This is a genomic window from Syntrophorhabdales bacterium (assembly GCA_035541455.1).
Lineage (GTDB): Bacteria > Desulfobacterota > Syntrophorhabdia > Syntrophorhabdales > WCHB1-27 > JADGQN01.
Genome location: DATKNH010000094.1, coordinates 1 through 57,547 on the forward strand (window position 1 = coordinate 1; position 57,547 = coordinate 57,547).

Annotated in this window: 47 protein-coding genes, 3 tRNA genes and 1 riboswitch; of the genes, 44 read left to right on the forward strand and 6 right to left on the reverse strand. The window is 53.3% G+C overall.

What is annotated here, in order from left to right; translation table 11 throughout:
- The 11 genes from tuf to rpoC form a co-directional block, all read left to right on the forward strand.
- Positions 1 to 136, forward strand: a 136-nt coding sequence (gene tuf / locus VMT71_09665; GenBank protein ID HVN24229.1) for an elongation factor Tu, incomplete at its 5' end; no start/stop codon positions are given.
- Between the two features lie 38 nt (positions 137 to 174).
- A complete protein-coding gene (rpmG, locus tag VMT71_09670) occupies positions 175 to 324 on the forward strand; it encodes a 50S ribosomal protein L33 (protein ID HVN24230.1) in 150 nt (49 codons plus the stop codon).
- Between the two features lies 1 nt (position 325).
- Positions 326 to 399, forward strand: a tRNA-Trp gene (locus tag VMT71_09675).
- Between the two features lie 17 nt (positions 400 to 416).
- Positions 417 to 620 carry a preprotein translocase subunit SecE gene (secE, locus tag VMT71_09680; protein HVN24231.1) on the forward strand — a complete coding sequence of 68 codons (204 nt, stop codon included), beginning with the start codon at positions 417 to 419 and terminating at the stop codon, positions 618 to 620.
- A 16-nt stretch (positions 621 to 636) separates the two neighbouring features.
- On the forward strand, positions 637 to 1,167 hold the full coding sequence (gene nusG, locus VMT71_09685) for a transcription termination/antitermination protein NusG (GenBank protein ID HVN24232.1): 531 nt from the start codon (positions 637 to 639) through the stop codon (positions 1,165 to 1,167).
- Positions 1,168 to 1,288: 121 nt separating this feature from the next.
- A complete protein-coding gene (rplK, locus tag VMT71_09690) occupies positions 1,289 to 1,714 on the forward strand; it encodes a 50S ribosomal protein L11 (protein HVN24233.1) in 426 nt (141 codons plus the stop codon).
- Positions 1,715 to 1,829: 115 nt separating this feature from the next.
- Positions 1,830 to 2,534: a 50S ribosomal protein L1 gene (gene rplA / locus VMT71_09695; GenBank protein ID HVN24234.1), complete on the forward strand. Its 705-nt coding sequence runs from the start codon at positions 1,830 to 1,832 to the stop codon at positions 2,532 to 2,534.
- A gap of 132 nt (positions 2,535 to 2,666) precedes the next feature.
- The gene (gene rplJ / locus VMT71_09700; protein HVN24235.1) at positions 2,667 to 3,188 is read left to right on the forward strand and encodes a 50S ribosomal protein L10; all 522 of its coding nucleotides are present in this window, start codon (positions 2,667 to 2,669) and stop codon (positions 3,186 to 3,188) included.
- A 15-nt stretch (positions 3,189 to 3,203) separates the two neighbouring features.
- The gene (gene rplL, locus VMT71_09705) at positions 3,204 to 3,596 is read left to right on the forward strand and encodes a 50S ribosomal protein L7/L12 (GenBank protein HVN24236.1); all 393 of its coding nucleotides are present in this window, start codon (positions 3,204 to 3,206) and stop codon (positions 3,594 to 3,596) included.
- 77 nt (positions 3,597 to 3,673) lie between these two features.
- Entirely contained in the window at positions 3,674 to 7,783 is a 4,110-nt protein-coding gene (rpoB, locus tag VMT71_09710; GenBank protein HVN24237.1) for a DNA-directed RNA polymerase subunit beta, read from the forward strand.
- A 13-nt stretch (positions 7,784 to 7,796) separates the two neighbouring features.
- Positions 7,797 to 12,008: a DNA-directed RNA polymerase subunit beta' gene (gene rpoC, locus VMT71_09715; protein HVN24238.1), complete on the forward strand. Its 4,212-nt coding sequence runs from the start codon at positions 7,797 to 7,799 to the stop codon at positions 12,006 to 12,008.
- On the opposite strand, the gene ybgF is transcribed toward rpoC, so the two are convergent.
- Genes ybgF through VMT71_09735 form a run of 4 tightly spaced genes read right to left on the reverse strand, consistent with a single transcriptional unit; the run spans position 11,985 to position 15,530 of the window.
- The gene (gene ybgF, locus VMT71_09720; GenBank protein HVN24239.1) at positions 11,985 to 12,767 is read right to left on the reverse strand and encodes a tol-pal system protein YbgF; all 783 of its coding nucleotides are present in this window, start codon (positions 12,765 to 12,767) and stop codon (positions 11,985 to 11,987) included. The genes rpoC and ybgF overlap by 24 nt on opposite strands.
- A 14-nt stretch (positions 12,768 to 12,781) precedes the next feature.
- Positions 12,782 to 13,357 carry a peptidoglycan-associated lipoprotein Pal gene (gene pal, locus VMT71_09725; GenBank protein HVN24240.1) on the reverse strand — a complete coding sequence of 192 codons (576 nt, stop codon included), beginning with the start codon at positions 13,355 to 13,357 and terminating at the stop codon, positions 12,782 to 12,784.
- A 9-nt stretch (positions 13,358 to 13,366) separates the two neighbouring features.
- On the reverse strand, positions 13,367 to 14,647 hold the full coding sequence (locus VMT71_09730) for a hypothetical protein (GenBank protein HVN24241.1): 1,281 nt from the start codon (positions 14,645 to 14,647) through the stop codon (positions 13,367 to 13,369).
- Positions 14,595 to 15,530, reverse strand: coding sequence for a selenium metabolism-associated LysR family transcriptional regulator (locus tag VMT71_09735; protein ID HVN24242.1), 936 nt, complete (start codon positions 15,528 to 15,530; stop codon positions 14,595 to 14,597). Before VMT71_09735 ends, VMT71_09730 begins: the two co-directional genes overlap by 53 nt.
- A 135-nt stretch (positions 15,531 to 15,665) precedes the next feature.
- Here VMT71_09735 and glgB point away from each other — a divergent pair, with 135 nt between their 5' ends.
- The 4 genes from glgB to VMT71_09755 all read left to right on the forward strand — a co-directional run bounded on the left by glgB (position 15,666) and on the right by VMT71_09755 (position 19,194).
- Positions 15,666 to 17,864 carry a 1,4-alpha-glucan branching protein GlgB gene (glgB, locus tag VMT71_09740; GenBank protein ID HVN24243.1) on the forward strand — a complete coding sequence of 733 codons (2,199 nt, stop codon included), beginning with the start codon at positions 15,666 to 15,668 and terminating at the stop codon, positions 17,862 to 17,864.
- A gap of 53 nt (positions 17,865 to 17,917) precedes the next feature.
- A tRNA-Val gene (locus tag VMT71_09745) sits at positions 17,918 to 17,992 on the forward strand.
- Positions 17,993 to 18,010: 18 nt separating this feature from the next.
- Positions 18,011 to 18,087, forward strand: a tRNA-Asp gene (locus VMT71_09750).
- Positions 18,088 to 18,342: 255 nt separating this feature from the next.
- A complete protein-coding gene (locus VMT71_09755; protein ID HVN24244.1) occupies positions 18,343 to 19,194 on the forward strand; it encodes a glycosyltransferase family A protein in 852 nt (283 codons plus the stop codon).
- A 98-nt stretch (positions 19,195 to 19,292) separates the two neighbouring features.
- Here VMT71_09755 and VMT71_09760 read toward each other — a convergent pair whose 3' ends face one another.
- The gene (locus VMT71_09760) at positions 19,293 to 21,965 is read right to left on the reverse strand and encodes a bifunctional acetate--CoA ligase family protein/GNAT family N-acetyltransferase (GenBank protein ID HVN24245.1); all 2,673 of its coding nucleotides are present in this window, start codon (positions 21,963 to 21,965) and stop codon (positions 19,293 to 19,295) included.
- Positions 21,966 to 22,306: 341 nt separating this feature from the next.
- Here VMT71_09760 and VMT71_09765 point away from each other — a divergent pair, with 341 nt between their 5' ends.
- Positions 22,307 to 24,067 (forward strand): formate--tetrahydrofolate ligase, encoded by a 1,761-nt coding sequence (locus tag VMT71_09765; GenBank protein ID HVN24246.1) that lies wholly within the window; start codon positions 22,307 to 22,309, stop codon positions 24,065 to 24,067.
- Between the two features lie 37 nt (positions 24,068 to 24,104).
- Here VMT71_09765 and VMT71_09770 read toward each other — a convergent pair whose 3' ends face one another.
- The gene (locus VMT71_09770; protein HVN24247.1) at positions 24,105 to 24,935 is read right to left on the reverse strand and encodes an IclR family transcriptional regulator; all 831 of its coding nucleotides are present in this window, start codon (positions 24,933 to 24,935) and stop codon (positions 24,105 to 24,107) included.
- A gap of 265 nt (positions 24,936 to 25,200) precedes the next feature.
- Here VMT71_09770 and VMT71_09775 point away from each other — a divergent pair, with 265 nt between their 5' ends.
- From VMT71_09775 to VMT71_09910, 28 genes are all read left to right on the forward strand, one after another.
- A complete protein-coding gene (locus VMT71_09775) occupies positions 25,201 to 27,192 on the forward strand; it encodes an ASKHA domain-containing protein (protein HVN24248.1) in 1,992 nt (663 codons plus the stop codon).
- Complete coding sequence (locus tag VMT71_09780) at positions 27,185 to 27,943, forward strand: AAA family ATPase (protein HVN24249.1); 759 nt, start codon at positions 27,185 to 27,187, stop codon at positions 27,941 to 27,943. The genes VMT71_09775 and VMT71_09780 overlap by 8 nt, the downstream gene beginning before the upstream one ends.
- 4 nt (positions 27,944 to 27,947) lie before the next feature.
- Entirely contained in the window at positions 27,948 to 28,835 is an 888-nt protein-coding gene (locus tag VMT71_09785) for a tetrahydrofolate dehydrogenase/cyclohydrolase catalytic domain-containing protein (GenBank protein HVN24250.1), read from the forward strand.
- A gap of 52 nt (positions 28,836 to 28,887) precedes the next feature.
- Positions 28,888 to 29,103, forward strand: coding sequence for a hypothetical protein (locus tag VMT71_09790; protein HVN24251.1), 216 nt, complete (start codon positions 28,888 to 28,890; stop codon positions 29,101 to 29,103).
- 15 nt (positions 29,104 to 29,118) lie between these two features.
- Positions 29,119 to 30,063, forward strand: a complete 945-nt coding sequence (locus VMT71_09795) for an acetyl-CoA decarbonylase/synthase complex subunit delta (GenBank protein ID HVN24252.1) — start codon at positions 29,119 to 29,121, stop codon at positions 30,061 to 30,063.
- 8 nt (positions 30,064 to 30,071) lie between these two features.
- Positions 30,072 to 32,033, forward strand: a complete 1,962-nt coding sequence (cooS, locus tag VMT71_09800; protein ID HVN24253.1) for an anaerobic carbon-monoxide dehydrogenase catalytic subunit — start codon at positions 30,072 to 30,074, stop codon at positions 32,031 to 32,033.
- Positions 32,034 to 32,048: 15 nt separating this feature from the next.
- Positions 32,049 to 34,253, forward strand: coding sequence for an acetyl-CoA decarbonylase/synthase complex subunit alpha/beta (gene acsB / locus VMT71_09805; protein ID HVN24254.1), 2,205 nt, complete (start codon positions 32,049 to 32,051; stop codon positions 34,251 to 34,253).
- Positions 34,250 to 34,430: riboswitch (cobalamin riboswitch) on the forward strand. It overlaps the preceding gene by 4 nt.
- Before the next feature lie 125 nt (positions 34,431 to 34,555).
- The gene (gene acsC, locus VMT71_09810) at positions 34,556 to 35,893 is read left to right on the forward strand and encodes an acetyl-CoA decarbonylase/synthase complex subunit gamma (protein HVN24255.1); all 1,338 of its coding nucleotides are present in this window, start codon (positions 34,556 to 34,558) and stop codon (positions 35,891 to 35,893) included.
- A gap of 96 nt (positions 35,894 to 35,989) precedes the next feature.
- Positions 35,990 to 36,874, forward strand: a complete 885-nt coding sequence (locus VMT71_09815; GenBank protein ID HVN24256.1) for a dihydropteroate synthase — start codon at positions 35,990 to 35,992, stop codon at positions 36,872 to 36,874.
- A 142-nt stretch (positions 36,875 to 37,016) separates the two neighbouring features.
- A complete protein-coding gene (locus tag VMT71_09820) occupies positions 37,017 to 37,556 on the forward strand; it encodes a 4Fe-4S dicluster domain-containing protein (protein ID HVN24257.1) in 540 nt (179 codons plus the stop codon).
- 1 nt (position 37,557) lies between these two features.
- On the forward strand, positions 37,558 to 38,418 hold the full coding sequence (locus VMT71_09825) for a heterodisulfide reductase-related iron-sulfur binding cluster (protein HVN24258.1): 861 nt from the start codon (positions 37,558 to 37,560) through the stop codon (positions 38,416 to 38,418).
- Position 38,419: 1 nt separating this feature from the next.
- Positions 38,420 to 38,770 carry an ArsR family transcriptional regulator gene (locus tag VMT71_09830; protein HVN24259.1) on the forward strand — a complete coding sequence of 117 codons (351 nt, stop codon included), beginning with the start codon at positions 38,420 to 38,422 and terminating at the stop codon, positions 38,768 to 38,770.
- 9 nt (positions 38,771 to 38,779) lie between these two features.
- On the forward strand, positions 38,780 to 43,189 hold the full coding sequence (locus VMT71_09835; protein HVN24260.1) for an FAD-dependent oxidoreductase: 4,410 nt from the start codon (positions 38,780 to 38,782) through the stop codon (positions 43,187 to 43,189).
- Positions 43,189 to 43,617: a hydrogenase iron-sulfur subunit gene (locus tag VMT71_09840; GenBank protein ID HVN24261.1), complete on the forward strand. Its 429-nt coding sequence runs from the start codon at positions 43,189 to 43,191 to the stop codon at positions 43,615 to 43,617. The genes VMT71_09835 and VMT71_09840 overlap by 1 nt, the downstream gene beginning before the upstream one ends.
- Positions 43,618 to 43,761: 144 nt before the next feature.
- Positions 43,762 to 44,430, forward strand: a complete 669-nt coding sequence (locus VMT71_09845; protein ID HVN24262.1) for a methylenetetrahydrofolate reductase C-terminal domain-containing protein — start codon at positions 43,762 to 43,764, stop codon at positions 44,428 to 44,430.
- The gene (locus VMT71_09850) at positions 44,427 to 45,353 is read left to right on the forward strand and encodes a methylenetetrahydrofolate reductase (protein HVN24263.1); all 927 of its coding nucleotides are present in this window, start codon (positions 44,427 to 44,429) and stop codon (positions 45,351 to 45,353) included. Before VMT71_09845 ends, VMT71_09850 begins: the two co-directional genes overlap by 4 nt.
- Positions 45,354 to 45,664: 311 nt before the next feature.
- The gene (locus VMT71_09855) at positions 45,665 to 46,654 is read left to right on the forward strand and encodes an amidohydrolase family protein (protein ID HVN24264.1); all 990 of its coding nucleotides are present in this window, start codon (positions 45,665 to 45,667) and stop codon (positions 46,652 to 46,654) included.
- A 246-nt stretch (positions 46,655 to 46,900) separates the two neighbouring features.
- On the forward strand, positions 46,901 to 48,481 hold the full coding sequence (locus VMT71_09860) for a tetratricopeptide repeat protein (GenBank protein HVN24265.1): 1,581 nt from the start codon (positions 46,901 to 46,903) through the stop codon (positions 48,479 to 48,481).
- Positions 48,482 to 48,939: 458 nt separating this feature from the next.
- Positions 48,940 to 49,614 carry a class I SAM-dependent methyltransferase gene (locus VMT71_09865; protein HVN24266.1) on the forward strand — a complete coding sequence of 225 codons (675 nt, stop codon included), beginning with the start codon at positions 48,940 to 48,942 and terminating at the stop codon, positions 49,612 to 49,614.
- 41 nt (positions 49,615 to 49,655) lie between these two features.
- The gene (locus VMT71_09870) at positions 49,656 to 51,089 is read left to right on the forward strand and encodes an amino acid permease (protein HVN24267.1); all 1,434 of its coding nucleotides are present in this window, start codon (positions 49,656 to 49,658) and stop codon (positions 51,087 to 51,089) included.
- Between the two features lie 247 nt (positions 51,090 to 51,336).
- Positions 51,337 to 52,278: a hypothetical protein gene (locus tag VMT71_09875; protein ID HVN24268.1), complete on the forward strand. Its 942-nt coding sequence runs from the start codon at positions 51,337 to 51,339 to the stop codon at positions 52,276 to 52,278.
- A 337-nt stretch (positions 52,279 to 52,615) separates the two neighbouring features.
- Complete coding sequence (locus tag VMT71_09880; protein HVN24269.1) at positions 52,616 to 53,164, forward strand: sigma-70 family RNA polymerase sigma factor; 549 nt, start codon at positions 52,616 to 52,618, stop codon at positions 53,162 to 53,164.
- 62 nt (positions 53,165 to 53,226) lie between these two features.
- Positions 53,227 to 53,700: a zf-HC2 domain-containing protein gene (locus tag VMT71_09885; GenBank protein ID HVN24270.1), complete on the forward strand. Its 474-nt coding sequence runs from the start codon at positions 53,227 to 53,229 to the stop codon at positions 53,698 to 53,700.
- On the forward strand, positions 53,690 to 54,163 hold the full coding sequence (locus tag VMT71_09890; GenBank protein ID HVN24271.1) for a periplasmic heavy metal sensor: 474 nt from the start codon (positions 53,690 to 53,692) through the stop codon (positions 54,161 to 54,163). The genes VMT71_09885 and VMT71_09890 overlap by 11 nt, the downstream gene beginning before the upstream one ends.
- A 276-nt stretch (positions 54,164 to 54,439) precedes the next feature.
- Complete coding sequence (gene chrA, locus VMT71_09895) at positions 54,440 to 55,621, forward strand: chromate efflux transporter (GenBank protein ID HVN24272.1); 1,182 nt, start codon at positions 54,440 to 54,442, stop codon at positions 55,619 to 55,621.
- 161 nt (positions 55,622 to 55,782) lie between these two features.
- Entirely contained in the window at positions 55,783 to 56,385 is a 603-nt protein-coding gene (locus VMT71_09900) for a Crp/Fnr family transcriptional regulator (protein ID HVN24273.1), read from the forward strand.
- A gap of 82 nt (positions 56,386 to 56,467) precedes the next feature.
- Complete coding sequence (locus VMT71_09905) at positions 56,468 to 56,614, forward strand: hypothetical protein (GenBank protein HVN24274.1); 147 nt, start codon at positions 56,468 to 56,470, stop codon at positions 56,612 to 56,614.
- 2 nt (positions 56,615 to 56,616) lie between these two features.
- A complete protein-coding gene (locus tag VMT71_09910; protein HVN24275.1) occupies positions 56,617 to 56,997 on the forward strand; it encodes a hypothetical protein in 381 nt (126 codons plus the stop codon).
- Positions 56,998 to 57,547 lie beyond the last annotated feature (550 nt).

The following is a 57,547-nucleotide window of genomic DNA, read 5'->3' on the forward strand; positions in this document are numbered from 1 at the left end:
GGTCATGCCCGGGGACAACGTAACCCTCACCGTAGAACTCGTTACCCCCATCGCCCTCGAGAAGGAACTCCGCTTCGCCATCAGGGAAGGCGGCAAGACCGTGGGCGCAGGGGTAGTCACGGAGATACAGGAGTAGGAGCCCTAACGGCAGGAAGAAATGGCTAGGAGCGAACGATGAGGCAGCTAGTTATTCTCGCGTGTTCGGAATGCAAGAATAGAAACTACACTACCACAAAAAACAAGCAGAAAACACCAGACAGGCTGGAGCTAAGCAAGTACTGTAAGTTTTGCAAAAAGCACACGGCACATAAGGAAACAAAATAAAAGGCCAGTAGCTCTAACGGATAGAGCACCGGACTCCAAATCCGGGTGTTGGGGGTTCGAATCCCTCCTGGCCTGTGTATTGCGAGGACGCGATGGACATCAGGGAACAGATCGACAACCTGAAGACCTATTTCAAAGAGGTATATCTGGAGACTAAAAGAGTTACGTTTCCCTCGAGAAAAGAGGCCCTCAAGGGCACGTACGTGATCCTGATTACAGTGGTTATCGCAGCACTATTCCTTGGCATCGTTGACGTAGGACTTGCAAAGATCGTGCAGGCGTTGTTCCGTGGATAGCCCCGTGGATAGTACGATGGAAAAGAAGTGGTACGTCGTTCATACTTACTCCGGCTACGAGCAGAAGGTGAAGGAGGGGCTGGAGGAACGCATAAAGACGAGCAAAATGGAAGAAAGCTTTGGAGAAATTATTGTTCCGTCAGAAGTGATAATGGAGCGGGTAAAAGGGCAGGTCAAGAAATCGCAGAGAACCATTTTTCCCGGCTACATTATCGTGCAGATGGACATGAATGAAGACACCTGGTACCTTGTGCGGAATACACCGAAAGTGACAGGATTTGTCGGCTACGGCATGAAGCCCACCCCGTTGCCTGATGATGAAGTGAAGGACCTTGTCTACGCGATTCAGGAAGGGAAGGGCAAGATCAAGCCAAAAATTCGCTTTGATAAGGGCGATAACGTCAAGGTGATTGAGGGGCCATTTTCCAATTTTACGGGAAGCGTAGAGGAGATTAAGCCGGAAAAAGGAAAAGTAAAAGTGCTTCTCAATATTTTCGGGAGGACAACGCCTGTAGAGCTGGATTTCATGCAGATTGAGAAGATGTAGGGAGACAGCCGATCGCCGACTGCCAGAAAGAGAGCAAGACGGCACAGGTGTATTTTTCTGTTTTCCAGTTCCAAGCTATAAGCTGACCGCTGATAGCTGATTCACACAAAGGAGTTTCAGGATGGCAAAGAAAATAGTGGCTATGGTCAAACTTCAGCTTCCTGCCGGGCAGGCCACGCCCTCACCACCTGTCGGACCGGCGCTCGGCCAGCATGGTGTAAACATCATGGAGTTTTGCAAGGCCTATAACGAGCGAACGAAAAGTCAAGAAGGAAGTGTCATTCCGGTAATCATAACCATATTTTCAGACCGGAGCTTTACGTTCATCACTAAAACGCCGCCGGTGAGTTATCTTCTCAAGAAAGCCGTGAAGCTGGCAAAAGGCTCGAACGCGCCAAAAAAAGAGATGGTCGGTTCCATTACAAAATCTCAGGTCCAGGAAATTGCCCAGTTAAAAATGGTCGATTTAAATGCGAAGGATCTTGCTGGGGCGATGAGAATCGTCGAGGGCTCGGCAAGAAGCATGGGGTTGGAAGTAACGGAGTAGGCTGATTCGGCTCTCGCTATCCAGCGCTTAAGCAGTCAGCAAGCTCCCGAGTAGGGGGCTTAGGCTGATAAATGAAGCCCGATAGCTGATGGCTTGATTTTTATGAGGTGGGTACATGGCACACACGGGAAAAAACTATAAGGCAGCTAGGGCTAAGGTGGACAGGGAGAGAAGGTACGCTTTGGAAGAGGCCGTTGACCTCCTTTCCGAAGTGCGCACCGCTAAATTTGACGAAACGGTTGAGCTGGCTTTCCGGCTCGGCGTCGACCCCCGACATGCCGATCAGATGGTAAGAGGTTCAGTTGTTCTGCCCAATGGCCTTGGAAAAAAAGTGAGAGTGCTTGTCTTTGCGAAAGGACAGAAAGAGAAAGAGGCCGAGGAAGCAGGGGCTGACTTTTTTGGCTCGGACGAACTCATAGACAAAATCCAAAAAGGATGGCTCGATTTTGACAAGGCGATAGCAACGCCCGACATGATGGGGCAGGTCAGCAAGCTAGGCAAAATTCTCGGGCCGAGAGGGCTTATGCCCAACCCTAAAGTGGGCACGGTCACCTTCGAAGTTGCGAAAGCGATTCAGGAGTTGAAGGCTGGCCGGGTGGAGTTTAGAGTCGACAAGGCTGGAAACGTTCATGTTCCTGTGGGAAAAGCGAGTTTTGGCAAAGAAAAACTTCTGGAAAATATCAATATGCTATTCGAGACTGTGATCCGGCTCAAGCCCTCTTCAAGCAAGGGCACCTATGTGAAGGGTGTCGCTATCAGCACAACGATGAGCCCGGGCATAAAAATCGATCCTGCCTATGTGAGAAGTTTGAGCAAGTAAGGGAAAAAGTCAGAGAAAGTAGGTGTGGCATAGTGCATGCCATTAAACGATCACGGCCTACCGAGACTTTACTGTCATGTTTATCTCTCTGACCTTCCATACATATCATAAGGAAAGGAGGGATGAGACCAAGTGGAAAGAAAGGCCAAACAAGTTGTTGTAGAAGAGCTCGAGTCGAAGCTGAAGCGAGCGCGTGCCCTGTTCTTAGCTGAGTATAGTGGCATGAATGTCGCTCAGATGACTCGGCTCCGCAGGGAACTGCAGCACTCCGGCGCGGAATTCAAGGTAACGAAGAATACGCTCCTGAGATTAGCCGCAACCGGGACAGACGCAGAGGCTATTCGGGATCAGTTTACCGGTCCCAACGCGGTTATCTGCAGTTATTCGGACCCGGCGGCAGTGGCAAAGCTGTTGTCGTCTATTGCCAAAGAGATTCCGTTTCTAAAGGTGAAGTCAGGAGTCTTTGGCAAGCAGCGGTTGGGCCCCGATGATGTGGTAAGGCTTGCCACACTGCCTTCCAGAGAAGTACTGCTCAGCAAACTGCTCGGGCTGTTGCAGGCATCGCCGCAGAGACTGGTGGGTGTGCTCGCAGCCAATCTGAACAAGCTTATGTGGACACTGAGCGCAATCAAAAATCAAAAAGAAGCGACATGAAGGAGGATGGTGCATATGGCTGTCAGTAGGGAAGAAGTTATACAGTTCATAGAGAACATGACATTGCTGGAGCTTTCAGATTTCATAAAGGCCCTGGAAGAGAAGTTCGGTGTTCAGGCTGCGATGCCCATGATGGCAGCAGGAGCGCCGGCAGCAGGAGCGCCGGCAGCGGCTGCAGAACCGGCCGAGGAGCAAACGGAGTTCAACGTTATCCTGACCGGCTACGAGGCCGACAAGAAGATCCAGGTGATCAAAGTTGTCAGGGCCATTACGAGCCTGGGCTTGAAGGAAGCGAAGGATCTGGTCGAAGGCGTACCCAAGCCGGTTAAAGAGGGTGTTTCGAAGCAGGAAGCTGAATCGATAAAGAAGCAGCTTGCGGAAGTCAGCGGACAGGTCAAGGTTGAGTAAACATAAGGGTCGGGGGCCAAGGACTGAGGTCACACAACTGCACTTGGCCCTAATCCTATAAAAGAGGTACAAGACGCATGAGGCAAACCTTTCATAATAAGATATTACGGAAAAGTTTCGGGAAGCTGGAAGAGATACTCGACATTTCCAACCTTATCGAGATACAAACGGCTTCATACGAAAATTTTCTTCAACACGGTCTCACCGTAGAAGAGAGAAAGAACGTAGGACTGCAGGCAGTCTTTACCAGCGTATTTCCGATCAAGGACGCACACGATACCACGTCGCTCGAATTTGTGAAGTATGAAATTGCGGACCCCAAGTACTCGGAAGAAGAGTGTGTGGTCAGAGGCCTGACGTTCGCGGCTCCCATGAAGGTGACCATCCGGCTCGTGGTGTGGAATGTGGACCCGGTGGCCAAGACACGGGAGATCAGAGCGGTCAAGGAGCAGGACGTCTATTTCGGTGAAATCCCGTTGATGACGGAACGCGGCACATTCATAATTAACGGAACAGAACGGGTGATCGTAAGTCAACTTCACCGTTCTCCTGGAGTCTACTTCAGCGCCGATCAGTCCAAGACGCTCTTCAGCGGCAATTTCACGTACACCGCCCGGATCATTCCCTACAGGGGTTCGTGGCTGGACTTTGAATTTGACCATAAGGACCTGCTTTATGTAAGAATCGACAAACGCAAAAAGATCCCGGTCACCTTGCTGCTTCGGGCTCTCGGCTATACGGAAAAGGCAATTCTGGATTACTTCTACGATAAAGAAACCATCATCCTGAAAGAGAAGAAGATCTTCAAGCAGACCCCGCTCTCTTTGCTGGTAGGGCAAAAGGCTCCTTCAGACATAGTAAACGCGGAGACCGAGGAAGTACTGGTCAAGAAGCATAAGAAAATCACAAAGTCCGTGATTAAGAAGATGGAGCTGGCACGTATCACGCAGATACCGGTCGACCAGGCTGACGTAATCGGCAAGGTCGCAGCGAGCGACGTAGTCGACCCTGCGACGAATGAAGTCGTGATCCCCATTAACAAAGAGATTACAGAAGATGATCTCGACAAGATTCAGAAGAGGAAGATAAAGCAGTTCGACATCCTCTTCATTGATAACCTGAACGTCAGCTCATCTCTTAGGGATACCCTGGTTATTGATAAAGCCGGAACAAAGGAAGAAGCGCTTCTTGAAATCTACCGTAAGTTGAGACCCGGAGACCCGCCCACGTATGAGTTCGCCGAAGCGTTGGTGCATAACATGTTCTTCTCGCCCGAACGGTATGACCTTTCAAAGGTGGGCAGGTTGAAGATGAATCATCGCTTGAGCATCGATGTCCCAATCGATGTGGTGACGCTGCGCAAGGAAGACATCATCGAGGTGGTGAGGCAACTACTGCGGCTTAAAGATTCCAGGGGCCAGGGAGACGACATTGACCATCTCGGCAACCGGCGTGTCCGCACCGTGGGAGAACTTCTCGAGAACCAGTTCAGGATGGGGCTTGTCAGGATGGAGAGGGCCATCAAAGAAAGACTGACGTTCCCGGAGATGGAGACGTTGATGCCTCATGACCTGGTGAATCCAAAGCCGGTTGCAACCGCAATTAAAGACTTTTTTGCGAGCAGCCAGCTGTCGCAGTTTATGGATCAAACGAATCCTCTCTCTGAGATAACGCACAAGAGAAGACTCTCAGCGTTGGGGCCGGGCGGCCTTACGCGCGAGCGTGCAGGCTTTGAGGTCCGGGACGTGCATCCGACACACTACGGCCGCATATGTCCCATAGAGACGCCTGAGGGGCCGAACATCGGTCTCATTGCTTCGCTCTCGACCTATGCCCGCGTCAACGAGTTTGGCTTCATAGAGAGCCCCTATCGGGTCGTCCGGGACGGACGGGTCACTGCTGAGATTAAGTACTTGAGCGCTCTCGACGAAGAACAGTATTTCGTTGCTCAGGCAAATGCTCCGGTTGATTCGAAAGGAAGATTTCTGCCAGATCTTCTTGTTTCAGCCAGGAAAGGAGGCGGATTTTACTGGATCGACCCGAAAGAAGTCGATCTTATGGACGTCTCCCCGAAACAGCTTGTCAGCGTCTCCGCGTCGCTGATTCCGTTCCTTGAGCATGACGACGCCAACAGGGCTCTTATGGGATCAAACATGCAACGGCAGGCCGTTCCGCTGATCACTACAGAAGCGCCCCTGATCGGGACAGGCATGGAAAGAATCGTGGGTCGTGATTCCAGGGTCAGCATCGTGGCACGTCATGGCGGAGTGGTGGAGAGTGTTGATGCCAACCGCATCATCGTCAAGTATGATGAGGGGAACGGTGCTGATGAGAGCGTGACAAAAATCGATGTATATAACTTATTGAAGTTCAGACGCTCGAACCAGGACACCTGTATTAACCAGAGGGTCGTGGTGCGGAAGGGCGACTTTGTCAAGAAGGGCGAAGTGCTCGCAGACGGACCATCTACCGACCGCGGAGAGCTTGCCCTTGGAAAGAATGTGCTCGTAGCCTTCATGCCGTGGAGGGGCTACAACTACGAAGACTCGGTCCTCATTAACGAGCGGCTCGTCAAAGAAGACACCTTTACCTCGATTCACATTGAGGAGCTGGAATGCGTGGTTCGGGACACCAAGCTCGGAAAGGAAGAAGTGACGCGAGACATCCCGAACGTCGGGGATGAAGCGCTGAAGGATCTTGATGACAGCGGCATCATCAGGATAGGAGCGCCTGTCCGGCCCGGAGACATACTGGTGGGAAAAGTGACGCCAAAGGGTGAGACCCAGTTGACCCCGGAAGAGAAACTTCTGCGTGCGATCTTCGGCGAGAAAGCCGGTGATGTTAAAGATACGTCGCTCCGTGTCCCGCACGGTATCGAAGGCATTGTCATCGATGTGAAGGTTCTTTCCAGGCGGGGCATTGACAAAGACGAGCGCTCCAGAATGATCGAGGATATAGAAATCTCGAACATCCTTAAGGATCAGGAAGATCAGATCAAGATTATTCTTGAGTCCACGAGAGAAAGAATAACCCATCTGCTTGTCGGTAAGGCCGCACCCTCCGATATAAAGGACGGACGGGGCAAGGTGCTAATGAAGAAAGGGGAGCGCTTCACAAGAGAGAAGCTGAGCGTACTTAATCTCGATAAGTTGCAGGACGTGGAGTTCAGGAACGAGCAGCTGGAAGGGAAAGTCTCAAAGGTGCTCGATAGTCAGGAGAATCAGATCGAGATCATCAAGCTTTACTACGGAGATAAGATAAACAAGGTCAAAAAGGGGGACGAGTTACCTCCGGGCGTGCTCAAGACCATCAAAGTGTATGTGGCGATGAAACGCAAAGTGGCCGTAGGGGACAAGGTTTCCGGTAGGCACGGGAACAAGGGTATCGTCTCTGTTATTCTTCCTGATGAGGACATGCCGTTTACCGACGAGGGGATTTCCGTCGACGTAGTGCTCAACCCGCTCGGCGTGCCTTCGCGAATGAACGCAGGCCAGATCCTTGAAACCCACCTGGGATGGGCTTCCAGCGAGCTCGGCCGCAAGATAGGACTTCTCATCGAGACCGTAAATAGTCCCTCCGCCATTCGAAAGTGGATCAAGGGGATAATGGGCGGAGGAGAAATGAACAAGTTCGTCGATGGATTGAGTGATGAAGAGGTGCTCGAGCTGGCGTCCCATCTCAAGAAAGGTGTGCACATGTCGGTACCTGTTTTTGATGGGGCTAAAGAAGAAGAGATAGGGGAACTCTTTGCGAAAGCCGGCCTTCCGGAGAGCAGGCAGATAACGGTGTTCGACGGCAGGACCGGCGAACCGTTCCATCACAAAGTAACGCTGGGCACGATGTACCTGCTGAAGCTTCACCATCTGGTCGACGACAAGATCCACGCGCGTTCTATTGGTCCTTACTCGCTGGTAACGCAGCAGCCTTTGGGCGGCAAAGCCCAATTCGGCGGCCAGAGACTGGGCGAAATGGAAGTGTGGGCGCTTGAGGCATACGGAGCCGCTTACTCGCTGCAGGAATTCCTGACGATCAAATCAGATGATGTGAGCGGAAGGGTCAAGGCATACGAAGCGATTGTGAAAGGTGAGGATGTGCTTGAGCCGAGCCTTCCCGAATCATTCAATGTTCTTGTAAAGGAACTACAAAGCCTTTGCATCAACGTTGATTTGATAAAAGAGGAAGGGTAAGGGAGGAGAAAATTTGGAAGACTATTTTAAGATTTTTGAGAAGCAAAAGGACCCGTTGAGTTACACAGCGATGAAACTCTCGCTTGCCTCTCCTGAGCTGATCGAGAAGTGGTCTTTCGGTGAGGTGAAGAAGCCGGAGACGATCAACTACAGGACGTTCAAGCCGGAAAAGGACGGCCTTTTCTGCGCCAGAATTTTCGGCCCGGTTAAAGACTATGAGTGTATTTGCGGGAAATACAAGAGAATGAAGCACCGCGGCATCATTTGCGAGAAATGCGGCGTGGAGGTAATTCAATCCAAGGTGCGGAGGGAAAGGATGGGGCATATACAGCTCGCATCCCCGATCGCGCACATCTGGTTTTTGAAAAGCATGCCCAGCAAGATAGGAACGCTGCTCGAGCTTTCCATTAAAGAGGTGGAGCGGGTTCTCTATTTTGAAATGTATATCGTGATCGAGCCTGGTCCTTCGCCGTATCAGTTTGCCGAGCTTATCACCGAGGAAAAATATCTTGAAGGCAGGGAGAAATATGGTGAGAAATTCGTAGGAGGGATCGGCGCAGAGGCTATGCGCGAATGCCTGAGGCGCATTGACGTGGAGAAGGTTTCCAAAGACATCAGAACAGAGATGCGCGATACCTCATCAGATGCCAAGCGGAAGAAGCTGGCCCGACGCCTGAAAGTAATAGATGCTTTTCGTATCTCGGGCGTGCGACCCGACTGGATGATACTCGATATCATCCCTGTGCTTCCACCTGAGTTAAGACCGCTCGTGCCGTTGGATGGCGGAAGGTTTGCTACCTCGGACCTCAACGATCTCTACCGCCGGGTTATCAACAGGAACAACCGGCTGAAAAGGTTGATGGAGCTGAACGCGCCGGAGATCATCATACGGAATGAAAAACGAATGCTGCAGGAAGCAGTGGACGCTCTTTTTGACAACTCAAAAAGAGGCAGGATCGTCACGGGAACCAGCAAGCGACCGCTCAAGTCCTTAAGCGATATGCTTCGGGGCAAACAGGGTCGTTTTCGCCAGAACCTCCTGGGAAAAAGAGTAGACTACTCCGGTCGTTCGGTCATTGTGGTAGGCCCTGAGTTGAGGCTTCACCAGTGCGGCCTGCCGAAGCACATGGCACTGGAGCTCTTTAAGCCGTTTGTTTATAACAGACTGATACGCAAGGGTTTCGCGACTACCATCAAGAATGCCAAGAAGCTTGTCGAGAAAGAAAGGCCCGAAGTGTGGGATGTGCTGGAGGAGGCAATCAAAGAGCATCCTGTTCTCCTCAACAGAGCTCCGACCCTGCACCGGCTTGGGATTCAGGCGTTTGAGCCCATGCTGATTGACGGCAAGGCCATTCAGCTCCACCCCCTTGTCTGCCCTGCTTACAACGCTGACTTTGACGGCGACCAGATGGCTGTTCATGTTCCCCTCTCAATAGAAGCGCAGTCTGAGGCGCGCGTTCTGATGATGTCAACCAATAACATTCTTTCGCCGGCCAACGGAAGGCCGATCATCGTGCCGACACAGGATATCGTGCTCGGTCTTTACTATCTGACGATCGAAAGAAAATATCGAACAGGAGAAGGGAAAATATTCTCTGATCCGGAAGAGGTGACCATAGCGTACGACTCCGGCGAGGTAGACCTGCACGCCCGGATAGATGTGCGCATGGATGGTGCCAGGGTTACCACAACACCGGGCCGGATTCTGCTGAGACAGGTTATCCCTGCGGAAATACCCTTTGATGTGATTAACCGCACGATGGACAAGAAAACAATAGGTCAGCTCGTTGACATCTGTTATCGCAAGGGCGGAGAAAAGGCGACCGTCATTCTTTCCGACAGACTCAAGGATATCGGGTTCTTTTATGCCACGCTGGGAGGAATCTCGATTTCTATCGATGACATGAAGATACCGCAAAGGAAAGAGGAGCTGATCAAGAAAGCCTCTCAGGAAGTAAAAGTCGTTCAGAACCAGTATTCAGAAGGCTTGATAACAGACGGTGAGCGATACAACAAGGTGATCGACATCTGGGCCGACGTCACCGAGCGCATTGCCGATGAACTCATGCGGGAGCTCGGTTCTGAAAAGGTTGAGGTGCCCGCGGTGCTGCCTGCCAAAGGCTTTATGCCGAAAAAAGGTGACGGTAAGCGGGCGAAGGCTGCACCTGCCCATCCTGTTGCCCGGCCGAAGTTTGAGTACCAGGACAGCCTCAACCCCATGTACATGATGGCCCATTCAGGCGCCAGAGGAAACGCGCAGCAGATACGCCAGCTGGCAGGCATGAGGGGTTTAATGGCCAAACCTTCCGGAGAAATTATCGAAACCCCGATTACCAGCAACTTCCGCGAAGGCCTCACCGTGCTGCAGTATTTTATTTCTACCAGCGGTGCGAGAAAAGGTCTCGCAGATACGGCTCTCAAGACGGCAAATTCAGGCTATCTGACGAGAAGACTCGTGGACGTGGCGCATGACGTCATCGTAGCGGAGACGGACTGCGGTACGTTTGATGGGATTGAAGTAACTGCCCTGATGGAGGGCGGGGAGGTCATCGAACAGCTCGGCACCCGCATCCTCGGCAGGGTCTCGCTGGAAGAGCTTCGTGATCCTGATGGCGAGGTCATTGTCAGAAGAAATGATGAGATCAGGGAAGAGCATCTGAAGAAAATAGATGAAGCGGGTCTGGAAAAAGTGAGGATCCGCTCGGTGCTCACGTGCCGCTCGAAACGAGGTGTTTGCGCCCTTTGCTATGGCCGGGACCTTGCGAGAGGCAGGCTGGTAAGCATCGGGGAGGCTGTCGGCATCATTGCGGCCCAGTCGATAGGTGAGCCTGGAACGCAGCTTACGATGAGAACCTTCCATATCGGTGGCGCTGCATCCCGTCGTGTGGAGCAATCAACGTTGGAAGCCCGGAACGAAGGCATTGTCAAACTGCATTCCGTGAAAGTAGTTCTCAATAAAGAGGGCCAGCCGATAGTCATGAACCGGAACGGCGAAGTGGCCATCGTTGATACGGCAGGCCGTGAGAGAGAAAAATACCCGATCATTTACGGAGCAAAGCTCCGCGTGTCCGACGGACAGAAAGTGCCCGAGGGTCACGTACTGGCAGAGTGGGACCCGTACACGATCCCGATTCTTTCGGAGGTTTCCGGCCGAGTAAAATTCGGGGATATCTCTGAAGGTGTTACCATGGCAGAGCGCGTAGACGAAGTAACGGGCCTTGCCTACAAAGTTATCATAGAGTTCCGCGACACTGATGTGAGGCCGAGGATTTCGATTAAAGACGATAAGGGCAAGACGATTACGGTACCGGGTACGACAAGCCTTGCCAGGTACATGCTTCCTATGGGAGCCCACATCGTCGTCAACGAAGGCGACATGATTCATGCGGGAGATGTCGTATCAAAGATTCCACGGGAGACCACCAAGACCAAGGATATTACCGGCGGTCTGCCCCGTGTTGCCGAACTCTTTGAGGCGCGTAGACCGAAGGAAAGCGCGATCGTTACGGAAGTGGAGGGTATGGTCTCTTTTGGCAAGCTCTCAAAAGGCAAGAGAGAGATCATGGTGACGCCTGACCGAGGTGAAGCGAGGAAATATACGATCCCGAAGGGTAAGCACGTTATAGTCCACGAAGGCGATTACGTCAAGGCCGGCGAGCCGTTAATGGACGGTCCTGCCAACCCGCACGACGTACTTCGCATTCTTGGCATCAAGGACCTCGCCAGGTACCTTGTGAACGAGATCCAGGAGGTCTACCAGCTTCAGGGCGTGAAGATCAACGATAAGCACATAGAGATCATCGTACGGCAGATGCTGAAACGGGTCAGGATCAAGGATGTGGGCGACACCAACTTCATTATCGACGAACCGGTGGAGTGGTGGGTCTTTGACGAAGAAAACCGACGCGCAATAGAGAGGGGAGGGCGCCCGGCTACAGCAGAGCCGCTCTTCCTCGGAATCACCAAAGCATCCCTGATAACCGACAGCTTCATCTCAGCTGCAAGCTTTCAGGACACAACAAAAGTACTTACTCAGGCCTCGATTGAGGGTAGAGTCGACTACCTGCGCGGGCTCAAAGAAAACGTTATCATGGGCAGAATCATACCGGCAGGCACAGGTTTCACCAAGTACCGCAGTTACGAAATGGCGGCCATGGATAAAGGTGAGGAACTGCTCGAGCCGCTGCCGCCGGAAGCCAGCTCACTGGCCGAGATTGCGGAGTAGCCTCTCCGCGATCCGCGCCTCATCGGTTTTAGGATAGAGCTCTACCACTCTCTTGAGCAGAGTGGTAGAGCTCTTTTTATCTCCCAGCGCTCCGAAAGCCTCTGCCTGGCGAAGCAGCGCCCTTGGCGCCTTCTCGCTGTTGGGATACTTGTCGATTACCTCTTGAAAACTGACGATCGCTTTCTCGGGATCCTTGAGATTCATGTAGGCTTCGCCCATCCAGTAGCGCGCATTGGGCGCAAGCGGCGTGTCGGGATAGGTTTGCACAAAGTCGGAAAAGGCGCGTATTGAATCCTCATACTGGCCTTTCTGGAAAGCATCGAATGCACGCTTGTAAACCTCATCGTAATTCCCCTGCGGGGCCACAGGAGCCTTTTTCGGCGGTACTCCCGGACTGCTATTTTTTGTACCTTTAAGTTCCTTGAGTTCTCCCTTGGTTTCACCCCAATAGGCCCGCAGCTGCGAATCGAGTTCGTCCAGTTTTCCAAGGATGTTTTTGATTTTTTCGTCATTGCTCTCTGCAGACATCGAGAGATCGACAAACTGCTTGCGGGTCAACTCCTCCACTGATCGCATGCTCTGGTTAAGGGCTGACATATCCTTCTCCAGCTTGGACAGCCTCGCATCGGTGGCATCCTTGTAGGAGCGGAATTCCCGATAGACGGTCGTGACGTCTCTTCTCACGTCTGCTACCTCCGAAGAAGAAGCGCAGCCAAGTAACGCAAGAAAAAGGAAGTACAAGGGGAGATGTTTTTTCATATCGCCGTCCTCTCTTACTCGACTTTGAAATGGGCTCTACGGTTCTTGGCCCAGGCTTCTTCTGTGTGTGCAGGATCCACGGGTACTTCTTTTCCGTAAGAGACGGTTTTTATCCGGTCATCCTTGACTCCTGCTTTGACAAGCTGATTCTTTACTGCTTCCGCCCTCTTTTCTCCGAGAGCGAGGTTGTATTCAATAGTACCTCTTTCGTCGCAGTGGCCCTCGACTGTCACCTTGGCTGCTTGGTTCTGGCTCATCCAGGTTGCCACATTGGTGATTACACTCTGGTACTTGGGGTCCACGGTGTAACTATTAAACTCGAACAGAATATCCGTGAACGCAGCCACGCTTTTTTTCATCTGCTCCTGGAGCATTTTCTGCCGCTCCAGGTCACGCTGCAGGAGTTCCTCTTCTATGGCTTTCTTTTCTCTGGCCTTTCTCTCCTGCTCAGCCTGGGAATCCTGTGTTTGGGCTTCCGATACAGCGGGCTGGGCGGCGCGTTCGGTAATCGGCACGTGCACCGGCTTGGGGGAACATGCGCAAACAAAAAGCATTGCGACCGATACGAACAGGCAACATACTAATTTCATATTCCACCTCTAGGGTACGAATTTGGGTTGTGTATCTTCGCCGGCAGTGAACGAGAGCGCTCGTCTATTATCACCGTTGTGGAGCATGAGGTAGACTCCTGCTTTCTTACCATTGGCCGAAGAGTAGAGTATGTATCTCCCGCACGGCGAGAACTGCGGGGAATCATTTACACCGCCATCCGTTAAGATGCGCGGCTCGGTGCCATCGGCTTTCATGATGCATATCTCCAGCGCACCGTCCGTCTTGCAGCTGTATGCGATGAGGTCGCCTTTGGGCGAGAGCGCCGGTGCTGTATTGTAGTTACCCGCATACGTAAGCCTCTTTGATTCCCCGGAAGAGACATCCTTGATAAAGATCTGGGGAGTTCCGTACATGTCGGAGACAAAAACCATCCTCTTTCCATCGGGGCTGAAGCTTGGTGACGTGAGTATCCCCTCCTGCCGCATCAGGACCTTCTTCTCCTTTGTCTCAACATTTGCTGTTAAGATCGTAGAGTATTTTCCCGATGTGTGCGTGTAGACAAGCGTGCGCTTGTCCAGCCACGTGGATGGCAGCTTTACGCCTTCTTCTCTGTCGACATAGATCTCATTCTGCCTTTCTACATTTATCACGAAAAGGTTCGGCCGCCCATCCTTGTAAGAGGTGAAGGCCAGGTACTTGCCATCCGGGGAGAGGCAGGGCGAGACAAGTAATTTACCGTACCCGGTAAGCTTCTTCTGGTTGGCTCCATCAAGGTCTGCAATATAGACATCTTTTCCCTGCCTGCCTCCCGAGACGAAGAGCACCCTTGAACTCATGATGCCTCGTTCACCGGTCACCGCCTGTATGATGTCGTCCGCCAGCCTGTGTGTAAGCCTTCTCCAATCATCTGCCGTGGTGCGGTACCTTTTCGCAAAGAGCAGCGTACCGTCGCTCGAATCATAGAGGTATACCTCCAGAGTCAGCCCTTCACCTTGAGTCTGCAGCAGGCCCTTGCATACCAGCTCGATGCCCAGAGAACGCCAGTTCTCAAAACGTATCTCTTCTTTCTTGACCCCTTCATCCGTCAACTGCTTGTCCATGACGGTCTTGGGTGCGACAATAAAGAAACCGGACATGTCGAGGTCTTTTGCGAGCAGATCTCCCATGTCACTCTTCACTTTTGCCCCGTTGTCACTCTTAAAAGGAGGAGTGGCTATGGTGACTTTCTTATAGGACTGTCCGTAAATATCCAGAGAAACCTTGGCTGATACAGGTTCAACGGCAAGCGTCAAGCATATGCTTACTACTAAACAAAGGTATCGTATCATTCTTTCTCCATTCATGTATCGTTTTCAGAAAAGCCTGCACCTGTGGCGACTGACTTTTTCCCTTCTTGAGGATTGTGTAAAATGAACGTTTGACGCCTGGGATACCATCGACGTTAAGGACCTTGAGACTATGGTTCTTTACCTCGTCTCTGACTGCCCGCAGCGACACATAGGCGACACCCATACCTTGCTTGACTGCTTCCTTGATTGCTTGCGTGTCTCCCAACTCTGCGACTATTTGCATATCTCCCGGTCCGATTCCTTTTTTTCGCAAGGCAAGATCAAAGCACTTGCGTGTGCCTGAACCGGCTTCCCGCGTGATCAAGGGGCAGCGCTTCATTTCTTCTATGTCGATTGAATCTGCATAGGTCGGCGGTGCTACAAATACGATAAGGTCATCGAGGAAAGCCTGATACGCGACCTTCCGTGTTTCATCTTTTGCACCTACAAATCCAATGTCAAAATCCCCTTGCTCAACCTTGTCCGTTATATCTCCCGTATCAGATATGGTCAGCTGGAGTTGAATTCCTTCGTAGTTCTCTCTGAATAGTTTCAGGATCGGCGGAAGCACGTACACACCAGGTATGTTACTTGCCCCCATGCGGATAGTGCCCAGCCGGAGCCCTTTAAAGGCTGCTATGGCGGCCGCTGCTTCTTCCTGCAGCGCGATGAAATCTTTGGCATATCGGAAAAGAATTTCTCCTGCCCTGGTCAGAGCAAGCCCCCGCTTGGTGCGATCTATGAAGCGTATGCCAAATGAGGTCTCCAGATCGACCATCTGTTTGCTCACGGTGGGCTGTGTGAGGTGGAGCTCCTCTCCGGCCTTGGTGAAGCTCTTCAGTTCGACTATCTTCAGAAACGTCTCCAGATGTCTTAGATTCACTGAGATAGTATATATACCAGATGGTGGTCCAATTCAAGCGAGATGGGCTTTCGCGCATAGTCATGCTTTGCGAAAGGGCGGGGAAAAGGTATAATGTCTCTATAGTAAACGACTCCGTGAATCAAGGGTGACGGAATGGTATCCAAGCAGGATGTAGAAAAAATTGTCAGGTCAGCGCATCACGATCCTTTCGAAGTTCTGGGTGCTCACCAGCTTCGTTCGGGAGGGAAGCAGGCAGTGGCTGTGCGCGCCTTTCTTCCTGAAGCCACGGAGGCACGTGTGGTCAGGTTGGACACAGCAGAGATCTGCCCGATGAAAAAACTTCACCCGGACGGTTTTTTCGAAGCGATAGCAAAGAATACCGATCAGATATTCTCTTACCGCCTCAGGATTACACGCAACGATGGCCGCGAAGAAGAATTTGTGGATCCATATTCCTTTCTGCCGGTGCTCACGGAGTACGACCTCTATCTGATCGGGGAGGGAACGCATTACAAGAAATATGAAAAACTGGGTGCACACCAAATCGTTGTTGATGGCACACCAGGGGTATTATTTGCTGTCTGGGCTCCCAACGCACAGAGGGTGAGCGTTATAGGTGATTTTAACGACTGGGACGGCAGGCGTCATCAAATGCGGGTGCGAGGTTCGTCGGGTGTCTGGGAGCTTTTTATTCCCTCGCTTGGTCAAGGGACTCTTTACAAATTCGAGGTGAAGTCGAGGGGCAAAGGGGTTCTTATGGACAAAGCCGATCCTTACGCTTTCTACAGCGAACTTCGACCAAAGAGCGCCTCTGTGGTGTGGGATATCGACCGTTACGCGTGGTCCGATGAAGGGTGGATGAAAGAACGGCGGGAGAAAAACCTGTTCGAAGGGCCGCTTTCAATTTATGAAGTGCATCTCGGCTCCTGGAGAAGAGTCCCCGAGGAAGGGAACCGCTGGGAGACATACAGGGAAATGGCCCACTCTCTCGTGCCGTATGTGAAGGAGATGGGCTATACGCATCTTCAGCTTCTTCCGATCAGCGAGCATCCATTCGATGAGTCATGGGGCTATCAGACCACGGGTTACTATTCGTGCACAAGCCGCTATGGTCAACCTGAGGACTTCATGTACTTTGTGGATCAGTGTCATAAGGCCGGGATCGGTGTAATCATAGACTGGGTGCCGGCTCACTTCCCCAGAGACGCTCACGGGCTTGGCTACTTCGACGGCACAGCCCTTTACGAACATGAAGATCCACGAAAAGGGGAGCACCGGGATTGGGGCACCCTGATTTTCAATTATGACAGAAAAGAGGTTGCCAATTTTCTTATAGCAAACGGATTATTCTGGCTGGACAAGTATCACATAGATGGATTGCGCGTGGATGCTGTGGCATCGATGCTTTACCTTAATTACTCAAGAGAACCAGGGGACTGGACGCCGAACAAGTATGGCGGGAATGAAAATCTGGAGGCTGTGGCTTTCATCAGACGGTTTAATGAAGTTGTGCACGGGGCCCACCCGGGCATACTGACTGTGGCGGAAGAGTCAACTGCCTGGCCCATGGTATCCCGCCCGACTTACGTCGGAGGGCTTGGCTTCAGCATGAAATGGAACATGGGCTGGATGCATGACATACTGGACTATTTTTCAAGGGATCCGATTTACCGGAAGCACCACCAGAACAATCTGACGTTTGCTCTTCTTTACGCGTTCACAGAGAACTTTATTTTGCCTCTTTCCCACGATGAAGTAGTGCATGGCAAACGCTCTCTTGTCGACAAGATGCCTGGAGACCTGTGGCAGAAATTTGCGAACTTGAGGCTTCTCTACAGTTACATGTACGCCCAGCCCGGCAAAAAACTGCTCTTCATGGGCGGCGAATTCGGCCAGTGGTCTGAATGGTACTCGCAAACGAGTCTTGATTGGCATCTGCTGGGATACGAGCCTCACCGGGGACTCCAGCGCTTTGTGAGGGATTTGAATGAACTCTACAAGCGTGAGCATTCAATGCACCAGGTCGATTTTACCCATGAGGGATTTGAGTGGGTTGACTTCGGGGATTTCAGCAATAGCGTTGTCTCCTTCGTGAGAAGGGCTAAGGATAGAAACGACTTCACCCTCTTTGTTTTCAATTTCACGCCTGTCGTGAGAGAGGGTTACAGAGTGGGTGTGCCGAGGTGGGGCTACTACAGGGAGATACTGAACAGCGATTCCGCACTCTATTGGGGAAGCAATGTCGGCAACCGCGGCGGAGTGCATGCTGAAGACGTGTGGTGGAATGGACGACCCTACTCGATTGGATTGACTCTCCCACCGCTTGGGGCGCTGGCGTTCAAGCTGGCGTAGAGGCTCGCATACTTTGACTTTTTTCGCCGGAGTTGCTATCATACCTGCAAGGAGGGCGGGTAGCTCAGCGGGAGAGCATCGGCCTTACAAGCCGGGGGTCGCAGGTTCAAAACCTGTCCCGCCTACCATGAAAAGAGCACAAGAGCGGGGACGTAGTTAAGTTGGTTATAACGCCGGCCTGTCACGCCGGAGGCCGCGAGTTCAAGTCTCGTCGTCCCCGCCATTTCTTACGATTTACTATAAATGCACCTTCCGAACGACTCCCCGTCACAGCATCAAACCCGATACTCTTTTAATCTTGGACCGAAACCAGTGAACTGCCGGCTTGCCAGCTCCAGCTTTTGTCGCCAATCGCGAGGGTGCAGCTGCGATCGATACATCGAGAAAGCACAAATCCTGGCAATTGGGATGAAACGGAGAACTGCGGCGTTTAGGGGGCGGATCGCAGTTAGTGTATAATAGGCGGAATGGGCAACACATGGTGACGGTTATCATCACAACCCATAACCGGCGCGCATACTTGAAAGCCGCGGTTGATTCGGTCCTGGCTCAAGACTACCGGGATCTGGAGATCATCGTCATTGATGACGGCTCCACAGACGGTTCTATCGATGAACTGCTGGGCCTCCCGCTCCACTATGTCTGGAAAGAAAACGGTGGGATATCCAGTGCGCGCAACGCAGGAATTGCTTTTGCGAAGGGCGACTACATTGCCTTTCTGGATGTGGATGACCTCTGGAAAAAGGGCAAGCTGTCGGCACAGCTAGAGGTGATGGAAAAAGAGAAGAGCCTGATATGCTACACAGACGAGATCTGGATACGGAATGGCAGATGGCTCAACCAGGGGCACAAACATAGGAAATACTCAGGGTTCATTTATGAACACTGCCTTCCCCTCTGCATTATCAGCCCCTCGTCCGCTCTTATCAAGAGGCACGTGTTTGATGATGTGGGGCTGTTTGACGAATCATTGCCCGTATGCGAGGACTACGACATGTGGTTGCGCATCACCTGCCGTTATCCGGTATCGTTCGTGAAGAAACCCCTCATCGTAAAGCAGGGAGGTCACGCAGATCAACTCTCCCGTCGCTATGAAGCGATGGACCGGTTCCGGATCAAGAGCCTTGGAAAGATACTTTCCCAGCAGATTCTGACGCCTGAGCAGAGAGCGCTCACTCTCGCCGAGCTCCAGAAGAAATGTCTCATCTACGCCAACGGCGCAAGAAAGAGGGGAAGGCTTGATGAGGCAGAAGAGTGCACCGCGCTCGCGGAAGCACTCGACGCAGCGATACAACCGGAGTCCCGTAAGGCAGCAGTAATTGATCGCTGAGTCGCGTGATACGGCTGCGTAACGGGTAGGCCAATCTGTCAAGAGAAGCGGGTTTAACTGTTATGCAGCACGCTATACGCTATTGTCGATGAGCCCCATCACAGCGGAAGGACTACTCTCGTCATGTCTTCATCCGTCGATTCAATCGTGAAACCGAGCTTTCTACAAACCGCCAACATTTTATCGTTTCCAGTCAGCACTTCTCCGTAAATATTCTGGAGACCTTTCTCCTCGCCAATGCCGATTAACACGTCCACAAGCTTGTACCCCAGTCCCTTGCCGTGATAATTGTCGTGAACGAGGACTGCGAACTCTCCCGATTTAAACTCGCGGTCGATGATCAGCCTTCCGATCCCGATCATTTTCCTTCTTTCATTCTCTCTCACTTCGGCAACAATAGCAATCTCCCGCTCGTAATCGATATTGCAGAACCTGACCAGCATTTCGTGAGAGATATCCTTAATGACCGTGAAGAACCGCGTACGCATGGACGCGTCGGACAGGGAGGTAAGTAATTCGTGCTCCAGCGGTTCGTCCTCGGGTCTTATGGGCCGTAACACTACATCCTTGCCGTCAGGAAATAGCCAGTGGCTCACGTACCGGGTAGGGTAGGGCGTGATTACCAGGTGAGGATATTGAACCGATGAATCGGGCGTGTTCTTTTCCAGCACAATCCGCGCATTGACCGCGTAAGGCGTGCCATCCGATATCGCGATGGGGTTTATCTCCATCTCAGCTATTTCAGGAAAGTCGACTATCAAATTCGAAAAGCTGACAATGATCTGCTCGAGCTCGCGAAGGTCCGCTGCCTTCTTACCGCGCAAACCGCGTAGCAGCTTGTAAACGCCCGTCTCTTCTATCATGAGTCTCGCCAGGGTCTGGTTCAATGGAGGCAGGCCGATGGAAAAATCCTTTACGAGCGCTGTTCCCTTTCCTCCCATGCCGAATAAGATTATTGACCCGAAATCCTCATCCTTCTTTGAGCCGAGGATCAGCTCGTAATCGATGTTTTCGATCATCTTCTCGACAGTGATGCCGGAAACCGATATTTCCGGAGCGTTAGCCTTTACCCGCTCCAGTATCTTTGCGTGCTCCGTTTTCAGTTTTCCTGGTGAGTAAACTTCCGCCATGCCACCTACTTCACTTCTATGGACTACATCCGCAGAGACGATCTTGAGAACAACCGGGTACCCTATGCGCTCTGCCCAGACTGCTGCCGACTCCACGCTGGTAGCCAGAAAAGGGGCGGTGCTACGAATTCCGTAGTTCTTGAGAAAATCTTTTGACTCCTCTTCCGTGAGAACTCGTCTTCCCTCCTTGAGGGTTTTCCGGATAAAAACCTTGAGGTGGTTCTTGGGAGGCGCTTGATCAACCGGCAGCTCATCGGGAGTCTCATACAGGAGCTCCAGGTTTCTTTTATACCTGTACATGTAGAGCACCGTCTTGATCGCTTCTTCGGGTGTCTCATATGTGGGAATGTTGTGTTCTTTTAGAATCTCCCTGCCTTCCTCTATATTCTTTGAGCCCATCCACGTGGTTATCAGCGGTTTGTGTGCGTTTTTCGCGATGGCAGCAACGGCCTCCGCAAGCTGGGTCGGGTCGGCCGCATTATCGAACACTTTCTTGGCAATGTAGATTACAAGGATGCCGTCTACACCCTGATCGTTCAGGCAGACGGTGACGGCTCTTGTATAACGCTCGATATCGGCGTCTCCAAAGAGATCTACAGGGTTACCCTTGCTCCAGTGGGCAGGCAGAAAGCTGCTCAATTCTTCAATGCTTTTTTCCGTCAGCCGGGCAAGCCTGCCGCCCGATGCCATCAGGACGTCTGTCGCTATTACACCGGGACCTCCTGCGTTCGTTATGATCGCCATTCTTCGCCCTGCAGGCAGATTGGCGGAGTGAAGCACTTCGGCTGCGTTGAGCAGATCGGAAACTTCCTTTACCCGAACAACGCCGGCACGTTTGAACGCCACATCGTAGGCTGCGTCATCGCCGGCCATGGAGCCTGTGTGAAACAGCGAGGCTCTGGCGCTCTCCTTGGATTGCCCCGGCTTCATAACCACGATGGGCTTGTTGCGCGCGAAACCGCGCGCAGCGCTTACGAATTTCCGCCCTTCTCCCACAGTCTCCATGTAAAGGATAATACTCCTCGTCTGAGGGTCTTCGCCCACAAAATCGATGAGATCTCCAAAACCGATATCGATCATGGAGCCAAGCGAGACGAACATACTGAAGCCAACGTGAGCCGTCGTTGCCCGATCAAGCACAACGCCTCCCACTGACGCGCTCTGAGATATGAGCGCGATGTTCCCTCTCTCCGGTTGCAGCTCGAAGCGCGATGTGTTCAGTCCTATAGCGGGCCGTATAATCCCGGCCGAGTTGGGGCCGAGGATTCTGATGCCGTACTGCTTCCGGATCTCTTTAAGTTCCTCTTCGAGTTTTTTGCCCGTTTCGCCTACTTCCCTGAAGCCGCTGGAAACAATGACTGCGCCTTCAACGCCTGCCTTTCCACAGGATTCGATTATAGCCGGCACCTTCGGCGCAGGGGCCGCCACGACTGCAAGGTCAACCTTTTCGGGGACACTTTCCATGTCAGGGAAGCAGTTCTGAACCGGCAGATCGTCATTCCTGATGCCCACCAGAAATATCTTCCGTCCTCCAGCGATGTTGAGATTGGTAATGAGTCTTGCTTCGAACGCTCCCCGTCCGTCACCAGCCCCAAAAAGAGCGATGTTTTTCGGATCAAACATTTTTCTGATATCACCCATGGATTCTCCTACGTCTCGCGGTCTGCCGTAACCTGACGAGTGCGAGCCAACCAATCTGTACCGGGCTTTCTGCCTTTCCAGTCGGTCAATTGTGCCCGTTTCGTAGCCCGTCAATCTTCGCTGCTTTGTAGATTATTATACCTCGAAAACGGGACTATTGCGCAACTCTGATTGTGCAAGGATGCTTCAATTCCAAATTCGCGTTTTGACGTATCTTCGTGAAAAATATCGCAAGCTTGCGAACTTGAGAAATTTAACTTGACAAAATTGTAGATTATCTTAGTATATCATCCTCACACACCAGAAGAATATGCAGTATATACCACTTCAAGGAGGCTAGTATGTCGTACGACGCGACAAAGATGGCGGATTGGCAAATTTCTGAAGCTGCGGAAGAGAAGATGAAATCGATCTGGCAATTGGGTGATGAGATGGGGCTGCAAAAAGATGAAATCATGCCCTACGGCCGGATAGGACGCGTCGATTTCATGAAGATAATTGACAGATTGAAAAATAGACCTGACGGAAAGTACATAGAGGTGACTGCCATAACACCGACGCCCTTAGGCGAAGGCAAAACGACCACATCCATGGGCCTCATCGAGGGTCTTGGAAAACGCAAGAAGAGCGTGTGCGGGGCGATACGCCAACCGTCCGGCGGGCCCACTATGAACATTAAAGGGAGTGCTGCAGGTGGCGGCAATGCGCAGGCAATCCCTCTAACCGAGTTCTCTTTGGGTCTAACCGGCGATATAAACAACATTATGAATGCCCACAATCTCGCAATGGTGGCGCTCACGGCGCGCATGCAGCATGAAAGAAACTATTCGGATGCCGAACTGGCAAAGAGAAACCTAAAGCGGCTTGACGTTGATCCAAAGAACGTGCAGATGGGGTGGATTATAGATTTTTGCGCACAGTCGCTCCGCAACATGGTCATAGGTTTGGGCGGGAAGATGGACGGGTATCTCATGCAGTCCAGGTTTGATATAGCGGTCAGTTCAGAGGTAATGGCTATTCTCGCCATCGTGAAAGACCTCAAGGATTTCCGCGAGAGACTGGGCAAGATCACGGTGGCTTACGACAGGAGCGGGAAACCGGTCACCTGTGAAGACCTGGAAGTTGCGGGCGCAATGACTGCTCTTATGAGGGAGAGCGTGAACCCGACACTGCTGCAGACTGTAGAAGGACAACCGGTCTTTGTACACGCAGGACCTTTCGCCAACATAGCAGTCGGTCAATCGTCCATAATCGCCGACCGCGTTGCTCTGAAACTCTTTGATTACAACGTAACTGAGAGCGGTTTCGCAGCGGACATCGGCTTCGAGAAATTCTGGAATGTGAAGTGCAGAGAGAGCGGGCTCAAGCCGAACGTTTCAGTCCTCACCACAACAATCCGCGCACTCAAGATGCACGGCGGCGGCCCAAGGGTTGCACCGGGGCTTCCCCTTCCCGATGAATACAAGAAGGAAAACCTCGGGTTGCTCGAAAAGGGTGCGGCCAACATGGTCCACCACATCAAGACAATAAAGCAGTCGGGGATGAAGCCCGTCGTCTGTATTAACGGGTTCCATACGGATACAAAAGACGAGATAGCTCTGTTGCGCAAGCTCGGCGAGGCCGAAGGGGCGAGAGTGGCACTTTCCACCCACTGGCTCAACGGCGGCGATGGAGCCCTGGAATTGGCTGATGCGGTGGTCGACGCATGCGAAGAGAAATCAGATTTCAAATTCCTCTACCCGCTTGAGATGCCGCTTCGCCAGAGGGTGGAGGCGATTGCCAAGAACGTGTACGGTGCCGATGGTGTCCAGTGGTCGCCGGAAGCTGAAGCGAAAGCAAAGGCTTTCGAGTCAGATCCGGAAAAGAAAACATACTACACGATGATGGTAAAGACGCACCTGAGTCTCTCGCACGATCCGAACGTGAAGGGTGTGCCCAAGGGTTGGGTGCTGCCGGTCAGGGATATCCTGATATTCTCAGGCGCACGGTTCCTCTGCCCGGTCACGGGTGCTATCAGTCTTATGCCTGGTACTGGTTCTGACCCCGCCTACAGAAGAATCGACGTGGATGTGAACACGGGCAAGGTAACAGGGTTGTTCTAGGCGTAAACCCGGTTGCGAAGCCGGGCAGGATGGAGGACTAGTGCTGTGGCTGCCGCAGGGATGTCTCGGGCGGTGCCGGCGGAGTTTCTACATCATGCCCGGCCGACCTTTCGTTGCAAAAAGGAGAGAGTCGCATCGTTATCTCTTCTGCTGCCTGCTTTAAGTGTCTAATGATGTGAGGCAACTTGTTATCATTCATGGAACTGGTGAAACCGACGACCCACAGGGCAGCGACAGGCAGGCGTCCCGAATATATGAGTGTAGCTACGGCTCTCATGCCGGTGAGGTACTCCTCGAAATCGACGGCATATCCGCGAGACCTGGTCTTTTCGACCTCTTCAAGGAATCCGGCGGTATCGGTGATGCTGTTATCCGTGTATCGCCGCAGGTGGTATTTGGCGAGCAGTGCGAGGATCTCCTGGTTCTGGAGGGGGGCAAGGAATATCTTACCGAGGACGCCGGCCGTCAGGGCGAATTTGGCTCCTATCGGCGATGAGATCTTCAACTCTTTTCTAGGCTCTACAACGTCAAGAACTCGTACCGCCTCGTCTTCCCGCACGCCTAAGAAGACAGTCTCGTCAACCTGTTCCACGAGTCTCTCCAGGAAAGATCGAGCCGTGCCGGGCAGGTCACTGGCGCCCAGTACTCTCTTTGACAATTCGAAGAGCGCTCCTCCGACCAAGTACTTTTTTGTGGCATCGACTTTCGCCAACAGCCCTTCTTCCTCGAGAGAACTTAGTATGCCGAAGGTAGTGCTTTTGCTCAAACCCAGCACGCGGGCAATTTCGGTCACGCCGAGGGGTCTGTTCTCGTCGATGATCAGCCTTATTATTTCCAGTGCCTTTTTGAGTGCTGGGGCTTTGTACATTTATTCACTGTGCTGAACTTGTTGACTCAGCATACTTCGTTATGCGGGTTGATGTCAACATGCCTAAATTAGGGAGCTTTGAAGGGCTTTGACAAGCTTGACGTCAGTATTGAAAAAGTGTATGGTATGTGCATCGTTTAGAATAGTGAACATAGAATTGAAGGTGATGCCCTTAGCGGCTGTGCGAGCATGTGAGGCGCTGACAGTCGAAAGCCATGTGTTCCCGCGCCGCAGGCGAAAGCTCATTGGCGAGGTTTGAATTCTAATGGCTGACGGGCACAGGGTGAGGTTTCTTCCAAGCGACAGGATGTTCGTGGCAGAAGAAGGAGAGAGCATCCTGGATCTTGCAATGAAATCGGGTATTCACATCAACGCGAGTTGCGGCGGCAATGGCGCATGTGGCAAGTGCCGGATAAAGGTGATCGAAGGCAATGTCGCCTCCGCACCTCACCCGAAGATCGCGCAGTGGGAATATGAGAACGGGATACGGCTTGCCTGCATGACGAGGTCGTTGGGTGATGTAGTCGTAGAAATTCCCTTCGAGTCCCAGGTGGACCGCGCCGCACTCAGGCGCAAAAGGGAAACATCTCACGTGCTGACGCCCGCCGACCTGGACCAGCTTGTTGGTGCCTGGGAAGTCGATCCCTCAGTCTTCAAAAAGTATCTTGAGCTTGAACCCCCGTCGGTTGAAGACAATATCAATGATCTTGGCCGGCTTATGCGGGAGTTGCGTAAAAGGCACGAGATTGAAGACGTCTCAGTTGATTTTAAAGTGTTGATGAAACTGGCAGGCATCCTGCGTGCCTCTGATTGGAAAATTACACTCACGCTTGTCGAAACGCGAAGAGGCCTGAAGCTCATCAACGTAGAAGCCGGCAATGTGGAGGACAAGAACTATTCAATAGTCATCGATATCGGGACTACGACCGTGTGCGGGCAGTTGCTCGATCTCGCCAACTGCAGCGTGTACAGGCGGATTGAGGATTCCCAGAACGGCGTGCAGGTGTGCACCCTCGGGGAGGCCTCTGATTACAACGCGCAGATCAGTTACGGCGAAGACGTCATCACGAGAATACTCTATGCACAGAAACAAGGTGGGCTCAAGCGGATCCAGGAAGTTGTTATCGGGACCATCAACGGCATCATCAAAGAATTGCTTGAAATGAGCGGAGTAAGTGTTGACCGTATATCTCACCTGGTGTTTGCCGGCAATACTACCATGACGCATCTTGCGCTGGGCCTTGACCCCCGCTACATAATGCTTTCACCCTACACGCCCACTGCCAACTTCATCCCACCGGTAAGGGCCATTAACCTCGGCCTGAATGTGAAGGATCACGTGCATATCTACCTGTTCCCTTGCGTTGCCTCCTACGTGGGCGGCGATATCGTTGCGGGAGTTCTCGGCTCAGGGCTGTTCAAGAGATCGGACATTACCCTGTTCCTGGACATAGGCACCAATGGCGAGCTCGTTGTGGGTAACAAGGATTGGCTCACCTGCGCTTCCTGCTCGGCAGGGCCTGCCTTTGAAGGCGGCGGCATCAAATTTGGGATGCGTGCCGGCAGGGGGGCGATTGAGCAGGTGCGTATCAACCCCACGACCCTTGAACCCATGATCCTTACGATAGGCCGGGTGAAGCCGGCAGGGATCTGCGGCTCTGGCCTCATCGACGCTGTCGCCGAGCTTCTCGAGGCAGGCGTCATCGGCCAGAACGGGAAATTTGAAAGAGATCTCCCGACGAAAAGAGTGAGAGAGGGAGATAGCGGCTTCGAGTATGTGCTGGCGTATGCTGCCGACACGCAGATCGGCAGGGATATCGTATTGACTGAAGTTGACCTGGATAATCTTATACGGGCAAAGGCCGCTATTTACGCCGGTTGCAAGGTGTTGCTCGAGAATGTAGGCCTCTCTTTCGCGGATGTGAACACTATAATTATTGCCGGCGGGTTCGGCCATTACATCGACGTCGAAAAAGCTCAGATGATAGGGCTCCTTCCCGATGTGTCTTCTGAGAAATTTATCTTCGTAGGGAATGGGTCGCTTCTCGGTGCAAGACTCCTCTCTTTCTCCAGAGAACTGCTGCGAGAAACAGAGAGGATCGCACGGACCATGACGAACATCGAGCTTTCCAACAGCACGACATTCATGGATGAGTTTATCGCCGCGATGTTCCTGCCGCACACGGACGAGAAAGCATTTCCTGCAGTATTAGAACAGTTGAGGGCGGGAAAGGAAGCGGCGGTTTCGAATGCCTAAAGTATGTGCTTTTGCAGGAAAAGGAGGAGTGGGCAAGACCACCATAACCGGTATGCTCGTCAGGTACCTCGTCGAGGTGGCCAGAGAGGCTCCGATCCTTGCGGTTGATGCAGACCCGAACTCGAATCTCAATGAAATTCTGGGCACCGAAGTTCATGTGACGATTGGTGACGCCCGGGAGCTCTTAAAAAAAGAAGTGCCTGTAGGGATGGACAAAGAGACCTGGATGGAAATGAAAATACACCAGGCGATCATCGAGAGCAAAGGCTTTGACCTGCTGGTGATGGGAAGACCGGAGGGTACTGGCTGCTACTGCGCTGCAAACAGCCTTGCAAAAAAGCATATAGACCTCCTCAAAGATAATTATGCGTACGTCGTGGTCGACAATGAAGCAGGCATGGAACACATGAGCAGGCTCGTGACCACGGACGTTGATCATCTTTACGTTGTTTCCGACGCTTCAGCCCGTGGCCTTCTGACTGCCAAGAGGATCATGGAACTGGTGGGTGAACTCAACTTGAATATCGCGCACACCCATGCGATTATCAATCGTCTAAAGGATGAGGACAGAAGCGGCCTGGAACAGCTTGCGGAAGAGAAGGGCATCGACGTGGCTGGAATCATCCGCTACGATACCGGGATCGCTGAAGGAGATGTGCGAGGATACACCGTCTTTTCCCTGGACGGCAGATCAGTGGCCCTGAAGGATGCTTACAGCGTCTTCGAGAAAACTTTATCTGGAAAGGAGTAGAATCATGGCAGCAAAGGTCATAAGCGGCACGCAGATCGCGGCAGAGATACGGGAGGAAATAAAGCAGGAAACGGCTGCTCTGAAAGAGAAGGCCGGTGTGGTGCCGGGGCTGGTTACAATTCTTGTAGGCCAGAATCCCGCGTCAGTCAGCTACGTGACAGCTAAAGGAAAAACGGCAAAAGAACTGGGGTTCTTCTCCATACAGGATGACCAGCCGGAGAACCTTACCGAAGAGGCTCTCCTTGCCCTGATTGACAAATATAACAAGGATCCGAAGATCCACGGCATCCTTGTGCAGTTGCCTCTGCCGAAGCACATCAACGAGACCAAGGTGCTCTATGCAATAGATCCCAACAAAGACGTGGATGCTTTTCACCCGGTGAACGTTGGAAAGCTTGTAATCGGTGAGGCGAATTTCTATCCGTGTACACCCTATGGTATTCAGCAACTCCTTGTTCGCAGCGGCGTCAAGACGGACGGAGCAGAGGTGGTAGTCGTCGGCAGGAGCAACATCGTGGGTAAGCCGATTGCCAACATGATGCTTCAGAAGGCCAAAGGCGCGAACGCCACCGTGACCGTGTGCCACACTGCCACAAAGGATATGGCATTTCACACGAAACGTGCCGACATCCTTATCGTGGCCGCGGGCCGTCCCAAGGCCATTACCGCTGACATGGTCAAAGAAGGTGTTGTTGTGATTGACGTCGGCGTCAACCGGATAGGCATGACTCCCGAAGGCAAGGCGAAGCTCGCTGGCGACGTGGATTACGATGGCGTCAAGGAGAAGGCTTCTGCAATAACACCCGTTCCGGGTGGCGTAGGTCCCATGACCATTACGATGCTCATGCTCAACACGTTGAAGGCGGCAAGAGTAGCGGCAAACGTGAAGTAATAAACGCATGACGTGACGCATCAGTCGTCACCAAGACTGGAGGGAGGTTCCCATGGGAGAGTATCAGTACGAAGAAAAGGAATCATTCGACGGCAAGAAAGTTAAGGTGCTCGGAGCCACGTACGAACCAGGCAAACCGGACACAAAGGGTGATTGGGAACAAAAGCTGGAATCACAACAGGATCGGCTCAACTATCTGAAAACGGCACTCCGTTACTGGTACAGCAAAGACTGGTTCGGGAGTGAGAAGAGAAAACAGGAGGCTTAAGAAAGGGGGTACTTCATGGCTTTCCAGATTCCCAAGATCACGTACACAGGCAGTATAAAAGAAGTCTCTATCGGTTCCGGACCGCAAGCCATAAAGGTGGGAGGAGAGAGTTGTTACCCGTTCCATCTTTTTGAGGGAAGCATGCCTAACCCTCCCAGGGTAGCTTTCGAAGTATGGGACTACCCCCCGGAAGACTGGCAGGAGTGGGCCGTTGAGCCGTACAAGGATGTTATCAGCGATCCCGTTGCCTGGGCAAAGAAATCTCAGGACGCTTATGGCGCCGAGCTGATTGCTCTCCTTCTTAAGAGCGCGGACCCGAATGGCATGAACAGGGACGCAGAAGAGTCGGTGAAGCTGGTGAAAAGCGTTGCCGATGCCATAAGCGTGCCCCTGATTGTCTGGGGATGCGGCAATGACGAGAAGGACGCGCAACTCCTGCGAAGGGTTGCAGAAGTGTGCGAGGGCAAGAATGTCGCTATAGGCCCCGTCGTTGAAAAAAACTACAAGCAGGTCGGCGCAATGGCTATCGGGTACCAACAGGTGGTGATGGCGTCTACACCTATAGATGTCAACCTTGCCAAGCAGCTCAACATTCTCCTCGGTAACCTCGGCATGCCTGAACAGAAGTTGATGATCGACCCGACCGTCGGCGGCTTGGGTTACGGTCTGGAGTACGGCTACTCAGTGATGGAGCGTGACCGCATGGCAGCTCTGACTCAGGAGGACGTGAAGCTCCAGTTTCCGCTCGTGTGCAACATGGCGCACGAGGTCTGGAAGACAAAAGAGACCAAGGTGAAGAAAGAGGAGAACCCGAAACTGGGTGACGAAAAGAAAAGATCTATCCTCATGGAGGCTGTTACCGCAATGTCCTTTCTTGTTGCCGGAGCAGATATCCTGATCATGAGACATCCCGACGCTATCAAACTGGTGCGGGATATGATTAAAGAGTTAACAAATTAGGGGGACTTATGGCAGACGAAAAAGGTAAGGACAAAGTGAGAAGTATTGATAACGCAGCAATCACGCTGATAGAGAAGGCCCAGAAAGAGAACGTGAGCACCGTCTTTTTCAGGGCTGATGAACTGAAACCCTGCCCGATAGGCGTTGAGGAAAGCTGTTGTAAAATCTGCGCCATGGGACCCTGCAGGCTCCCCAGACCAAAGAAGGCCGGCGAAGAGAAGGATCGAGCCGGCGTCTGCGGTGCGACCATCGAGACGATCGTGTCGAGAAACTTCGCGCGTAAGATCGCTGCAGGAACCGCGTCCCACTCTGACCATGCCCGAGAAGTCGCAGAGACTTTTCTGAAAACTGCACAGGACGAGGCCCAAGGGTTCGCTATCAAAGACGAAGTGAAGCTCCTCGAGGTGGCACTCGACTATGGCATTGAAACCGAGGGCAGAGAGCTCAGGGAGATCGCAATTGACATCGGTAAAAAGGCGCTCGAACAGTTCGGGAAGCAGGATGGAGAGCTCGTCTATATCAAGAAGGCACCATTGAAGAGGCAGGAGATCTGGAGAAAGCTGGGCGTTGTCCCCAGGGGTATCGACCGTGAAGTAGTAGAGATCATGCACAGAACCCACATGGGCGTGGACCAGGATTACAAGCACCTCATGCTGCAGGGAACGCGCACTGCGTTAGCCGACGGCTGGGGAGGCTCCATGATCTCGACCGATTTGCAGGACATCATGTTCGGCACACCGGTACCCATTCTTGGAACGTTCAACACGGGTGTATTCAAGGAAGATCAGGTAAATATCGTGGTCCACGGCCATGAGCCGTTCCTGCCTGAGCTGCTGGTTACCGCCAGCAAGGACCCTGAGATAAAGGCGCTTGCCGAAAAAGTCGGCGCCAAGGGCATCAACCTCACTGGCATGTGCTGCTCAGCCAATGAAGTGCTTATGCGTCACGGCATACCTTGCGCGGGAAATTTCCTGCAGCAGGAATTGGCGTTGGTGACCGGTGCCGTGGAATTGATGACCGTGGACGTGCAGTGCCAGATGCAGGGCCTCCACGATGCCGCAGAATGCTACCACACCAAGCTCGTGACCACCTCCGATCGTGCGAAGATCGAAGGCGCCATCCACATGGAGTTCCATCCTGACCACGGCCTCGACACAGCGAAGAAAATCCTCAAGATGGCCATAGAGAACTACCCGAACAGGCGCCACGCGGTTTACATTCCTGCGGAGTCACAGGATGCAGTCGTAGGCTTCAGCCATGAAACGATAAACTATCTGCTGGGCGGGCTCTTCCGCGCAAGCTACAAGCCGCTCAATGACAATATCGTCAACGGCAGAATAAGGGGCGTTGCGGGTGTTGTCGGTTGCAACAATGTGCGCACGATCCATGATTCGGCGCATATCGCCATGATCAAGGAGCTGATCAAGAATGACGTAATTGTGCTCACCACGGGCTGCGCGGCAATGGCATGCGGCAAGGCAGGCCTTCTCACGCCTGAGGCAGCGCGGCTCTATGCAGGCTCAGGACTCGCCGAAGTATGCGAGGCAGTCGGCATCCCGCCAGTGCTCCACATGGGCGCATGCGTTGACAACTCCAGAATTCTCGTCGCTGCAACCGCTCTGGTGAAAGAAGGCGGCCTGGGTGACGATATCAGCGATCTTCCCGCGGCAGGTGCTGCACCGGAGTGGATGAGCGAGAAAGCGCTCGCGATCGGTCAGTACTTTGTAGCGTCCGGTGTTTATACGGTTTTTGGCACGACGTGGCCAACGCTCGGCAGCGAGAAGGTGACGAAGCATCTGTTCGAAGAGCATGAGGAATTGTACAAGGGCATGTGGGCATTCGAGCCTGATCCCATCAAGGCGGCCGGCATGATGATCGCGCACATTGACAAGAAACGGAAGGCTTTGGGATTGGACAAGGGCAGGGAAAGAGTTCTGTTCGATATGGCTATGAGAAGGGCCCTAGACTAAGCGAGGAGGCGGAGCATGTCAAAGATAATTGCATCAGCGGCCATCAGAGGCGCGCAGAAAATCTTCAATAAGGTCGAGACAAAGTACAAAGAGGTGCTCGAGAAGTATGGGCCCAACCAGGAGATAGGCTTCCCCAACACTGCCTACTACCTTCCGATCATCTATGCCATGACCGGCATCGGGGTCTCAAAGCTGGGAGAGTTTGATAAGATCCTCAGTCTCTGCAGGAAACTGATACCGTCTCCCGTCAGGGAAAAGACGCCGTTGCCGTATCTAGCGCCAGCGCTTGACGCCGGCATGGCAACGTTCTTCGTAGAGGAACTGTATGAGGCAATGCGGTATCTCGAAAACCCCAACTGCTATGTGACCGGCGAGGACCCGACCGACGGGAATATCTGGCTGGGCGCAGCGAGCGACCTCATCTTCAGGAAAAGGGGCGTGGAGTTTGTTGACGGCACGGCCCCTGGATTCGCTGCGATCGTAGGTGCCGCCCCTGACGCCCAGACAGCCGCAAAGATAGCGCTCGAACTCCAGGAAAAAAATCTGTACGTGTTCATGTGTGCCGAGAACAATGGAAAGCGTTTCTCGGAACAGCTCGTGGAGGCTGGCGTGCAGGTGGGTTGGCCCACAAGACTTGTCTCCTTCGGTCCTGATATTTACCAGGCAGTTTTTGCCATAGGCTTTGCGTGCCGTGTTGCCATGGCATTCGGCGGGGTCAAGCCGGGCGATTTCAGAAAGAACCTGATTTACAACAAAGACAGAACCTATGCGTTCGTCATGGCGTTAGGCGAAGTCACTGACGAGTGGTACGCCAATGCGGCAGGGTGCATCAACTGGGGATTCCCGGCCATCGCTGACACGCCCATCCCGGAAGTGCTGCCCACGGGTATCTGTACGTATGAACATGTTGTATCAAACATTCCACACGATCACATCGTCCAGAAGGCAGTGGAAGTGAGAGGCTTGAAGGTGCAGGTTGCAAAAGTGCCTGTGCCTGTCTCTTACGGACCGGCGTTCGAAGGCGAGCGTGTGAGAGGCGAGGATATCTATCTCGAGATGGGCGGCGGGAAAACAGTCGCGGTTGAATGGACCACGACGAGGCGCATGGAAGAGGTTGAAGACGGCAGGGTAGAAGTGATCGGACCTGACGTAGGCAATGTTCAGGCGGGCACCCGGCTCCACTTCGCGATGGTGGCTGAGGTTGCCGGTCGCAACTTCCAGGAAGATTTCGAGCCGATCCTTGAGCGGCAGAATCACCATCTGATCAACCAGGCCCAGGGTATCATGCACATAGGGCAGAGGGACATAGCCTGGATTCGTATCTCCAAGCAGGCAGTTGAGAAAGGCTTTAAGCTGGAACACATCGGCAAGATCATTCATGCCAAGTACCACCAGGACTTCGGAGCAATCTTTGACAAGATTCAGGTGAAGATCTACACGGACGAGCCCAAGGTCAAGGAGATCCTCGAACAGGCGAGGGCATCCTACAATCACCGTGATGCCAGAGTGGAGAACATGACGGACGAGTCGGTGGATACCTTCTATTCATGCACTCTGTGCCAGTCGTTCGCGCCCAGCCATGTCTGTGTTGTCGCTCCTGAGCGGACAGGGCTCTGCGGTGCCTATAACTGGCTGGACTGCCGTGCCTCGTACGAGATCAATCCCGAAGGTCCCAATCAGCCTATCCAGAAGGGAGAAGTGCTCGACGCCCGTTACGGACAGTTTAAGGGCGCAAACGACTTTGTCTACAAGGCCTCGAGACAGAAGGTCAACAATGTAAGCTTCTACAGCCTCATGGTTGATCCGATGACCACGTGCGGCTGCTGCGAATGTATCGCGGCTGTGCTGCCGATGGCCAACGGCATCATGACCGTTGATCGTGATTATAGTGGAATGACCCCCTGCGGCATGAAGTTTACGACGCTGGCGGGTTCCGTGGGCGGTGGGGCGCAGTCACCGGGATTCCTCGGCCACAGTAAGTACAACATTACTCAGAGGAAGTTTCTGGTCGGCGATGGCGGTCTGGCACGCATGGTCTGGATGCCGAAGAGGTTGAAGGAGGAGTTACACGACCGGCTGGTCAAGCGGGCCGAGGAGCTGGGCATACCGAACTTGATAGACATGATCGCCGACGAGACTGTGGCGACTACCGAAGACGAAGTGGTGGCCTACCTAACGGAGAAAGGTCATCCCGCACTTACGATGGATTCGATTCTGTAATGAAGGGGGCGACAGGTAGCGGCAACGCTTTAAAAGGGAAGATGGTGTAAATCCATCGCGGACCCGCCGCTGTAAGGGGGGACGGGAGCTCACGAAACCACTGGGTGTGTGGCCCGGGAAGGAGAGCTTGAGAATGAACCCCGAGCCAGAAGACCTGCCTGAAGCCGTTATGTGCATTCTCCTCGAGGTTGGGAGCTCTGGCGAGTGAGGCTCGCGAGAGGGGTGGCTCCGTAGGCTTTTGTCCGCGGAGGGGCGACCGGGTAATCCGCGTGCGGGTGCCCAAAAACTGAAAGGAGACAAACATGGGACTTACAGGAATCCAGATCTTTAAGCTTCTTCCCAAGACCAACTGCGGGGATTGCGGTTCTCCGACGTGTCTTGCCTTTGCCATGGCTCTTGCGGCCGGTAAGGCAGAGCTTGAGAAATGCCCCTATGTGTCCGATGAGGCAAAGGAACAACTGTCGGAGGCGAGCGCGCCGCCGATCAGGCCTCTGACAGTGGGGACAGGAGAGTATGCCGTCAAGGTCGGCGGTGAAACAGTGCTCTTCAGGCATGAGAAGACGTTTTTCAATAAGCCGGGTCTTGCAATCCTTATTACGGATGCCACGGCCGATACTGAGGTAGAGAGACGCTTCGGAAAACTTGCTGAGCTGCAGTTCGAGCGTGTGGGCCTGAATTTGAGACCTGAACTGGTCGCGCTCAAGGATACTGGGAATAAAGAAAAGTTTCTGGGTCTTGTTAAAAAGGCAGCGGCCACTCCGTATGCCATCATCCTCATGTCAACGGACGCCGGCACAATGAAGGAAGCACTGGACATAGCAAAAGAGAAGAAGCCTCTGATTTATGCTGCAACAAAAGAAAACGCGGATGCATTCGGAGCGCTCGCCAAAGAGTGCGCCTGCCCTCTCGCAGTGAAGGGAGCGAACCTGGATGAGGTAAGTGCGCTCAGCGAAAAGCTGACGGGCATGGGGCTCAAGGACCTCGTCATCGATTCAGGCGCCCGGGACATAAAAGGAGCTTTCCAGGATCAGATTTTCGTCCGCAGGGCTGCACTGCTCAGCAAGTACAGGCCTTTGGGCTTCCCGACGATCACATTCCCCTGCGAGATGACGGACGATGTGATGAAGGAGACGCTGATCGCTTCTCTCTTTGTCGCAAAGTATGCGGGCATAATCGTATTGAGCGATTTTGAAGGAGAGAACGTTTTCCCGCTTCTTTTGGAGCGGCTCAACATCTACACTGACCCGCAACGGCCAATGACCACAGAACAGGGGATATACCCGATTAATAATCCTGACCAGAACTCGCCTGTGCTCGTGACCTGCAATTTCTCATTGACCTATTTTATCGTGAGTGGCGAAATAGAAAACAGCAGGGTACCCACGTGGCTCTGTATCATGGATACCGAGGGGTTGTCGGTCATGACGGCCTGGGCGGCCGGAAAATTCGTGGGCGATGCGGTAGGCCCTTTCATCAAGAAGAGCGGCATTGCAGAAAAGGTTGCGCACAAGAAGATCGTGATCCCCGGCTATGCCGCAGGCATTATGGGAGATCTGGAAGAGGAGTTGCCCGGTTGGGAGATCATCGTGGGCCCGCGCGAAGCAGCTCATATACCGGCATTCTTGAAGCAGTGGAAATAGATGCGGGCTCAGAGATAAAGGCAAAAGGCGAAGGGTTTTTTGTTTCCCTTTAGCCTTTAGTCGCGAGTCTTTAGCCTGTTTTGAAAAGGAGGAGCTATGGTACTGCGAATAGGAGAGAATCTGAACGTTATAGCGAAGAAAATCGGCGAGGCATTAAAGGATCGTAATCCTGCGCCCATAAGGGAGATGGCAGAAGCTGAAGCAAAAGCGGGCGTAGATCTCATCGATATCAACCTGGGGCCAGCCCGGAAGGCAGGGGCAGAATTGATGGAGTGGGTTGTCAAGACCGTTCAGGAAGTTGTGCCGAACATACCCCTCTCCCTCGACACAACGAACGTAGAGGCGATGGAAGCCGGGCTCAAAGCCCATAAGGGTAGACCGCTGATCAACTCGGTATCGGCCAGGCCGGAACGCATGGAAGTTCTTGTTCCTTTGGCGCAGAAATACAAGGCGCCCTATATTGCTCTCACGCTCGGCGTTGAAGGAATTCCGAGAGACGCAAATGAGCGGGGCATGCTGGCGGCCGAGCACCTTGCGAAGGCTGCCGAGTTCGGCATTGGCGAGGACGATCTGTGGATAGACCCGATCGTGCTGCCCATCAATACCCAGCAGATTCAGGTCCAGGGCTGTACCGAGTTTGTCATGATGTTGAAGGATATCGCGCCTACGTGTAAATCCACCTGCGGTCTTTCGAACATTTCCAATGGAGCGCCGGGGCATCTCAGGGGAATCCTGAATCGCACGTATCTCATCATGTTGAAAAGGTACGGGATGTATTCCGCCATAGTCGATGCCTTTGACGCTGAAATGGCAGCCATCTGCCAGGACAAGATGCCTGGGCTGGAAGCGCTGGTGCACAAGGTAATGGATGGTGAGCCGGTCGATATGGCAAAGCTCTCGAAAGAGGAGGTGGAGTACGTCAAGACTGCCCGCGTGCTGCTCGGGCAGACGCTCTACTCAGACTCATGGTTGGAGCTCTGATACCGGCAGGGCGGTTTAAAAAGAGATTGCGACCTGATAGAATATATTCTTATATATTAATGTTTGAATATGGCCCGGAGCAGGAGTGTTCCGGGCTGTTGTCTTGCGAGGGAGACCCATGGATGATGCGAGGAGTGGCCAGATGACCGGACCTGCAAGCGGGCCGGGCTTTTTAAGGGAGATGGAACAGAAGACGGGCGAGAACATCGCGGCGTGCTACCAGTGCTATCGCTGCACGAACGGTTGTCCTGCGCTCCCTGAGATGGATTTCTCACCCCACCGGCTGATGAGGTACGTGATCCTGGGCGAAAGGGAGAGAGTACTCACCTCGAAGATGATCTGGTCCTGCCTGCAGTGCACCACCTGCAGTATCCGCTGCCCCAATGATATAGACATTGCCCTTGTGATCGACACGTTGCGGAAGATTGCAGTCAAAGAAGGCAAAGCAAAAAATCTGGATACGTGGAAGTTCGACAATTACTTCCTCGACAGCGTGAAGAAGCACGGCAGGTTGTACGAAATAGAGACGATCCTCAAGTACAAGATGGACAAGAAGAACTTCTTCGAGGATACAAAAATGGGCATGGGCATGATGAGGAAGGGGAGAATGGGGCTGCTCCCTCATAATATAAAAGACAGAGAAGGCATGAAGGCCCTGTTTAAAAAGGCCCGAGGAGAGTGAGATGGCGGCAACGCTTGCATATTATCCGGGATGCTCTCTCAAATCGTCAAGCAAGTTCTACGAGGCGTCCATACAGAAAATTTTCGGGAGATACGGGATCAGACTCAAAGAGATCGATGACTGGTCCTGCTGCGGCGCATCGGCAGCACCAACAGTAGACGAACGGCTCGGCCATGCGCTCGCAGCGAGAAACCTGGCGCTGGCAGAGAAGGCGGAATGCGACCTCTTTGCCCCGTGTTCCGCTTGTTACAACAGGGCAAAGGTGACCAATGAGATGATCCGCTCTGATGCGGATTTGCAGAAGGAGATGAACAGCATCATCGAGCCTCTCCAGACGAGCGCCTCTGTTGAAGTGAAGAATATTATCGAAGTTCTGGACGATTACGTGGGAGTGGAGATACTGGCGCGCGACAGGAAGTACGATCTTTCCGCATTGAAAGTTGTTCCGTACTACGGGTGCGTGCTCACGCGGATGATGCGCGTCAAGCCGTACGATGACAAGGAGAACCCGGAGAGCATGGACAGGTTGCTTTTTGCGGCCGGGCTTAACGTGCTCCGTTGGCCCTTCAAGATGGAGTGCTGCGGCGCGAGCAAGACGCTTACCAACAAAGATATGACCCGGAGACTTTCTGACAGGATTGTGGACATGGCCATCGTGCTTGGCGCCGACGCGATAGTGACGCCTTGCCCCTTGTGCCAGATGAATCTTGACCTTCTCCCTTCTTTAGGCAGAACCAAAGAGGCGCTCCCCGTGCTTTTCCTTTCGGAGGTGTTCGAGCTTTCCCTCTACGGTAAGATGCTGGGTGCCGCATCCCATATGATAGCCGCGGACACGTTGCTTTCGAAGGTGAAGGAGGCCTGATATGGAGTTAGAGGAAAGGCTTGATTTCATAAAATCGTATGACCCGGAGGGCATGGAGAAACTGAAAAGGCTCCTCGATCGGAAGTCGTACCTCATGGATAAGAATGTGTACGGCGAGACATTCACCGAGCGGCAGTTCAGTCTGATTTTTGACCCCCTTCTGCGCGCAGGCTTTGACAGGGCCCGGATATTAAAAGCGCTTTCCGAGAAAGATGCCACGGTCCCCGCGCTCGCACAGGAGCTTTCTATGGATGAGTCGAGAACGTTCGACTACATGAAAGATCTGCTCAAGCGAAATCTCGTCGAGATTGTCGGGTTCGAAGAAAGGCATCCCGTATATAGAAAGAGGTGATGAGGCAACATGGATAAGGTCGGTAAAGTACTCGTTGTCGGCGGCGGCATTGGCGGCATGGAGGCCTCCCTCAACCTGGTAGAGGCTGGTTTCAAGGTCTATCTTGCGGACGAGAAGCCGAACATCGGCGGCAAAATGGCGCAGCTCGACAAGACGTTTCCCACGAACGATTGCTCTATGTGCATCATGGCACCGAAGCTGGTGGAGACAGGAAGAAACCCCAACATAGAGCTTCTCATGGCGAGCGAAGTGGTCGCGCTCGAAGGTGAGCCGGGTAATTTTACCGTCACGCTCAAACGGAGACCGCGAAGGATCATAAAAGAGAAGTGCACCTCCTGTGGCCTCTGTGCTCCTCAATGTCCCCTTGAAGTGCCTGCGGATTACAACGAAGACCTCTCCCGCAGAAGCGCTGCCTATATCAGTTTCCCGCAGGCCATTCCATCCACCTATATGATAGACAGAGAGATCCCTCCCTGCGTGAACAGGTGCCCGGTCAATCTGAACGCGCGTGACTACGTGGGGCTCATTGCACAGGGCAAGTACCTTGAATCGCTCGACGTGATTCGGGAAAGGCTGCCGTTTCCCGGTGTGATCGGCCGCATCTGCAACCATCCCTGCGAAAGTGTCTGTATCAGGGGCGAGAAAGTTGATCAGCCAATCGCGATCTGCGCGCTGAAGAGATTCGTTGCTGATTACGAGATAGGCAAGAGAGAAATACCCGTCCCCGTTGCCGGCCAGGACAGGGGTAAACGCGTTGCCATTGTGGGCGGCGGTCCCTCCGGCATGGCGTGCGCTCTCGATCTGAGAAGGGCAGGCTTCGGAGTAACGATATTTGAGGCGTCCGGCAAATTGGGCGGCATGCTCTACTGGGGCATCCCTGCATACCGGCTTCCCAAAGACGTGCTCGAGCGCGAAACAGCACTGGTCGAAAAGGCGGGCGTCGAGGTTCGCTACAACATAAGGGTCGGGAAAGACATATCCCTGAAAGAGATTCACGAGAAATTCGATGCAGTCTATATCGGTTGCGGTGCCTCCGGCGGAAGAAGGCTCGGCATAGAAGGCGAGGACGCGCGGGGCGTGATGACCGGCATCGAGTTCCTGCGACTCTCCAATGAAAAGAAGCCCCTCCAGCTTGGGAAGAGGGTGATCGTCGTTGGCGGGGGAAATGTTGCTGTGGACGTTGCACTCACGGCCAAGCGTCTCGGGGTGGAAGATGTTCACATGGTCTGCCTCGAGCGCTGGGAAGAGATGCCCGCGAGTAAATCGGAACTGGAGCAGACACTGCAGGAAGGGATAAAGATCCACACTGCGTGGGGACCGAACATCATCAGGGCAGCGGACGGCAGCGTGAAAGGTATTGAGTTCAAAAGGTGCACCAACGTCTTTGACGAATTCGGCCGTTTCAGCCCCTGCTACGACGTGGATGTGGCCAGAGCTTTCAGCGCTGAGACCGTCGTCCTCGCGATCGGCCAGTCGCCCGAGACCGATTTCATGAAGGACCTGAGCAGCACAGAGCCTTTCCGGGGCGGATGGATAAAGGCTGATGCTTGCACGCTGGAGACGGCGGCGAAGGGTGTTTTTGCCGGAGGCGATATTGTCACCGGACCGAGGATGGCGATCGACGCAATAGATCAGGGGCAGAAAGCTGCCGAGTCAATAAAACGTTACCTGGAAGGAAGGGATCTCAGAGAGGGCAGGCTCGCACGCGAGGATGAGCTGGTTCTGCATGCGCCGCTGGATATCGAGCGAAAAGTTCGCGTGGCTATCCCTGCGATCCCGCTGGAACAGAGGACAGGCTTTGATGAAGTCGATCTGACTCTCGACGAAGCCGCAGCCAGAGCCGAGGCAGAGCGGTGCCTGAACTGCAGGAGATGTCTGGGGTGCAAACTCTGCGAAGAGGCGTGTAAACCGGAAGCCGTTAACTACCTGATGGAGGCCACGGAAGAGAAGCTCAATGTCGGGAGTATCGTTGTTGCGGCGGGCCTCACCGAATACGACCCCTCATTGAAGCCGGAACTGGGTTACGGTCAGTACAAGAACGTAGTGACCAGCACAGAGTTCGAGCGGATACTCTCGGCAACCGGTCCTACCTGCAGCATCGTCATGCGTCCGTCTGACGGAAAGATCCCTAAGAAGGTTGCGTGGCTGCAGTGCGTGGGAAGCAGGGACAAGGTGCACGAATACTGCTCGTCGGTCTGCTGCATGTACGCCACCAAAGAAGCATTCATCGCGAAAGAGCATCAGCATGACCTGGAGCCCACTATTTTCTACATGGACGTACGCGCTTTCGGTAAAGGGTTTGACCAGTATTACGAGCGCGCCAAGCATGAGCACGGCATCCGCTATGTAAAATCGGCAATTTCAAGGCTCCTGGAAGATCCGAAGAGTAAGGACATCGAAGTCTTTTACGTTGATGAAGATGGTAACACCAAGTCAGAAATGTTCGACATGGTTGTTCTTTCGGTAGGCATGCGGCCCGCCGAACATCTGGCCAGGCTTGCCGGCGTGCTCGGGGTCGAGCTGAACGAATATGGTTTTGTGAAATCCTCGCCGCGCAACCCGTTGCTGACTACGCGTGAGGGCATTTTTGTGAGCGGGGCGTGCGAGTCTCCTAAAGACATACCGGAGACGGTGACCCAGGCATCCGGTGCAGCATGCGAAGCTGCCAGCGTCATTGCAGAGGCGCGTGGCAAAAACCTTGTCATCAAAGAGCTGCCTGAAGAGAGGGATGTGGCGAATGAAGAACCGCGCATCGGTGTCTTTGTGTGTGATTGCGGCGTCAACATAGCCGGTGTGGTCAATGTGCCCGAAGTTGCGGCGTACGCGAGGAGCCTGCCGAACGTGGTGATTGCAGATGAAAATCTTTTCACGTGTTCACAGGACACGCAGGAGAAGATGAAGAAGGTGCTGGACGAGCAGCGACTCAACCGTGTCATTGTTGCCTCCTGCTCGCCGAGGACCCACGAATTTCTTTTCAGAACAACGATCAGGGAAGCAGGACTCAATAAGTACCTGTTCGAGATGGCCAACATACGTGACCAATGTTCCTGGGTGCATCAGAAAGACAAGGAGAGCGCAACCGAGAAAGCCAAGACCCTTGTGCGTATGGCTGTCATGAATGCCAACGAGATCAAGCCGCTCAAAGAGATCTCGGTCAACGTGAACAAGAAAGCGCTCGTACTGGGCGGCGGCCTTGCTGGCATGACAGCTTCCCTGAAACTCGCCAACCAGAATTTCGAAGTTTTTCTTGTGGAGAAAGAAGCAGAACTGGGTGGCAACATGAGGCATGTCTACGCCACGGTTGACGGCCTCGACACGCAGGAATTCCTCTCCAACCTCATAGAGCAGACTACGGCGCATCCGTTGATCCACGTGATGACAGAAACCAGGGTGGCAGACCATTCGGGGTTCAAGGGCAATTTCGAAACAGGCCTGGTGCATGCTCCCACGAAAAAGGAAACGAAGTTGCAGCACGGCGTTGTGATTGTTGCGACAGGTGGTGAGGAGTTTAAGCCTCGCGGCCTCTACGCGTACGGCGAGGACGAGCGCGTGATGACCCAGATGGAACTGGAAGAAAAGCTGGTCAAGCGCGCACTTCCCAGGGCAGACAGGGTAGCCATGATCCAGTGCGTGGGTTCGCGAAATGATGAGCGCCCCTATTGCAGCAGAATCTGCTGTTCCACGGCGATCAAGAACGCCCTGCATTTAAAAGAGCAGAACCCCGAACGGGACGTGGTTATCCTCTACAGGGATATCATGACCTATGGATATCTGGAAAAATACTACCTCAAGGCGAGACGGGAAGGCGTACGCTTCATCAGATATGATAAAGAGAGACCGCCTGTACTCAATGCAGCAAATGGCCGGCTGGTGCTCTCCTGCTTCGACCCTTCCATCATGGAAGAATTGCAACTCGAGGCTGACCTGCTGGCGCTCTCGTCCGCGGTTATCCCCAGGGAGAATGCAGACTTGGGCACGCTACTGAAATGCGCCAGGACCAACGAGGGCTTCTTCCTCGAAGCACACATGAAACTTCGTCCGGTCGACTTTGCATCCGACGGCCTTTACCTGGCCGGGCTTGCCCATTCCCCGAAAAATATCAGGGAGAGTATAACGCAGGCCGAAGCGGCCGTTGCAAAGGCATGTACCATACTAGCCAAGGAGAAGCTCATGGTCGGCGGCGTCGTGGCTGACGTCACGGCCGACAAATGCGCTGCCTGCCTGAGCTGCGTGAGAGTCTGTCCGTACCACGTCCCGGTCATCAATGAGAAGGGCGAAGCGGAAATAGACGTGAGCAAATGCAAGGGTTGCGGCACCTGTGTGTCAGAGTGCCCGGCCAAGGCGATTGAGTTGATGCATTACAGGGACGTGCAGATCGTTGAAAAAGCAGGCGCACTCGTGGCGCGAGGAGCACAGTGATGGGAACATTCGAGCCGGAAATTATCGCATTCTGCTGTGAGCACTGAGCGTACACTGCCGCGGACCTGGCAGGTTCGATGCGACTCAATTATCCGACGAACGTGAAGGTGCTCAAAGTGCCTTGCACAGGAAGAGTGGATGTAATCCACATGCTCAAGGCATTTGAGGATGGCGCTGATGGGGTTTACCTGGCAGGCTGTCTGGAAGGAGAATGCCATTTCCTGGTGGGTAACCTCAGGGCCAAGAAACGTGTCGGCTATGCCAGGCAACTGCTGGATGAATGCGGTGTCGGTGCAGAACGTTTGGCCATGTACAACCTGTCTTCAGCCCAGGGGCAGCGTTTTGCAGAGATTGCCCGGGAGATGACGGAAAAGATCAGGCAGTTGGGACCGAACCCCACGAAGAAGAGGGTGAGCAGTGAGCAGTGAGCAGTGGAAAGATGGAGTAAGTTTGCGGCACCGCACAACATATCGTTTGAAGGCGTGCAATAGAGTTGCGCATACAACGGTCGGGTTGGTTGTTCTCACTCAACTGCTCACTGTTTACTGCTCACTTTTGACAAGGAGTCAGATATGATCGTAGCGAATAGAAAACCCTTTGAAGAGCTTGTCGAATTCATCAAACCGTACTCGAAAATACTGCTCCTGGGTTGCAATGAGTGTGTTACCGTCTGCGCAACAGGCGGAGCCAAAGAAGTGGCAATACTTGCCTCCGAGTTGAAGATGCACAGGGAAAAGGAGGGAAGGCCGATAGAAATCACCGAGCACGTGATCGAGCGCAATTGTGATCCGGAGTATGTCGAGAGCCTCAAGAGTGTTATTGGCGACACCGAGATGATCCTCTCGATGGCATGTGGTTGCGGCATCCAGTTCGTAGCTGAGCATTACAGAGAGAAGCTCGTCCTGCCCGCGGTGAATACGACATTTGACGGCGTGACCGAAGAACACGGTGTCTGGGCAGAGCGTTGCCTCGGATGCGGCAACTGCATTCTCGATAAAACACTCGGTATATGCCCGGTCACCCGCTGTGCGAAAAGCATCTTCAACGGGCCGTGCGGCGGGTCTCAGGGTGGAAAGTGCGAGGTGAACAAGGATATTCCATGCGGTTGGCAGCTCATCGTCGACAGGTTGAAGGAGATGAACATGCTCGACAGGTATCTGGAGATACAGCCGCTTAAAGACTGGTCGACGAGCCGCGATGGGGGCCCGAGAAAACGGGTAAGGGAGGATCTGAAGATATGAGCGCGAGCAATCTGGAGAAAATCCTGAAAAGCGGGAATTTCGCCGTTACAGGCGAATGCGGTCCCCCGAGAGCAGCGGACGCGGAAGTGGTCAGGAAGAAAGGGGCTCACCTGAAGGGATACGTGGACGGGGTGAACGTAACCGACAACCAGACGAGCGTGGTAAGAATGTCCAGCATGTCAGCCTCACTTGTTCTGAAGGAAATGGGCTTCGATCCTATTATGCAGATGGTCTGCAGGGACAGAAACAGAATTGCGATACAGAGCGATATTCTGGGAGCGTCTGCATTGGGCATCAATAATCTTCTCTGTCTTTCCGGGGACCATCAGCGCTTCGGTGATCATCCCACGGCAAAGAACGTGTACGATATAGATTCAATGCAGCTCATCCAGACGGTCAAAAGGCTTCGCGATGATGGCAAATTCCTGGGCGGCGAAGAGGTGAAAGGCACGCGGCCCGATCTCTTTATCGGATGCGCTGAAAACCCCTTTGCCGATCCCTTTGAGATAAGGGCCATGCGTTTGGCAAAGAAAGCAGCAGCCGGAGCACAGTTTGTGCAGACCCAGTGCATCTTCAACGTGCCGAAGTTTGAAAAATGGATGGAGATGGTGCGGGATCTTGGCGTGCATGAGAAGGTTTACATCCTCGCGGGCATAACGCCATGCAAGTCCATCGGCATGGCACGGTACATGAAAACTTCTGTGCCCGGTATGGACGTGCCCGATGAGTTGATCGATCGTCTGAAGGGTGTTCCAAAAGAGAAGGTCGCGGAAGAGGGGATAAAGATCGCTGTTGAGATGATCGAGCAGGTCCGGCAGATCAAAGGTGTTGCCGGGGTCCACATCATGGCCATTGAATGGGAAGAGAAAGTTCCGGAGATGGTTAAGGCAGCGGGGCTTTATCCCAGACCAAGTGTGAATTGAATCGTTGAGTTGTTAAGTAGTTGAGTGGTTGACTAATAAGGGGCTTACCGCGCATACGGTTGAGCCCCTTTTCGTTAGGAATCAGCACCCGTTCGGATTCGAGACGGTGCCACCACCTTTCGAAAGGTAATGGTGCAACCTTTTTCACGCCAACAACCGAAATGGAGTGGTGCGTGATTATTCCTGACACTCTATCCTTCAGACAAGAAGGTTAGGTGCATTGGTTAAGTGCATTTCGCTTGACAGCTTGTGTGTAATCACATAGTCTTGCCGGAGGCCCGACGAACGACCGCCATGAAGGAGGTGCCGACATGTCAGAAGCGGCAGAAGTGTCAAAAAAGAGGATGCGGACGATTACAGTGGAGGAGCACTTCATGACCTCTGCCTTCCTGAACGCTACAGGGGACCCGGCCACGCCGGCGGCGGGCAGGTTGCAAGATATAGCGGCCGATCTCGGGGAACGTAGGATCGCTGATATGGACGCAGCAGGTATCGATGTTCAAGTACTTTCTCTGAACTCCCCCGGAGTGGAACAACTCGACGCGACTGAGGCAATCAAACTGGCCCGCGACTCAAATGATATAGTCGCAGATGCGGTGCAACGCCACCCGACGCGTTTCGCCGGGTTCGCCAGCTTGCCCACCATGTCTCCGGAAACTGCCGCTGAGGAATTGGAGCGCACGGTCCGTAAGCACGGCTTCAAGGGAGCATGCATCAATGGTCACACCAGGGGTCGTTACCTTGACGACAAGTTCTTCTGGCCAATCCTGGAGCGTGCCGAAGCACTCCAGGTGCCACTGTACCTCCATCCAACCCCGCCTCCGCGGGCGATCGTCGAGGCTTATTACAAAGGGAACTACGCACCAGAGGTGGCGAAGATTCTGTCGACTTCAGGTTGGGGATGGCACATTGAAACCGCAACTCATACTCTCCGCCTCATTCTGAGCGGAGCATTCGATCAATATCCGCGCTTGCAGCTTATCATTGGCCACTTGGGAGAAGCCCTTCCATTTATGCTTCCCAGAATAGATCGCAACCTGCCGATGGCAGTGACGAAACTGCGTCGCCCGACCGGCGTTTATCTGCGAGAGAACGTCTACTACACGATCAGCGGTTTCAACTTCACCCCTCCATTCCTTGACCTGTTCTCTGAGGTGGGTGCCCACCGAATCATATTCTCGGCCGACTATCCCTATGGTTCATTGACGGAGGCGCTCCAATTCTTAGAACAACTCCCGGTGAGCCCAGCCGACAAAGAGAGAATCGCACACGGCAACGCAGAGCTTCTCCTGCGACTTTGACACTGCAGACGACTTTCCCGAGAAAACTTCTTCCAGAGACGAAGACTGTGTGGTATGGGAGAAGGGTTGTTTGAGATCATTGGAACGGTGAACACAAAAGCCCTAGGACCCCTGCCCTCATCAGGCGGTTTTCAAAATAGGGTTTAGCGATTTCAGCAATTGCTTCCTCCTACTGCTCACGTTTGCGTTTCTTCTTGACCATCAATGTTTCACGTGGTAACCGTAAGGACAGAGCGTATCGCAAATATGAAGCCGACACTAACCGACGGAGAAGCGTCCCCACCAATAGCCGTGGCTGATCTCTTTGAGAAAGCCACGAAATTGCATGGCCACTCGCAGTTGGACGAGGCGATTGCCGTCTATCGGGAGGTGCTCCGACTCGATGAGCGTTTTCATCCAGCATGGTACGCGCAGGGCTGCGCCTGGGAGAAGAAAGGGTATGAAGCCACAGCGCTAGACTGTTTCCGGAAGGCGCTATCGCTCGCGCCGGAGCAGGGTGAGACGCATCACAACTTGGGCAAGGTTCTCCACAAACTCGGATTGACTGATGAGGCGATAGAAAGGTTCCGGGGAGCGCTGACCTTGGGCAAAGGGTTTTTGCCGCGGACTGCAATTGCCACACTGATCCCAGGCAGCCCGAGCGCAACCAACAGCACCGTTCTGGAAGCGCGACGTTCTTGGGCGGAAACCCACCTTCCACCTCTCGACCCTTATAAAAACTTCCTACGTGCGTCAGTTCAGGGCCGTCGGATAAGAGTCGGCTATTTGTCCTCCTTTCTTCAGTCGCACAACTGGATGAAGCCTGTGTGGGGGCTTCTTAACCATCATAATCGGGACCGCTTCGAGATTTTCATTTTCTCGGATTGTCCGGAAGCAGCGTGCCGCCCGTGTTATCGAAAGCATCCTGTGGACCGCTACCACGACATAACCGGGCTTTCCAACCAGGCGACTGCCGAGTGGATCGAAAGGTGTAACTTGGATCTTCTGGTGGATCTCAACGGGTACAGTAGGGTTGACCGACTGGCAGTCATCGCCCTCAAGCCCGCCCCTGTTATCATCGGATGGTTCAACCTGTATGCCACTTCTGGTATGGCTTGTTATGACTACGTGATCGGTGATGATGTGGTTATCCCTCCCGAGGAAGAACAATTCTACACGGAGAAGGTGCTCCGTGTTCCCGGATGCTATCTCACATTCGAGGTCCTGTACCCGGTACCGGATGTGGTTGATCCACCCATTCTCTCCACCCGGAAATTGACGTTCGGATGTCTGGCATCTCAGTACAAAATAACCGAGCCGGTGGTAGAAGCGTGGGCGTGTATCCTCGCCTCCGCTCCAGACGCACGGCTGTTCTTGAAGAATGCCACGCTCGACTCTCCGGCGAACCAGGAGTTTCTTGAAAAACGTTTTGAATCTCACGGCGTGGCGCGAGACCGGATCACCATGGAAGGCTCTGCCAATCATTTTGACTTTCTGGCGGCCTACGGCTGCGTGGACTTGGCCTTGGACACTTTCCCCTATAATGGGGGCACGACCACATCAGAGGCTGTCTGGCAGGGAGTGCCGGTGATCACGTTTCGTGGAGATCGATGGGCTGCGCGTCAAAGCGCTTCCATCAACAGGGCAGCCGGTCTGACAGAATTCATCTGCAGGAGCCTCGACGATTATATCTCCTGCGCCATTGCTCTGGCCAAGCATCCCGACACACCCGCGCGGCTAAGGGGGCTGCGTCATACCATGCGGAACCGTCTTGCTTGCTCCCCACTCTGCGATACAGTAAATTTCGCAAGGAACATCGAGATCCTGTATGAGCGCGTCTTACAATAGATTTGATTTCTTGCTTCCTGAAAAGTGAGCATGCAGTTATTTCTCGCACGGTGCGCTGTTATGAACGGAAAGCGTTGATCTCACACGTCGCGGAAGTCAAGGAGAAGCTCACCGGTGACCGGTACGCAATTTCGTAGTCGGGGCCGAGACATGGGCATGCGGTTTGCGCTGCCGAGAAGCTGATCACTGCCTTACTTTGGTTTGATTACTTCGTTTGCGGGACTTCCCAGTCGGCCACAGCAAGCCGCAACTATTTCTTTTGGAACAAAATCGAAACACAATCGTCTAATACATCAGATGCCAGATGAGCGAGCGCAGTCTTGTCTGATTCGAACCGAAAGAGTGCACTGGACGTGGTTGACTTCAGATAAGAGCCCCTCTGACGAAACTGCCTTTATCAGCCGTCATAGAAAAGAGTTGCACGACCGCAACCGGTCAACTATTCCCGGAGGTGAAGAATGATCCGAGTTTCATTCGTCTCAACGTTTTTAGTTACCCTGGTATGTGCCCTAGTATCTGTAATACCTGTAGCTGCTCAGACGCATCACGACACCGCTCACCATAGCTTTCAGGGCGCGGCGCAATGGGCGAAGGAGTTCGACGACCCGGACCGTGATTCGTGGCAAAAGCCCCATGAAGTGATCCAGGCGCTGGCACTCAAACCCGATGCGGTCGTTGCGGACATCGGTTCCGGCACCGGTTACTTCACGGTGAGGATTGCCCACATGGTACCAAAAGGCAAGGTCTACGGGGTTGACACCGAGCCCGACATGATGAAGTACCTCACCGAGCGCGCAAAAAGCATGGGGTTAACCAACGTCATCCCGGTGCAGGCTGCTCCGGATGATCCGCGCCTGCCCGAAAAAGTGGACCTGATCATCATCGTGGACACGTTCCATCACATCGAAAATAGGGCCCGCTACCTCACGAAGCTTCACGATTCGCTGAAACCGGACGGACGTATCGCGATCATCGACTATCGCATGGATTCGCCGGACGGTCCTCCGGTTAGCGCGCGCAGCACGCCCGACCAGCTCAAAGCCGAACTCAGTGCTTCGGGATACTCCTTCCTGAAGCAGTACGACTTCCTGCCGAAGCAGTATTTTCTGATTTTCGAACAGGCAAAGAAGTGATGCCTGGTCACCGCAGCAACCGGTAGAAAAGGATCAGCCGAATGGATAACCACAAGCTACGCACGCCCGGCCTCACCAGGCAAATTGGCTTCTTCTCCGCGACTATCGTCGTCATAGCCAACATGGTCGGTACCGGCGTCTTCACCACCTCCGGCTTTGTTGCCCGGGACGTTGCCCATCCGGTACCGCTTCTTCTCTGCTGGCTCGTGGGCGGCATCTTCGCCCTCTGCGGGGCGCTCTGCTATGGCGAACTCGGTTCTCGCTTTCCGAAGGCGGGAGGGGACTACGCCTATCTTAAACAAGCTTTTGGGCCCATGCCCGCCTTCCTATCCGGCTGGGTATCCCTGGCCGTCGGTTTTTCCGCCCCCATTGCCGCGTCCGCCATTGCCTTCTCTGCCTATCTCACAAAAGCCTTCTCGCTCCCCTCGGTGACGCTTTTCACGTTTACCCTTTTCGGACGGGATATTGTCCTCGTTTCTACCGCAAGCTTTATGGCGGTCCTCGCCGTTATCGTCCTTTCGCTTGTCCACATGCATAGTGTCCGGTTAGGCAGCCGAGTGCAGGGGGTGCTGACTGTGTTCAAGCTCGCCGTGATTGCGGCTTTCATTGTGGGGGGCTTCCTCGTGGGGCGTGGCTCCCTCTCTCATTTTTCGAGTGAGTTCAGAGTGACGTCCCTCGTTGGCGGAGGGTTCGCCACATCGCTCATCTTCATCTCGTTTGCCTATAGCGGTTGGAATGCAGCCGCTTACCTGGGCGGCGAGATAAGGAACCCAGGACGCAACATACCTCTTTCCCTCTTTGCCGGCACCCTTACCGTGATCATCAGCTATCTCGCGCTCAACGCCGTCTACATCTATGCACTGCCCATCGGCGAGATGCGCGGTGTTCTGGAGGTCGGAGAAAAAGCGGCGTCAGCTCTCTTCGGGGACGGTACGGGTCGGTTGCTCACCGGCGCTATCGCCGTGGGCCTTCTCTCTGCCCTGAGCGCCATGATTCTCACGGGGCCGAGGGTTTATTATGCGATGTCAAGGGACGGAGCATTCTTTGCCCGCTTCGGGAGGGTGCACGACCGGCGCCAAACGCCTGTGCTTGCCATCGTGCTGCAGGCAACGATCTCGATCAGCATGATCCTCACCTCCTCGTTCGAGAAGCTTCTTTTGTATATCGGATTCACCCTCTCCCTTTTTTCAATCCTCACCGTTATCGGGCTCCTCCGCCTCAAAACTACACAGAAGGTTGCAGCCGGCGCCTACCGCACGTTCGGCTATCCCGTCACCCCTCTCGTATTTATCGCAGGCAACGGGATAATCGTTTGTCTGATGCTCCTCGAGAACCCTGCCACCGTCTTCTGGGGCCTTTTCACCATCGGCATCGGGGCTGTTTTCTACTGGCGCCTAAGGCCGCGGAAGTCGGCGGCTCATCCTGGAGCAGTTGCAATTCGTTCTCCCTTGAACGTGCTGGACGGCAACACGTGAAGGATCAGGGGCAGATGCGAGGTCTTGGCTCCGGTTCGTAAGGACGACGTGGTCAAGGCAGCAAAGACCAGCGCTACGTCGAGGACAGTACTGCAGTTGAGTTCGCCGGATAGCATGAGCCTTTGGTTTGTGACTGCACATCAAGAAAAACGTTGCTGCTAAAATTCCTTGGAACAAAATCGAATCTCAATCGTCTAAACAAGAAAGCCCGCAATCTGATCATATTAAAGGTAAAAGGAGATTGTTCATGAGTCAGCATCTGTATCGGAAAATGTTTTCAGCTAAACTGCGTCAAATAAGCATGTTTGGTGCTCTTTTGATGGTCGCTCTTTTGTGCTCTTCCGCTTACGCGGCGGCGCCGAAAGCCGTGGTCGTCATCCAGCCCATGTGCAGTGAAGGACTGGCTGCCGGCTACCCGTTCGAGGCGTGGGTCTATTTTGACAAATCCCCGGACCCGTATGTACCGGGCTATGCCTTTCCCGCAGGCGCAACCTTCCGGTTTACGTTCCCTCAAGCGTTCACACCGCAGTCGGCCCATGCCCCTCAGGCGGTCCTTTTGAACGGATGGACGCACGGATCGATAGATTCGCCATTTACCGTGGGCCTCGATCCTCAGGACCCCCGTACGATTGTCCTCAAGCTCACGGCTGCGCTTCCTGCGGGACCGCCGGAACGCCCGGGGCTCAAATCGATCCACCTGCGCTGGGGACCTACGAACCCTCAGGCTGGGGACTACCCCATCGCCATTGAGTACGTGGATGCCGGTGATTTATCAGGCAAGACGCAGGCGATTGCCACTATCACCCCAAAACCCGTACCGAACGTGGCGGCGTATAACCAGCTTCACGCTTTCAAAAACGAGAACTGGCAACGCGTTAAAGTGGGTCAGGAGACTGGCCTTCCCATAGATATTCTTGTGACGTTGCCTGATACCTGTCGTTCAGCGATTTCACTGAAGCCATCCTCAGGTGGAAACCTTGAAATCCTGAGTGACGGCAAGTCCATCGGAACAGTGACCTTGAGCGGTGTTCCTGTCATTCTCAAGCCCGAGCCGTTCGGTCCCGGTTACTCACGTCTCGGCATCGCGCGGTTTCACGTAACTGCGGGATCAACGCCCGGCACGGCGGGGATCAGAACCCAGCTTGCGGGCGGACCGGCATACGATTTCGTCGTAGTGGTCGAGAAATAGTCATACGGTTTGCAGCATCACGAGGCTGATTACTGTCTTACCCCAGCCTGATCGGCTCACTCCGGCAATTCCCGGTCGATGCTGCAAACCGATTTTTTTTGAACAAAATCGACACTTAATCGTCTAATATATCAGACGATATGTGCGATACCGCAGCTTGGTTTCATTCCGACGGCGAAAACTGGGCAAGCCATGGTCTGACGTCAAGCGAGGGACCCACATGGGTCGGAGATTTGATGTCCGCCTCTATTCTGTCAGTGGTCATCGTATTCTTCTCCATGCATAGCGATTCTTCGCTGTCAGCGAGCTGGCAAACCCTGCGTACAACGGCGCAGTCATGACGCCCTTTGCTGACGATCCAGACTTGGCCAGGCGTTGCATTGCGGGGGATCTTTCAGCGTTTGGTGAGCTGGTCCGCAAATATCAGGATAAAATTTACAACCTCTGCTGCTACATGCTTCAGGATAGCGACAGCGCCCGGGACGCCGCGCAAGAGACTTTCCTGAAGGCCTACAGCAACGTCAAGGAGTTCAGGGCCGAGTCCGCCCTCTATTCATGGCTTTACCGCATCGCCGTCAACACCTGCCTCGACCACAAGAAGAAAGCCCGCCCGGATCAGCTTGAAGACGAGTCCCTGCTCACTGATCTGGCTTCGTCTGAACCAACCCCCGAGCGGCTCTATCAGGCAAAGGAGCTCGGTCGCACGCTACAGGCTGCGCTCCAGAAACTTCCGGAGGAGATGAGGGCATCCATCATTCTCAAGGAAATGGAGGGACTCTCGTATGAGGAGATAGCAGAGGTGCTGCACGTCTCTCTGGGGACCGTGAAATCAAGGATATCAAGGGCGCGCGAAGAACTGCGCCGGCTCTTACAAGGCAAGGTGTAGCATGAAAACATTGTTTGAACAAAATCAGCTTTCAATCGTCTAACACTATGGAGGGAGAAACAATGAAGTGTTCACAAATAAAAGAATTAATCTCCCGGTATGTTGATGATGATCTTGGCCCGGATGAACAAGAGGCCTTTACCCTGCATATCCGGGATTGCGCAGACTGCACAAAGGAACTTGAGGAGATCCAGGCGATCCATACGCTTTTCGCCTCTGCAGACAGATTCGAGGCGCCCCATGGCTTCGCCACCAGAGTCGTGGCACATCTTGAGGAAAGGGAACCTTCACGGTTCTGGGGTTTCCTCGCGTTCCATCGCACGTTACTACGTGCGGCGGAGCTCGTGCTGGCGCTCGTCGTCTTCATGGTCGGCATCATCTCAGGCAACGTGTTGATGGCAGACAGAACGTCCGAAAAGCAGACAATTCTGGCGAACGTGCACTCATCCTTTTCACTCGATCTCTTTCAGGCCACACCCCCCGGCTCTGTTGGAGGTGCGTATGTCAGTCTGGTGGGGGCTGCCGATGAGAGATAACATCCTAAAGTACCTTCTGATCGTCTCCGTGATCCTCAATTTGTCCTTTCTCGGTGCCGCCGGCTACACCCATTACAAGCAGTCGGCCTATCGGCGTCCACCGACCATGCATGAGCTTCATACGGGCGGCGCTCATCTCTTCGAGAGCCTCTCACTCAAACCGGAGCAACTCAAAGCGTTCCAGGATAAGGCGTTACCGTTTCACGAACAGATGACGAAGAAAAGAGAGGAAGTCGATAGGCTGAGAGCCATTCTCTTTGGCCTCATGCGTGAGGATCATCCGGATCAGAGAGCAATCGAAGCTACGATAGCCCAGATCAACGCAACACAGCAGGAGATGCAGAAAACCATTGTTACCCACATGCTTGACTTCAAGTCGATGCTCAATGCCGAACAGCAGAAAAAGTTTCTCGATATGGTTGAGAGTGCGATGGCGCAGCAGCGGCAGGGTATGTACCCCTGATCGCCGGGGCCAGTTTCATTTATATTACAAGATAGGATTATGATGAAAGAAAGGAGACGAGCATAATGTGCGGCTGTACATGCGAGCATTCGGGAAAACTGAAGGGGAAGCCGCGTGAGTGCTCACCAGAGCAGATCAAGGAATGCCACGGAAACGAGGAGTATCCTTGCGAGAAAGAAGAACACAAGTAATAGTTGTCGACCTCCTGCTCAGGGCTGTTGCAGGCAGTTGATTTCAAACTGTAGCCTAAAGAAAACCTGAAGGATGGAACTTGTAGTGAAAAGAGGAGAGATATCCGAAGCGCCGGCAGATAACCTGCCGAGCCTGACAGATCTTTTTCTTTTGTTCCTGCGCCTTGGCGCCACGGCCTTCGGGGGACCGGCGATGATCCCTTACGTCGGCGAATTCGTGGTGAAGCGCAAGAAATGGATGGATCCGCAGACCTTCAAAGGAGGCGTTGTCCTCGCCCAATCCATTCCGGGCGCCACCCTCATGCAGACGGTGGCGTACGTGGGCCTGCAGAAGAGGGGCTTGCCTGGCGCACTCGTGTCATACATTGGCTTCGGCCTTCCGGCCTTCCTGCTTATGCTCGGCTTTTCCGCTGTCTATGCCGCATACGGAAGCCTGCCACGGGTAACATCCGTTTTTTCAGGACTTCAGGTAATCGTCATCGCCATCGTCGCAAACGCCACCTATACGTTCGGCAGAAGCTCCATAAAACACTATATACATGTGTTACTTGCGGTCGCCTCTGCGTTGGCCTTTTGGGTGGGTGTGAGCCCCTTCTATGTCATTCTCGGGGCAGCGCTTGCGGGTATATGCTTGTTAAAAGGAACACCTGAGACACAGCCGTCAAAAATACAGAAGAAACGCATTTCTCCCATCCCTGTTGCCAGTCTTCTTGCAATTCTGGCTACCGGACTTGCTTTTCTTTACCTCGTCCGTCCCGATCTTCTCAGACTGGTCCTCCTGATGATGAAGGTCGACCTTTTTGCCTTCGGCGGAGGCTTTGCTTCCCTGCCTCTGATGCTCCAGGAGGTTGTGCATGTGAGGGGTTGGATGGACGCGCAGACATTCATGGACGGCATAGCCCTGGGTCAGGTAACGCCCGGGCCGATAGTCATCACCGCAGCGTTTGTGGGATACCTGACGCATCGCGTCCTGGGTGCCATCGTTGCGACGGTCGGAATTTTCGGCCCTTCGTTCGTATTGGTCATCCTTATAGAGCCATTCTTCAACAGGCTGAAAAGTTCGGCCGTGTTCCTAAAAGCTACGCAAGGCGTCCTTGCCTCCTTCGTGGGACTCCTCCTTTACGTGGTCATAAGATTTTCAATTGCGGTGCCCTGGGACCTTTTCCGCGTGCTGATCGTACTGGCCTCCCTGATTGCACTTTTCAAGAAGGTGGATCTTTTGTACATTGTATTGATCGGGGCAGCGCTATCCCTGGCCCTGTTCTAGCCGTGAAAGCTGCAAGCCCGAAGGCTTTGCGTGTGTGTAACTGAAAGAGTCAGCCTCCACACTCACTTCCTGAAAGAGCGCGTGATGCTGTTTCCCTTGATGTGCGTGCTTTAGGGTGGTAACGTGGTAATGTACCGCACAGGAGTGTTGAGATCAACCAAGTGAAACGAGATTACAGAGACCAGTTGTTCACCCTGTTTCCGCTGGACGAAAAGAGCTTTGAGGAATTGTTCAATGCTGTCTCTTTCAAAGAGGTGCCTTCGGGGACCATCCTGTTATCGGAGGGCGAAATCGCGACGAAACTACTCATTGTCATCAATGGGTGCTTGAGGGAATACTTCATCAAGGAAGACGGCAAGGAGATCACGTTCCAGTTCTTTGTAGAGAACCAGATGGTCGCCTCATTCGAAAGCGCAACGACAGGGACGCCCAGCAGGCTCTACGTAGAGACCATTGAGGATTCGATAATTGGATTTATCCCGATGAAAACCCTTGAAGTAATTGTCAGTAAGTGTGTTTCCATGAGGGCGGGTTTCAGCAGGTTTCTCATGAAAAGGCTGGTTTATTATATGAACCGTTGTTCTTCGTATATACTCGACAACCCGGAAAAGAGATACCTTAAACTGCTAGAGGAGAACGCTGACCTGGTTGCAAGATTGCCCAAGCAGTATGTCGCATCGTATCTGGGCGTTACCCCTGTCTCATTGTCCCGCATCAGGAGCAGATTAAGAAAAAGAGATACCAAGACAATTAACGATTGTTAATTACAGGCCACCGCTTCCGCGCCATACTTAGAATGCAATTGCAGTTTGGTCTTACAGAATCCGTCAGGTATGGAGCGGATCAATGAATACTATTAAAGGCATCTCTATTTCGCCAACAAACAACTTCTATCTGCACCTGCTCAAATTTGCCGTTTTTGTCATCATAGCCAGTACCGGCTCTCTCATCCAGATTGAATACCATATGCACAGATTGCCGGAGGGTTACTAGGCTTGGACAAGTCCGGATGGGAATCGCTGCATAAGATATCGGCAACCATCTTTCTAGCGGGGAGAGGAGGGCATTGTTCGCTGAACTGGAGATTTGTCTCGGTAAGCATCAGGCACATCTTTCATTGGAAGCTCATAACCTCCGCCCCGCTCTCGTACTGGTTATTCCTGATATGCGTACCTACATGCCTTACTGCAATGGCATCATGGATTCTGTTGGGCCCCAAGGATAAGCTAAGATTCCTCCTCATTGAAAGTCACGACAAGCTCGGCTGGTTTCTAATCACGCTCGCGACTATCCACGTTGTGTCCCGTGCGAGGAGGATGACAAGGGCCTATCGCAAGCTGACCCGGGAGACTGTTGACAAAGATCAAGAAGAGTGAGGACAACGTGCATGTGGAGAGGGATAAAGGGTACCGCGTATATCCGCTTCGATTCAAGAAAGTGTAACGCCTGCTGGAAATGCGTCGATGCGTGCTCGGCAAATGTTTTCGACAAAATTAATGTCTTCGTGCATAAGCACGCCAAGATCGTACATCAAGAGCGTTGCACGGGCTGCCTGGAATGCGCGAGAGCTTGCGATTACGGAGCGATCGATCCTGTTATTGAAAGTGCTGGATAGATTCCACCATGTTGTCTGTGGCAAGGCTGAGCGCTTCGGGTCCAGACCGCCGCACCAGTTGTAGGTGAAGCACTCAATTCGAATGGGCCTGCAAAATTCACGATTAGCTTTCCCCTCGCGATTTCTAAGGATGTCTTCCTGAAACATGCAGATTGTACGAGAAGCTTCCACGTGCTACATTACGGTTGAAAAGCTGCTGCGATGAGTTCCAAAAGCATGAGTGATAATGCCACGCCCCACAGCGCATCCGTGTATGATGCGGAAATATTCAGGACCGTGCCATTCTATAGCCTTTTTCACACCGAAACCAT

Coding starts and splice junctions, on each gene's coding strand:
- rpmG (HVN24230.1), top strand. CDS start 175: ATGAGGCAGCTAGTTATTCTCGCGTGTTCGGAATGCAAGAATAGAAAC.
- secE (HVN24231.1), top strand. CDS start 417: ATGGACATCAGGGAACAGATCGACAACCTGAAGACCTATTTCAAAGAG.
- nusG (HVN24232.1), top strand. CDS start 637: ATGGAAAAGAAGTGGTACGTCGTTCATACTTACTCCGGCTACGAGCAG.
- rplK (HVN24233.1), top strand. CDS start 1,289: ATGGCAAAGAAAATAGTGGCTATGGTCAAACTTCAGCTTCCTGCCGGG.
- rplA (HVN24234.1), top strand. CDS start 1,830: ATGGCACACACGGGAAAAAACTATAAGGCAGCTAGGGCTAAGGTGGAC.
- rplL (HVN24236.1), top strand. CDS start 3,204: ATGGCTGTCAGTAGGGAAGAAGTTATACAGTTCATAGAGAACATGACA.
- rpoB (HVN24237.1), top strand. CDS start 3,674: ATGAGGCAAACCTTTCATAATAAGATATTACGGAAAAGTTTCGGGAAG.
- ybgF (HVN24239.1), bottom strand. CDS start 12,767: ATGAAAAAACATCTCCCCTTGTACTTCCTTTTTCTTGCGTTACTTGGC.
- pal (HVN24240.1), bottom strand. CDS start 13,357: ATGAAATTAGTATGTTGCCTGTTCGTATCGGTCGCAATGCTTTTTGTT.
- VMT71_09730 (HVN24241.1), bottom strand. CDS start 14,647: ATGATACGATACCTTTGTTTAGTAGTAAGCATATGCTTGACGCTTGCC.
- glgB (HVN24243.1), top strand. CDS start 15,666: ATGGTATCCAAGCAGGATGTAGAAAAAATTGTCAGGTCAGCGCATCAC.
- VMT71_09755 (HVN24244.1), top strand. CDS start 18,343: ATGGTGACGGTTATCATCACAACCCATAACCGGCGCGCATACTTGAAA.
- VMT71_09760 (HVN24245.1), bottom strand. CDS start 21,965: ATGGGTGATATCAGAAAAATGTTTGATCCGAAAAACATCGCTCTTTTT.
- VMT71_09765 (HVN24246.1), top strand. CDS start 22,307: ATGTCGTACGACGCGACAAAGATGGCGGATTGGCAAATTTCTGAAGCT.
- VMT71_09770 (HVN24247.1), bottom strand. CDS start 24,935: ATGTACAAAGCCCCAGCACTCAAAAAGGCACTGGAAATAATAAGGCTG.
- VMT71_09775 (HVN24248.1), top strand. CDS start 25,201: ATGGCTGACGGGCACAGGGTGAGGTTTCTTCCAAGCGACAGGATGTTC.
- VMT71_09780 (HVN24249.1), top strand. CDS start 27,185: ATGCCTAAAGTATGTGCTTTTGCAGGAAAAGGAGGAGTGGGCAAGACC.
- VMT71_09785 (HVN24250.1), top strand. CDS start 27,948: ATGGCAGCAAAGGTCATAAGCGGCACGCAGATCGCGGCAGAGATACGG.
- VMT71_09790 (HVN24251.1), top strand. CDS start 28,888: ATGGGAGAGTATCAGTACGAAGAAAAGGAATCATTCGACGGCAAGAAA.
- VMT71_09795 (HVN24252.1), top strand. CDS start 29,119: ATGGCTTTCCAGATTCCCAAGATCACGTACACAGGCAGTATAAAAGAA.
- cooS (HVN24253.1), top strand. CDS start 30,072: ATGGCAGACGAAAAAGGTAAGGACAAAGTGAGAAGTATTGATAACGCA.
- acsB (HVN24254.1), top strand. CDS start 32,049: ATGTCAAAGATAATTGCATCAGCGGCCATCAGAGGCGCGCAGAAAATC.
- acsC (HVN24255.1), top strand. CDS start 34,556: ATGGGACTTACAGGAATCCAGATCTTTAAGCTTCTTCCCAAGACCAAC.
- VMT71_09815 (HVN24256.1), top strand. CDS start 35,990: ATGGTACTGCGAATAGGAGAGAATCTGAACGTTATAGCGAAGAAAATC.
- VMT71_09820 (HVN24257.1), top strand. CDS start 37,017: ATGACCGGACCTGCAAGCGGGCCGGGCTTTTTAAGGGAGATGGAACAG.
- VMT71_09825 (HVN24258.1), top strand. CDS start 37,558: ATGGCGGCAACGCTTGCATATTATCCGGGATGCTCTCTCAAATCGTCA.
- VMT71_09830 (HVN24259.1), top strand. CDS start 38,420: ATGGAGTTAGAGGAAAGGCTTGATTTCATAAAATCGTATGACCCGGAG.
- VMT71_09835 (HVN24260.1), top strand. CDS start 38,780: ATGGATAAGGTCGGTAAAGTACTCGTTGTCGGCGGCGGCATTGGCGGC.
- VMT71_09845 (HVN24262.1), top strand. CDS start 43,762: ATGATCGTAGCGAATAGAAAACCCTTTGAAGAGCTTGTCGAATTCATC.
- VMT71_09850 (HVN24263.1), top strand. CDS start 44,427: ATGAGCGCGAGCAATCTGGAGAAAATCCTGAAAAGCGGGAATTTCGCC.
- VMT71_09855 (HVN24264.1), top strand. CDS start 45,665: ATGTCAGAAGCGGCAGAAGTGTCAAAAAAGAGGATGCGGACGATTACA.
- VMT71_09860 (HVN24265.1), top strand. CDS start 46,901: ATGAAGCCGACACTAACCGACGGAGAAGCGTCCCCACCAATAGCCGTG.
- VMT71_09865 (HVN24266.1), top strand. CDS start 48,940: ATGATCCGAGTTTCATTCGTCTCAACGTTTTTAGTTACCCTGGTATGT.
- VMT71_09870 (HVN24267.1), top strand. CDS start 49,656: ATGGATAACCACAAGCTACGCACGCCCGGCCTCACCAGGCAAATTGGC.
- VMT71_09875 (HVN24268.1), top strand. CDS start 51,337: ATGAGTCAGCATCTGTATCGGAAAATGTTTTCAGCTAAACTGCGTCAA.
- VMT71_09880 (HVN24269.1), top strand. CDS start 52,616: ATGACGCCCTTTGCTGACGATCCAGACTTGGCCAGGCGTTGCATTGCG.
- VMT71_09885 (HVN24270.1), top strand. CDS start 53,227: ATGAAGTGTTCACAAATAAAAGAATTAATCTCCCGGTATGTTGATGAT.
- VMT71_09890 (HVN24271.1), top strand. CDS start 53,690: ATGAGAGATAACATCCTAAAGTACCTTCTGATCGTCTCCGTGATCCTC.
- VMT71_09905 (HVN24274.1), top strand. CDS start 56,468: ATGAATACTATTAAAGGCATCTCTATTTCGCCAACAAACAACTTCTAT.